Raw genomic sequence first — 57,671 nt, 5'->3', positions numbered from 1 at the left:
ATTTAATGCCATGGTTACCTAATCGTAACGATTTAACTGCGTTAGATTTAGGTGCAGGTACTGGATTTTTCACCGAACTTTTATCTAGTCGGTACCAGCAAGTTATTGGCTTAGATATATCAAAAAATATGCTGCAATTCGCCAAAGATAATCGTAATTCGTCGATTCATTGGCTAGAAGCAGACGCATATAAAATACCATTACAAGATAGCAGTGTAGATTTAGTCTATTCCAACTTGATGATCCAATGGTGCGATCCACTCGACTTAGTGATCAATGAAGTTATGCGTGTATTAAAACCCGGCGGTCTTTTTGTTTTTAGTACCTTGATTGATGGTACGTTAATTGAGTTAAAATCTGCATGGGCACAAGTAGATAATGACCAACACGTGATTGACTTTATACCTGAAAGTGAAATTAGACCCTTGTTTGATGGTACAAATAGAAAACTCTTAAATGCTAAGCAGCAAGATATTGTTTTAGAATATGAAAATGTTCTGCATTTAGCCCGTGAATTGAAAAGCTTAGGCGCAAGTCATGTCCCTAAAAAGCAGGGCAAAGGCCTTGCCGGTAAAGATCAGTGGCAAAAAATGACTAAAAGCTACCAAAGTTTTTTAGAGCCATCTGGAATTTATCCTGCAACATATAAAGCCTTTTCTGGTGTAGTGGTTAAATTAAGCGATTAAATCACCTGAAATATCATTGTTGAATCATAAACTCATTTTTAAAAGCGAACTGATATGTTGAAATTATTTATTACCGCTACAGACACTGACGCGGGGAAAACCTATGCTGCCCAAGCGATAGTGCATGCGCTCGTTCAAGCAGGTAACAAAGTGGCAGTATATAAACCTATTTCTGCAGGCTGTGAACTTATTGATAATACACTAGTAAACGAAGATGCCTTGTTATTACTTAACCAGTCTAATTGCCAGCAAACTATTTCACAAGTTAACCCGATAGCTTTTGAACAACCTATTGCACCACACATAGCCGCGTCTAAGTTACAACAAACTATAAGCATAAATGACATTGAGCGTAATTATGAAGATGTTATTAATTTAGCTGCAGACGTAGTGATTTGTGAAGGCGCAGGAGGGTGGCGATTACCACTTGGCCAGGGGAAGTTTTTATCTGAATTTGCCCAAACTAGTGAGCAAAATGTGATACTGGTCGTCAATATGAAACTGGGCTGCTTAAACCATGCAATGTTAACCTATCAGGCTATTATATCTGACGGATTAACCTGTTTGGGTTGGATAGCTAATTGCCCTGATGATATGCCTTATTTAGCTGAAAACATTAGTGAATTAACTGCACTTTTGCCAATTCCTAAATTAGCAGAGCTACCTTTTGACGAAGATATTCGACAAGCTGCGAAGCATATTGATATTTCACTACTTACCTCGCTAAAATAACGCTAACAGATTAATTATAAATTACTCGTTAAGTATTGTTAAATAAGCATTATTCAATAAACGGTGCTCATAAACATTGCCCATGAGTAATTTATAATTATAATCATTCAACTAACCGCCGATTCTATAATAAATCATCTACAATATCGTCTGTTGTCATCTCTGTTTTACAGCCTGCCTTAAATATAAAACCATTGGCTAGTGATTTACTGCCTGATAAACCAGAGATTAATCTCATCGTATTTAGCTTAATGTCTAATGCTGTTCCTTCAACAATCGCTACGATTGGTGTTGTGGGGTTTAGTACCATAAACTCAGCTAAACGTTGTGCTCGTGTTTCACCATTATGACCAGCAGGGCTATGATCGGTATAATGCGGGTTAAGCTGAAAGTTAACTAATTGAAGTGCATTAAAACTTTGCGGTTCAATAATCGGCATATCATTTGTAGTACGAATTGTCAGTCCGGCAATATTTGAACCAGCACTCCAACCTATATAAGGCATACCTGTAGATACTTTTTGTTGAATAGGCTCAATAAGTTTGTTTTGATACAGCTGATGTAATAAGTGAAACGTATTACCTCCACCAACGGCAATGGCTTGTGCGTTATTAATAGCGGTGATCGGGTCATCATATTCATGAATACCTGTTACTTTAATGCCTTGCTCATTTAAAGCACATTGCACCTTAGCGGTATATTCATCGTAACTTAGCGTTACACCAGCGTATGGCACAAATAAAAGTTCAGTTATGCCATTAAGCTTTTCTCCTATCATTCCTAAAGCATGTTGTAAATATTCTGTACTCCCGACACGAGAGCTGCTTAGTAGTAACAAGTTTGCATTTTCGATAAACAATTTTTTCACCTTTTTAACTTTCATTATTGTTAAATATATATTCTAAGCACAGTCACCTGATTAAAGAGTTTAATTTCAAGACCTAACTTTAAAACGTAGCGCTTAAAGTTATTCAAAACTTCAAACTGACAAGCATATATTTATTGCCAGATTAATTCGATAACTCGGTTAAACATGCCATAGCAATAAATCCAGATCGCGTTTTATATTCTGATGTTTTAGCCACCCGATCATCAATTTGTTTAATCAATAATTCAGGTAACGTGACATTAATTTTATGGCTTTTCCCCATGTAAGGAACGATATCAAAATCTAACACACCCCATATTGGAGAGGTAGCTGAACACAGCAACATGTGCTCTTCAATTGTCTTTGCATGTGGTACTTGTTCACCGTACTCAACTAAAATTTTTAAGTGCGAAATCATCGCTTCATTTAACAGCGAAAACCCTTCATCCATAGTTGACGCTTTCACTTGGCATCCCGGTAAATCAACAACTGATAATACATATTTATTCTCTTCGTTGTTACGTAAAACCATAACTGGATATTTCATTAATTTAATCCTTATTCCGAATTTAATCCATGTTAACTCTGATAACCCTTATTTGCAATGTGCAAATAACTCTGGGGGTTACTTTTATTCGCACAACAACAACCCTGATAACCCTGCAAAATGAAGAGATGATAACTCCGGTAACCCTTTCTGTATTTGAAGTAACTATTCACTTACATCTAAAATCAATGAAATAAGTGTTATTAATTTCAAGGGATTAAAACTTCACTTATAAAAACAAAAGAAGATAAATTTTTGTATCGAGTGTTTAAGCAGAGTTATTAGCACTACAGTTGATAAAAATATCAGGTGTTACCGGAGGAGAATTAAGAAAGTAAGGTGTAAAAATCGGGCTGTTATCTATGTTTAATTTACACTCTAATTGACATAAATCTAAGCTTAACGCATAAATTTAATTTGATTTTTAACGGTAATACATCGTTATAAATTCATTAAAAGTGAGCACGCAAGGAGCATAAATGATGTAGATAATAAGGGGGATTATAATGATAAATTTACAGGTGATTTTGAATGGTTTTTTACAGGATACTAACCTTATTTTTGATTGGTTTTTGAGTGTATTTATTGAAGTAAATAGTAGAGAAATAAGTGAATGAATTAATAATAAAGTGCTTTGTTAATACTTATTAATGGTATTCCTACCAGTAATTTTCAAAACTAAAATGTCCTGGTGAACGTCTTAAATGTTTTTCAAATCCTAACTCAATTAAAACATCTCTAGTGTCGTGAACCATCGCTGGGTTACCGCATAAATAGAAAAAACTATTTTGCTTGTTTGGTGATATCTTAACAGCATTCATAAGGCTACTATCTTTTAATAATTGCGGAATTCTTCCTGACATTATTCCGGGATGTTGCTCGCGAGAAACAATCGGTAAATATACTAATTTACCGTTATATTGTTGCAAGAGCTTTTCGATTAAAGCTTGATAAACGAGTTCTTGTTTAGTTCTAACAGCGTGCACTAATATTATTTTTTCAAACCTTTGTTGTGTTTCACTTTCTCCTAGTATTGATAAAAAAGGTCCAATAGCTGTGCCTGTTGAAAGTAACCATAAATTGGTAGCGTTTGAAGGGATTTCAGCCAGCGTCATGAAACCGCTAGGTTTGTCCCCAACATAAATATCGTCACCTATATTTACTTTTGCAAGTTTTGGACTTAAGCCTCCATTGGGCACATCAATAATAAGAAACTCCATACATTTTCGACCAAGCGCATGATTTGGAGAATTAACGAAAGAATACGCACGCCTGAGCCACTCGCCATTTTCATCTTGAAGGGCTAGTTTAGTAAATTGGCCAGCTACGTAAGGACCAATGTCGGCCTTAACCGTGATAGAAAATTCATTATCAGTCCATTGCTTATAATCAGTTACTTCACCCTTAACAAAGCCATTTAGTGTTAACATGTTGGAGACCTTAATATTTTAAATAACGACATTTATATGGTTAACTATAGAACTAGTGCATTATTTTACATAACATTTTTATAAATTTAGGAGATTCTGTTGAAGGTATATGGCGATAGTCAATCAGGTAACTGTTATAAGGTACAACTAACGTGTGCTTTATTAGATATTAAACACCAATGGCAACCTATAAATATTCTCAAAGGTGAGAACAATACCCCAAGTTTTCTTAATAAAAGTAAAAGTGGGAAAATTCCTTTGTTAGAGTTAGAAGATAGCCGATGTTTAGTAGAGTCCAATGCCATCATTAATTATTTAGCACACGGGAGTTCATTATTACCGACTGATCCTTTCTTATTAGCACAAGTGCAACAATGGCAATTTTTTGAACAATATAGTCACGAGCCTTATATTGCAGTTGCACGTTTTATAGAAAAGTATCTCGGCTTGCCAGACAACAGACGCGAAGAATATCTATCTAAGCAAGATGGGGGCTACAAAGCCTTAACAGCTATGGAGCGTCAACTAGAGAGCACTCAATATTTAATTGGCGATCATCTCTCGACAGCTGATATATCATTATTTGCTTACACGCATGTTGCGAATGAGGGGGCTTTGATTTAACCAGCTTTCCTGCAATTAATGCTTGGCTTGCTAGGGTTAAGCGACAAGACGGTTTTATATCAATGGAAAATGTTAATTAGTCGAAAGGGGTCTGCCACTTTTCTCATATAATTTATCAACTCAACCAATAGGCCATTGGCTTATTCAATAACCTATTGGTTGATATTTAAAGCTTATTCTTCGTTACGTTATTCAGATTTATCTCATAAATATTTCTACCAATACCATGAAATTCTTCATCGGTAAAAATAATGGTTTCTTCATCTACAAAGGTAATCGCTTCTTTTTGAGTAACTATGCCTAAATCAATGCGATATTTATCACCCGAAAAAAAGTCATCTCCTTGCCAGTTTTCGAACAACCAAATGCGTTGTGAGTCTAACAGCGCTAATCTTTTCTTGTTTGGGCTTAATGCAGCGGAAGTGATCCAACAAAGCTTTATTGCCAGCGTACATGTTTTAAATTTACTTATTTTTTTTGCATCATAATTAGCCGCATGATCACCAATTTTATACAAGTTGGTTATGCCATTAAAAGGTACCATGCGATTTTTAGTAAAAAGATATAAATGTCTTTTATAAAATACGAAGGCTTCAACATCAAATTCCATTTCACTGGGCTTTGGCGGGAAATTAACATGTTCAGGGTATTTGAATTTTATAATTTCAGCTTCTGTTACATCACCTTTAATATCGATAGGATTTTCAATTTTATAAATTGTTAACCATTTTCGTAGATTATCATTATTGCCAAAATCGCCTAAAAAGAAGTGACCAAAATCATCTTGTGTCATATCTTCCCAATCAATATTTTTAGCATTAGTTACGGTAATAGTTTTTTCAATGCTGCCTTTATTGTTAATCTGGTATAACTTCGCATCATCTCCGCCATCGTTGATTGCCCAAAGATTTCTATTTTTATCAAACTCTATACCCGATATTTCTTTAAGTTGAGGATCTATCGTTGCAGACTTATTCTTATACAGTTTATAGCTATTGGTCGCTATTATTATGACAACTGCAATGGCACTTCCGGTGAAAAATCCGGCGAGTGTTTTTTTCATAATTTTAAAGCCATAAAATTTAACGATTTAATTTGCGCGAAGCATAACAGGGAACTGAAAAAATTACTGTTTGATTTTGTAAATAAATAATTTAGCTAGCAATGATACTCAGCTATAGAGTTGATTGTAGAGTGTGTTTCATACTCAGTGGTGGCTATTAAATGAGCTATTTTAGCCGATATTGTATATGCTTATAAAAGGATAAGTTATAGATTTATTTGGGGCACATATGAAAATATCACTTAAATACTCGATTATAGTTATAATTGTTTTGTGTTTATCTGCTTGCCAGTCCACCCAATTATATCAAAGTAATTCCGCTGAAAACCTGCGCATGCAAGTTAATGAAGACAATCAATTTAAAGGTTTTAAATTGATTCCTATTGAAACTGAAAATGATATTTTTGCCTTAAGTGAAGAGATGAAACTCATGGCAAAAAATATTAGCTTACTGCGTGATCCACACACAAAAGCCACTCAGTTGATCAAACAATTTTTTAGTCCTGAAAATATCAATTTAGCTTATAAGTCAGGTGCTAATGTAATCGCTGCCCAGGCATTTAGAAATAAAGAAGCTAATTGCTTATCTTTAACCATAATGGCCTATGCTATCGCCAAAGAAGCAAAGTTAAACGTTGCATTTCAAAGTATTGATGTGCCTGAATATTGGGTACGCAATGGTGAGGCGAGCATGCTAACAGGGCATATAAACTTATCGGTATTACAACCAAAGTCACCTAATACCTTATTGTATTTTGACAGAAAAAATATTGAAATTGACTTTGACCCTTATGTTAAGAAAAAGGTATTCCCTAAACACCAAATTAATAAAAACACTGTTGTTTCCATGTTTTACAATAATAAAGGTGCAACAGCACTCATAAACGGTCATTACTTATTAGCTTATGCTTATCTAAAACAAGCAATTACAATTGATCCTAAGTTTTCCTCTGCTTGGGGTAACTTAGGTATTCTTTACCGATTAAACGGCTTAGAAGAAAGTGCAATGGCAACCTACCGACATGCCATTTATTTAAATTCTAATAATTTAACGGCAATGGAGAATTTAAGTAAACTTTTACACAATAATGGTGCATATGAAGAAGCTAAGTTAATCGACATTCATATCATGCGTAAACGAGCTGTCAATCCCTACTACTATGCATTACTTGGAGATGAAAAGTTTCATAAAGGTTATTACCAACAGGCAATAAATCACTATAAAAAAGCGATAAGGCTTAATAGTACAATCCACGAGTTCTATTTCGGCTTAGCTAAAGTACATTATATGCTTGATGATAAGGTAAAAGCTCAAATGTATATCAAAAAGGCGATTGCTAAAAATAAAGTGCCACAACTTGATAAACAATACCTCGTAAAACTTAATATATTAAAACAAGCATATTAATGTTGGATAAGTTCGAATTAATAGTGCTTAAAATTTATGGGCTTTGTGATTGTTAAATGAGCTGTTAAATATAAAATATTTAACAGGGCTACTCAGGATAAAAAAAAGCGTTATAATGTTCATCGTTAACATTAATTAAAAGAGGCTAACTCATCAATGGAAAAGCGATTTATAACGGCGCAAGAGTTACTTGAAGATTCGTTTCGTGTTGCAGCGAAAGTTTTCGAAGACGGTTTTAGACCACAGTTTATTGTAGGTATTTGGCGTGGCGGTGCACCAATTGGTATCGCAGTTCAAGAGTATTTTGACTTTAAAAAAGTTGAAACTGATCACATAGCAGTGCGAACGTCTTCATATTATGGCATTAATCAGCAAAGCAAAGAGATCAAAGTTCACGGTTTACATTATATTATTGAAAATGCGAATGCTGATGACGGGTTGTTAATTGTTGATGATGTTTTTGACTCTGGTCGCAGTATTGAAGCGTTAATAACACAAATGAAAAAGCTAACGCGTAATAACATGCCAAAAGATGTCAGAATTGCTTGTCCTTGGTATAAACCAACAAATTCTAAAGTAGACTTAGTACCGGATTATTATGTGCACGAATCAAAGGACTGGTTGGTATTCCCACATGAGTTATCTGGTTTAACACCTGACGAAATTACAAACGGTAAAAAAGATTTAGTCAATATATTAGATTTATTTGTAGAGAAATAAAACAAGACAACTGCAATAACTAATGTAAGAGCACTCTTATATTAGTTATTTTCCTCGTTTATTTTAACACTTCAATATTGCTCACTTGTAAAAAAGTAATGAATAAATTAAGTTATATTTTATAAGGTTAATTTAATTTAGGTTTTACTAGTGTATTTAAAAATTAGTTTATTAGTTTGTTGTTTAACATCATCAGTTAGTTTTGCTAAAACGCCTTTAGTACTATTATCAATTGACGGATTTGCTCAACGTTATATATCGCAATATCAACCACAAACATTAATAAAACTCATTGAGCAGGGAACCAGTGCAAAAGCGCTTTTACCCGTTTATCCAAGTAAAACCTTTCCTAACCATTTAAGTATTATAACCGGACGTTATCCGATTAATCATGGCATTGTTCATAACAATTTTTATCATCGAAAAATTGATAAAGTTTACAACTTGGGTGATGGTAAAAACGATACCCGTTGGTTAAGTGCTGATCCGCTATGGCATATTAATGAAATGCAGGGCAATAAATCAGCGGTTTATTTTTGGCCTGAGTCAGAAACACCCATAAATAATAAAACTGCCAGCTATTATTATCCCTATAAACATTTTACCCCTAATGAGCAACGCCTTGACCAAATACTTAACTGGTTACGTTTACCCGAGTCAGAACGCCCGAATTTTATTACCGGATATTTCGCCAGTGTGGATGATGCGGGTCATGAATTTGGTGAAAACTCACCACAGTTAATCAACGCAATTGATGAACTTGACCATTTGCTGTCAAGTTTTGTTAAACAAATTGAGCAAGAATTTAATGGTCAAGTTAACTTAGTTATAGTCTCAGATCATGGAATGACTAAAATAGATAAGCAGCATATTATAGATTGGCAACATAATATCGTTGACGGTGTTAAAGCCATAAATGGTTCAACGCAGCTATATTTATATAGTGATAATGATGACCAATTACAGCGCAGTATTAACTTATTTAAAAGCAATCATACAGATACCGAACAAACTCAATATCGAGTATATCAATATCCAAATTTTCCAACGCATTGGCAATTAAACCGAGAAACAGACTCTGTACCTAATGCAATTATAGAAGCTTCACCTTCGTATATTTTTAATAAAGAAGATTTACGTGTTAAAGCTGAAACTCATGGTTATGACGCTAAAATGTATCGTGATCTCGACGCCATTTTTATTGCAACGGGTCCTGCATTTTCAAAAAATAAAAAAATTGAGCCATTCGAAAATATCCATGTGCTTCCTATTTTAAGCCGAGCACTTGGATTGATTGATGTTAAAAACATTGATGGTAACTACGATATAGCATCTAAAATTGTCAAATGATGGTATTAGTTTCTAGCAAAGCATGTGGCTAACTTTAGACTTTGAGTTATTAAAATCAGGATTATGATATGCAAACGTCAAAAATGGAGCTATTCAACTTTACTGTTGTAAAAGGGCACCAAGTAGCATCAGGTAGTGCAAACGATTCTAGATTTCCTTTTGGAACAATTAATGCCCAAGTTTCACACTTTAAAGCGCTAGGTTTAGATATTAGTGAGTTTTATCCAGCTACCATAAATGCAGAGTTTAATAGTAGATCAATAACATTAAACCACCATGATTACTTTTTTAAACAAGTTAAATGGCATGACGATATACCAGCAGAAGATTTTAAATTTTGCCGATGTATTCTATTAAAAGAATATACCGAAATTTCAGCGCTTATATATCAACCACAATTTGACACTAAAACTGAACATCAGCAGCCCTTAAACCAACTTGAAATATTAGCTCCTTATATAGAAGATATTCATTATGGCGATTTACTCACGTTAAAAATTAATAAACATGTGATAACACTGTCTGAGTGATGATAGTTGTGTGTTTGATCACACATTATTCGTTCACAGCCTATTAAAATCATAAACTTGTAAATTATCACTTAAATAGCTTTTCAATAACATGCATAATAAGGTATGTTTTAAATACAATAATTATATTAATAATCTTCCTATGAAAATAAGTTATATCGCCCGTCAGGCTATACTCGACAGAAATCATCAAACGGTTGGTTACGAACTCCTCTTTAGAGATAGTCCAAATAATAAATTTCCAGAAATTGATCAAGATATTGCTAGTTCTAAACTGATCATACAAAACCATTTTCAAGGCGATATTCAGTCTGTTAGTTTAGGTAAATTAGCTTTTATTAATTTCACTGAAAAATGCTTAATAAACAAGTATCCACTCATGTTCGATAAAGCCAGTATCGTTATCGAACTAGTTGGGCACCAATCAGCGACTCAGCGTTTACTGAAAATTGTTAAGTATTATCATGATAAAGGCTATCAAGTTGCGTTATCTGAGTATGATTTAGACGTAAAGTGGGATGTATTATTCCCGTATATTGCGATGATAAAAATAGATACAGAAGTTACAAATGCTAAACGTATTCGCCCAATAGTTGAACGTATAAAACCCTTCAATATCAAACTAATTGCAGAGAAAGTTGAAACTAACTATCAATTACAGTCTTTGGCTGAAGTTGGTTTTGATTACTATCAAGGTTTTTTCTATCATGAGCCTGAAATTATAGAAGGGCAAACATTAGCTCCAATAAAGTCACAAATGTTGCACTTAATTAGTGAGACTTTTAACAAACCATTAGATTTTGATCATATTGCCGAAATTATTGGTCACGATGTAAACTTAACACTTGGTTTGCTCAAGTTAGTAAATAACGTGGCGACAGGCACACGTATTGAAATTACCTCATTAAAACAAGCAGCTGCGTACTTAGGTGAAGATAAACTTAAGCAGTTTGTTACCATACTTGCGCTTTCAAAACTTACAACGAGTAAGTTTACCGAAATTTCTAAACAGTCACTGATCACGGCAAGATTAATGGCGACACTGGCTTCAGAAAGTGCGTTTATGGAAATTAAAGACTTTGCATTTATAACCGGCTTACTAAGTTCAATTGAAGTGATTTTAAGTATGCCAATTGATGAAATCGTAAAAACCATGCCATTAGCGCAACCGATAGTAGACGCCTTAGTCAACCATAGCGGTTTATTAGGTGAGTTGTTAGATTTAACAACTAACTACATTACAGGTAATGGTGAAAATATCCAGCAACTAACTGATTTATATCAACTTGATGCAAACTTTATTCATAAAGAGTTTGTTAATGCCAGTAACTGGTGTAAGTCATTAGGTATTTAATAACTAGTGATTACTAATTAGTTAATTTTTGAATGGTTGATAAGAGCGTATTAATATACGCTCTTTTTTTATGCATTCTTTTTTATATAATTAAAATTATATAAAATGATTTTTACTCTTCTTTAGTTAACTTATCTTGTGTTTGTGTAATAAAGTCACTTGCATCGTGTCTTTCATGTAATTGCGTTGATAACTCACCCCAGGTTTTGTTAACCATAACACCACGTTTTACAGCAGGGCGTTTGTCAATTTCTTTAGCCCAACGCATCACATTCTTATAGGATACTAAGTCTAAAAATTCAGCGGCATCATACAAACGATTTAAAGCAAGCGCACCATACCAAGGCCAAATAGCAATATCTGCAATAGTGTACTCGTCACCACACATGTAATTATTATTTTCTAAATGTTTATCTAGCACATCAAGTTGACGTTTAACTTCCATCGAAAATCTATCGATACAATATTCTATTTTATCCGGAGCATAAGCATAAAAATGACCAAAACCACCACCAAGATATGGCGCGCTGCCCATTTGCCAAAACAACCAAGACATACACTCTGCCTTTTTACTATCGCTTGGTAAGAAAGTATTAAACTTCTCAGCGAGATAAAATAGAATTGAACCTGACTCAAACAAACGTGTAGTTTGTTCATTGCTAACATCTAATAAAGCGGGAATTTTAGAATTAGGATTGATCTCAACAAACCCACTACTAAATTGATCACCTTTACTAATATCTATTAAATAGGCATCGTATTCAGCTGCTTCAAACCCAAGTTCTAACAACTCTTCAAGCATGACAGTAACTTTGACACCATTAGGAGTAGCCAGAGAATATAACTGAAAAGGGTGCTTACCTTTATTTAATGTTTTCTCATGTGTTGCTCCAGCTATTGGACGATTTATACTGGCCCAATTTCCACCGTTACTGGTATCCCACTGCCAAACATTTGGTGGGATATATGAATTTTCATTACTCATGTTTACTCCAATTTATATCTAAATATATCATTTATACAGTATGCTAAGGCTACTAATAAAACAATGATGTGCATGTCAAAATTCAGAAGTTTTTAATTCATAATCAATGCAAATAAAATATAAGGCAATATATAAAGAAATATCGTTATGAATCAAAACGCTATGACTTTAATTATTAATAATCAAAAGCATGCGGGTAATAAATGATTAATCGACCTTACGACGCTTGCCACTTTCAGCACGTTTTTTGTTCTCACTTTGCACGTATACCGTGTCAGTAGTTGCCATACTTGCATGTCCCAAATCTTCTGAAATGTCTTTGAGAGGGCGCCCACGTTCGATTTCCATACTTGCTCCTGTATGTCTTAACCAATGTGCGGTAGCTTCTTTAAGCTTAAGTGCTTTATTTTCACCTTCAGAAACACGCATATTTTCATGTGCTTGATCGAAAACATTTTGAACTAACCGGCGCAAATGTCGTGATGTCATACCGCCTTGACCACGTACTTTCTCCACTAAAATAGCATTTTCATTACTTGATGGTAGGCCTAATAATCCACGGGATAAGCGGTAGCGTTCTAAAAAAGGTAAAAAATCAACAGGTACAGTAATATCACGAAGTTTACGGCTTTTACCAAACACCTTTAACCACCAATTTTCATCGTCATCTTGCCAAAAATGACCCATAGTGGGCGACCAATTAACGCGTTCAGATAACTCTGAAATCCTAAGGAAAAGTGTTTTAAGGGAAGCAATAACAAATAAGTTTCGTTCAAAAATGGGGTTTTCATCAGCCATTTCAACTGCGGTATCTAATACATATTGCCATTGACTCGACGTTAAACGCTTAATTTCTTTAACTTGTGAATCAATAATAAAGTGACGACAATCTTTTTTTGCTATTTGTGCGGGGTTACCAATACAAAAATCTTCAGCCATTAAGTAGTTATAGAAAACAATTATGGCGGTAAACATTGATGAAAGCGTTTGTTGTGATGGACGATATTTTTTCTTATCAACAACATATTGAGATTTTTGACTTTTTGGCGCTTGAATCTTATATGGAAACCAATGTTCATTAGCTGAAGAATATCCATTTGATAATTTGAAGCGTTCTTGATTTGACGTACCAATCCAAGTTACTGGTGGCTGCCAACAAAAGTCAGCGTATTCCAGTAAGTCAGATTTACGCAATTGGTCTATAGGTTTTTTCTTTTCAATAAATGCCCAAAGTAAAAAACGCTCAACGTCATTTCTAAATCTGTCATAAGTATGCAGCGATTTATTCCGACCAATATAAGTAAGAAATTGTTTGCCCCAATTAAACTGTTCAAGCCACCAGGCTTCATTTGCTGAAAATATTTTATTCAGCTCAGGATAATCTTCTAAATCAAAGTCACACAAATCTAGGTATGGCGGATATAAAGGTACAGGCTTATTTAACATTATTATTTGAATACCAAGTATAAGATGTATATGTGAGCCAGTTTAAAGCATCCTACCCACTATGTCCAATACTGAAGAGTATCGGACATAGTGGGGTGTGTGAATGCTTTGTGTTGTTGTCTCGTAATCACTGGCAGAAAGTAAATTTTAAAATTGACCTTATAATCAGAAATTTAGAAGAAAGCTTATAGCGTTTTTTCTAAGTAAAATAAACGCTATAAGATAACCGATCATCAATTAACACCTGATGTGTTTAAAATATAGTATAAAGGTTATATCCATCGTCGTTTCTTAAAAAACATCAACATACCAGTAATTGAAATTGCCATAAGTCCTAATACCCCTAAATAGCCATATTTCCAGCCTAGTTCTGGCATGTTAAATGGGCTGATACTTGAATCAAAGTTCATGCCGTACACACCAACTATAAAAGTTGGCGGTATAAATACCGTGGTAAATATGGTCAAAAATTTAATAACGTCATTTAACTTTAAATTAACACTCGTTAAATAGAACTCCATGAGTCCTTGAGTCATTTCATGGTAAGACTCAAGCGTATCTTTAATTGACTCAACATGATCGTAACAATCCTTCATGTGCAGTATTGTGTTCTTAGATATGACCGAATTTTCTTCCTCTCGTAATATATCGCCAATAAGATCTCGATGTGGCCATATGCGACGCCGAACTAATAGCACTTCTTTTCTCAGTGCATGTATCCGAGTTAGAATCGCCCTGTCCTTTGTATTTAGTAATTCATCTTCTATTGTTTGAATGGTTTCAGCATATGCTTCTAAGAGAGGAAAACCATAATCTATAGTAGTGTCTATCAGGCTGTACATCAGATAATCTGCAGGTAGTTTGCGGATTTTACCAACATTAGCCATTAATCTATCGATAACATGCTCGAACGGCATAAACGCACCGGAACAAAATGAGATAAGTGTATTTTTAGTGATAAATAGACTTACTTGTTCTATTTTAGTCACGCCTTTATCACTTAGGGGTAAATTTAATATGATAAATATTTGGTCTTCATTAAGCTCAACTTTAGGCCGTTGACCATTATTCAGTATGTCCTCAATATGTAACTCATGAATATTGAGTCCCTTAGCCAGAGTGATCATAGCCTCAGCAGAAGGATTTCCCTGAACATGTATCCAAGTAACATTAGTGTTAGCAATAAAATCTCGACAGGTAGCCAGCTCTAAAACGGTGTGATCTTCAATATCTGTTTTATTATAATCAATTAAACTAACGGTATAATTAACTACATCAGACTGAGAAATTGTACCGGGTTTAGTTCCCGGCTGGCTGTATTGTTTATTAAATAATTTCATTCACTTACTCTCATATTAGTGAAGACTAACAATACCATATTTTGTTATAAAAGCATCAAACAAGGTAAATAATAACATTAGAATTTTACTGTTTTCATATGCATATTCAATTACTTGGGCTGAAATTTTCTTTATAAGCCACATATTAATACTCTACTATAATTTAAGCTTATATCGGCTGAAAAATTACAATTCAGTATATTCTGGCAGATTTAATCAAAAATAAAGGGATCTTTTTTGGCTTTAGTGCGAATCCAATTAAGAGAAGATCTTACAGACTTACGCGCTAGAATATTTTTCTCAAGTTTGTGTTTACCTGGAAACGGGATTAAGCTCAGTCCAATCAACATGGTGATTAAACCTTGACCAGGTAGAACTAACATAGCAAGTCCACAAACAAACAATAATACCCCAAACAATACTTTTACTATATTAACTATAAAGCTGACGCCAATATTATTTATTGAGAAAATGTGAGTCGTTTCATTCGCGTTATTACTAACGCTTTTATTATTACTCATCATTATAGGGCTGTTCTTTTCAAGTACACTGTTTTTACGTAGAAAATATCGTGTATCCAATTGGGTAATCATGTAACTTATCACTATGAAATACGCGATTGAAGCGATTGTAGTTAGTAATATAATTAAGAATAAAAAGTTACTGCCTAAAGTGACTGTTAGATAGGTAGTAATGTTGTCGTAATATTCTTTAAGCACTTTTGTTTTCCATAATTTATTTAGCCGCTGATTTACAACTCATGAGTAAAGTTGGGTTTTATGCAAATATTTACAGCATTACTTGAATGGATCATTGTCCATTGGGTAACCATCATCGTTATTTTCCATATTAGCTTATCTCTGCTGACATCGGTACATGTACTTTTGTTCAAAGAAAATGAGCGCACATCTCTCGCCTGGATTGGCCTAGTGGTATTTTCTCCTGTTGTTGGTAGCCTATTTTATTGGTTGTTTGGTATAAATCGCATTAAACGCTCAGCGCAAAAAAAACACCCGCAAACACTTAAGAAAAAGCTTAAACAAAAGTCACATCACAAAGTAAGACCTATTGAATTTCACCGGCTACCGAATAATTGGCATTCAGCTGTTATCGCCGGACATACTATTCATCCCATTAATTATCTTGCAAATAATACCATTGCCCCTCTCATTAATGGCGATATGGCTTACCCAGAAATGATTCAATCTATTAATAGTGCTAAGCGATATATCGTTTTATCGAGTTATATTTTTGATTACGATTCACTCGGGCGCCAATTTGTTGAAGCTTTAGCACAAGCACATAACCGAGGAGTTATTGTTAACGTTTTACTCGATGGTATTGGTGTTGGCTATAGTTGGCATAAATCAGACCGCGCATTAAAAAAACTAGGTGTTAAAACTGCCCGCTTCTTACCCGCTATTTCGCTGACTAGTATTCGTTTTATCAACCTGAGGAACCACAGAAAAATTCTCTGCGTAGATGGTGAAGTAGCTTATATTGGTGGTATGAACGTAAGCCAAAATAATATAATTACATCATCAAAGCACCCTATTGATGATGTTCACTTTAAAGTGACTGGGCCCGTAATTGATCAGATCAGTCAGGTATTTATAGAAGATTGGTTTTTTGCTACCCACGAGTTAATTAAGTTCCCTCAATATAATGTTAAGAAAAGCCAGAGCGCAGATAAACATACAAGTAATAACATTGTAATTGCCCGCGTTATTCAAGACGGTCCAGATGAACATCATAATAGAATACGCTGGACCCTAATTAATGCCTTAGTAAGTGCACAAAAAAGTGTAAAAATCATGACGCCCTATTTCATCCCTGATCAAACATTAATGACGTCACTGCATGCTGCAGCATTGCGCGGCGTTTCAGTTGAAATTATTGTACCTGAATACAGCAACATTATTTTTGTTGACTGGGTGATGGCCGCCAATTACTCAAGAATTATAGAGCACGGTATAAAAATATATAAAAATACCAGACCCTTTGACCACAGTAAAATTGTGCTCATTGATGACATTTGGTCATTTGTTGGCTCTTCCAACTGGGATGCCAGAAGTCTTGAATTTAACTTCGAAATTAATCTGGAATGTTTTGATACCGAGCTAAATACAAAATTAACAGAATTATTTAACTCAAAAAAACAAAATGCTACACCCGTGACAGAAGGTGATATTAAAGGGTTAGCTACCTACAAAAAAATACGTAATAACTTTTTTCGATTATTTTCGCCCTATCTGTAATGCTATTAATTAATAATTTAGCTGCCATCTTATTAAAGGCCAAAACATTTCATGATTAAAAGCCGTTATAGCACCGTTGAATCACTGAAAATTATGGGCAGTGCCTCAGAACATTTGCTAGGACCAAACATAACAGTACTGTTGTGGAATGTTTATAAATGTAAAAAAAAGGGATGGCAGGACGATTTTATAACATTGATAGCTGATAAAAATTTAATTCTTCTGCAGGAAGCTATTGTTAATTCCCCTTTCGACAGCCATTTTAAAAAATCATTACAACATCAGTGGATTATGGCGCGTAGTTTTAAAAGTATAAAAACTAACATAGTAACTGGCGTTAAAACCGGCTCTACGGTTGCGGCAATAAAACATTATTTTTCAGCATCAAAACACAGTGAGCCGATATCAAAAACAAAGAAAATGTTGCTAGCAACCTTATACCCATTAAATATTAAAGGGCAGTCATTACTGGTGGTAAACTCACATCTTATCAACTTTGTTGCATTCGAAAAATTTAAAGCGCACTTAGATCAAGTATTTGAAACGCTTAATAATCATCAAGGTCCGATAATATTGGCAGGTGATTTTAATACCTGGAATAAAAAAAGATTAAAATATTTTAATAGCCTAGCTGCGATATTTTTACTAGAAGAAGTTAAAATCGTTCGTCAGCCAAGACTAAAGCATCTATTTAAACATCTTGACCATATTTATTGCCGTGGGCTGGTGATAATTGATGCGCACGTACATACCGATATTCACTCTTCTGATCACTTTCCCATAAGCTTATCGTTAAATACGGATATTTTAAAATGAGTAAATTGATTACGGCTAAAACGTAAAACCGACAACCATTAAGACCTTAACGTTAAAGTAATTAACACAATGCCGTGATCTGTACTTTCGCCATCTCGTTCAAAACTTGGGTTAATTAAATGTCTGTCGTAGGTATTATAGTCACTTACTTGATATAAACTGTCATGATAGCCAGCGTCAAATTCACATGATAATAATATGTAATCAAGCACTGAACTGCTCGCTCCAAAGTAATGTGTAGGGGTACGCGTTACTTTTTTATCAGCATTATCACCTTTAGATTCAATAGCTTGAGAGCATTCGTTAGTTAATGCCATTTGGAATAGATCCCAGGCATCATTTAAACAATATTTAGCAAGATATGCGTCTCGGTCTATAGGAGAAACGAACCGAAGTGAGCTGGTCAACAAATGGCTTAAAATACCATCGTTGAGTGTGTTATTAAAATCCCCCATTAATATCATTGGATTATTACTAACTTCTCGCCGCCCTATCATGCTCATCATTAACAACGTTGCTTCGCTTCCACGCTGTATACTTGAGCCCCAGCTACCAGCAACTTGTGCCTTTAAACTGTCGATAATATTTTTTTCTGGCGACCGTTTTACTTTATCATCTTCTATACCAAGCATAGATCGCTTGGATTTAAAATGTACTACATAGCAATCACAGTGACCTAAATGAGGTACATCAATAGTCGCTCTAACTATCTGCCTGCTGAAGGAAAAGTCATCAGCTAAACCTAACGTTTGTGCTAATGCAGAGTCTGGTGTTACAGCTTGAGTATCAACAATGGGAAAACGAGAAGCAATTGCTACAACGGGGCTTTTATAGATAAAATCATCAATAACTACAGGTTGATCAACCACTGAAAAATATTCGTAACCTTGTTCAAACACCAATGCCTTTAGTGACTCAGTACTAAAAACCTCTTGAAAACCTATAATATCAGGCTGATGTTCGCGTAAATACTCTGTTATCCAACTTTGTTTCTTATGCCACTGCTCTGCACTATAAATACGTTCAAACTCATAAAATGCATTAGGCGGCTCAAGGTAATTGAACAAATTAAATGTGGCAATTGAAAGTTGAGCATTTTCAATTGATATTGAAGCGGTATCAACTGTTTTTGTTTTGATAGTATCTTTTTCACTTAAATGGCTGATGTGACGTTAACTCTTATAAATAATGAATGAGAATTATACCTCAATGAACCTAGAAGTTATTTTTAATCGTTATATTTTGCATAACTCTCAAAACTTCAACTTCTATTTCTGGCATAGATTCTGCTCTATTAACCTATACATGCTGTAAACGTTAAATAATCGTATTATTTTTAGCTATTGTCGGTAAATTTTTCAGACTACGGTGTAAATTTTTTACTTTTGCTTAAGCATGTTTTAATTAATCGTAATAAATCAATATAACAAAGAGGCGTAGTTTTTATTACAGTTTAGTTAATCGCTACCTATATATTCAGCTGCCTATGGTTTTAGCATATAAAAAAAACCAAAAAGCATTAACGAGCCCTGTTCTAGAATTCAGCCAAATATAATTAATATAAAACTAAAAGGAAAATAATATGAAGAAGTCAGCAACGCTTTACAGAATGCATACTAGTGAACACATTTGTCCTTTTGGGCTTCGTTCTAAAGATTTACTAGAAAGACAAGGGTTTGAAGTAGACGATCATAAATTATCTTCTCGAGAAGAAACAGATAAATTTAAAGCTGAACATGATGTTGAAACTACACCTCAAACATTTATTGAAGGCAAAAAAATTGGTGGTCATGACGCACTAAGAGAGCACTTTAATATGTCTCCTGCTGAAAAAACTGGTACTACCTACACACCTGTTTTGGCCATTTTTGCGGTTGCTTTTTTAATGGCCTTAGCAACAAATTTCGCTAATAACGACAGCATCAGTGTTATAAAAGTGATAGAGCTTTTTGTTGCGTTCAGTATGACCATTTTAGCGATTCAAAAGTTGAAAGATTTATACGGATTTTCTAACTCTTTCATTACATATGATTTATTAGCAATGCGTAACCTCAGGTATGCTTATATTTATCCATTTGCCGAAGCTTTTGCAGGTATTGGTATGCTAGCAGCATTATCTGGCTTTATTGTTGGACCGGTTTCTTTATTTATTGGTACAGTGGGTGCTGTGTCAGTGTATAAGGCTGTATATATTGATAAACGGGAACTTAAATGTGCCTGTGTAGGCGGAGACAGTAACGTGCCTCTTGGTTTTGTATCTCTGACCGAAAACCTGTTTATGATTTTAGGTGGAGCATGGATGTTAAGTAAAGCACTTGGTTTAACAAGCTAACACTATAAAACACAACTAACGCCCTCACTTCTATAATCATTTTATATGTAAGTGGGGGCTCTTTATTAAAGCGGATTAAGATAAGTTGCGTTGTATAAGCCCCATCAAAAAAGCATTTCATTTCAAAACAGTCATATTACATCATCAGGGTTTTATAACTAATCCATCAATTAATACCGTTAAATACTGATAAATATATTAAATTTCACTGCATTAAACCGCTTATAAAATGGAGTGACATGTTAAATATAGTATTGCTACTAGTGCATATATCGTTATAACTTTAATCAAAATAAACTATTAAGCCTAAACATATTACCAACACTTAACGCTAAAATAATTTATAGTTCATGCACCACGAATATAGTGCTATTTACTTAAAGGTTTCTTACTGTGCACAATACTTATGTCAAAATTATCGCGAGCACCGTTTTTGCCCTTTTCGCCTTTGCCGCCAACTCAGTTCTGTGCCGTTTAGCTTTAGGTACTAATGCTATAGATGCTACAAGCTTTACTACCATCAGGCTACTTTCAGGTATAGCCATACTCTTTGTGCTTATCCAGTTAACTCGATTAATACAAAAGCCAACAAAAGATTTAAAGCTACAATCTAAAGGAAGTTGGTTATCCGCTGCAATGCTATTTATTTATGCTGTAGCTTTTTCATTTGGCTATATATCGTTAGACACAGGTACCGGCGCATTAATATTATTTGGTGCAGTTCAAATTACCATGATCTTATCCAATGTCGTTTCAGGTAATAAGCTACATTTGTCAGAATGGCTCGGCTTAGCTCTTGCGTTTACTGGCTTTGTGTATTTAATTATGCCATCAGTTACTACTCCGTCATTAACGGGCTTTGTATTAATGAGCATTTCTGGAATGGCTTGGGCCTTTTACACTCTACTCGGACGAAAGTCTAAAAATGCACTTAACGATACAGCTTTTAACTTTTTACGCACCGTACCATTTATATTTATCTTAATGGTTTTTAGTTTAGATAGTTTACATGTAAGCTCATCAGGCATTATGCTTGCAATATTATCTGGCGCTATAGCTTCAGGGGTTGGTTACTTTGTTTGGTACATCGCGCTTGCTGGGCTTTCAGTCACCCAAGCAGCTGTTCTGCAATTGTTTGTACCCATAATTGCCGCATTGGGTGGTGTAATATTTACCAGTGAACTTATAACGGTTCGTTTAATAGAGTCATCAGCCTTGGTGCTAGGCGGTATTTTAATGGTGATATTAGGACGATATTATTTTGTTCAGTTAAAGGCTAAGCAGCTTAGCTAAACAAGTTATAATTGGCGTACAGTTTAAGCTTCATTATGTAATTGTCGAATAAACTGTATTGTAACTGTGAGATTGCTATCGTATTAAATTTAAAATTGGTTTAAATTCAGCCTTTCTACAATCTTGTAAAAGCTCATACAAACACATTTCTACGCCCGTTATGATAGCACCTTCACTTTTTAATCGGCTTACGCCAAGCGCTTTATCTTGCTGACTACGAGAGGAAACACAGTCATTTACCAGTTGTACATTATAGCCAAGGTCTAACAGCCCTACCGCGGTTTGATATACACATATATGTGCTTCTATGCCACAAACTAGCCATGTTTCGATTTTTTCTGCTTGTAAAGCATTGATAAAATTTGGTTCAGCACATCCGTTGAACGTAAATTTTGTTACAGCGTTAAATGATTCAATAATAGATTTTAGCTCATCAACCGTACCACCTAACTTATCCGGGTTTTGCTCAAGAAAAATTATAGGTAAACCTAATACCTGCGAGCCATTGATTAGTTTTTCACAATTCGCAATTAACGCTTTACTGTCATGAACTAAACGCGCTAGTTTCCCTTGAATATCAACAACAATTAAACCTGTATTTTCTGGTCTTAACATGATGTTTCTCCTTAGTTATTTAGCATGTGTATCGAAACAAAACCGAATCAAATATTACGTGTTTATACGTTATTAAAGCTACTTTCTTTGAGTAAATCAGTATCTAGAGTTAATGTATGCAGAACAGTAGGCTTACCTATTTTAAGGCACGCTCTCATTTTTTCTCTCGTACATTTAGAATCGTCTGGCCAATGATGATCATTTTCATAAACACTTAAGTCAGGCCACTGCGCATAGGCAATAAATTTTCCATTATCCGATTTATGTAATCTAGATCCTAAACTGCCAAAGTTTTCATAGATTATGTCCGTAGTTTCAACCCAGGCCTTTCGGAACTGACTTTCCATCCCGGCAATAACATCAAACTCTAATAATACAGCTATCATTTTTATCTCTTTAATTGACTTATAAAACTAGAACATATAAGTAAAACATAACGCCCTAAATAAGCGGCTGAAATATGTTTACTAAACTGGTTGATGCATCAATAGAAAATGTTTTTAGTCACTTATGGGTATGCTATACAAAATTTACTCTACAGGCATTTGATAAGTTACCCATTGAGTTTTATCTGATAGCTTATCGTAAACACTTCTCCCTCTATAGTTATTATCCGCTGTTATCCAGCGAACAAAAGGCCAATCATTTTTCGATGCAAAGTAGTTCAATTCTTTATATAGTGCATCGACTACTCCAACGCCTCTAGCTTCAGTTTTAACATAAAGATCATCAAGAAAACCAACCAACTTCCCCTGAGTGGAGATGGCATTGCCCTATAATGCATAAACCCAAGATAATTACCTGATTCATCTTTCGCTACAAGAGCATAAAATTTATTATTTACATCAAATATCCATGACCACACGGTATCAAGTATCGTTTGATCCATAGGCACTTTATAAAATTCAGCATATTCATAGTAAAGACTTTCCCAGCCTTCCCTATCATTCAAAGATAATTCAGAAACAACAGTTTTCATTTAAACCTCTTTTGTATGACGCCTAATAACAGGCTAAGTAGTGGTTGGCTAAAAATGTGTAGTAAGGTGGTACAAAATCAGAGTAAAAACAGCAAATTGTTTTATTGATTAAAGGTCTTGTTCGATTTTTTGGGCAATAACCTTTTTTAATACGAAGAATATAATTAATAAGTAAGCAATAGTCGCAACATGCTTAGCAACAACCTTAAATGGTGCTTGAGCTTCATATGCAAGTAACCCATCGGTAATTGGCATAACAACTGCAAATAATGCGCCCCACATTAAAACAATATAATTTCGAGTATATAAAAGATAACCAAAAATTAAGGTAATAAAGATTGTACGCGAACCATATATTTTAACCCAATCAGCATCTATAACCGAAAAAAGTTCAGTGCCTCTAACGGCAGAAAACATGGCTGGGTCAATGAAAGCAAAAGTACCATAGAATCCCTGCAACAAAACTATGAGTGCAACTAATACAAACCCTACTCTTTCCAATTTTGTACTTTTATTCGTCATAATATCCCTATTCACCTGAGTTATAGAAAACCGAACGCCCGGCTAACAGGCAATAAAATAGTTGGTTGCAATTCAACCAGTTGTTTGTGTTCGTATGAGCAGCTTGTTAGCTGTATTTTTTAGCATATACACGATAAAACATCGAAAAAAACAGGCAAATTATTGCAGGAAAAAATAATGCCATAAATTGATATTGTGCAAACAGAAATGCGCCTAAAGTACCACCAAATATGAAACCGACAATAATAATCAAGAAAAGCTTTGCCTTGCGTGACTCAAGAGCTTCACCTTTTATAAACCTGCCAAGCATGATACCTAAATCTGTGAAAATTCCTGTGACATGAGTTGTTCTTATTATTGCACCACTGTATGTTGTTGCTAATGCATTTTGAAGTCCACACGCTGCGGAAGCAAAGAATTGACCATATATTGAACCGGCAGATAAAAACCATAATGCGATTAGTAACAAAATAGACTCTAAGAGCAACACCGTATCATAATGTCGCCCTAGCTTTAGGCTTGAACCATCTAGTAATAATCCAGCAATCGCTGAACCAAATATAAATGAACACAAAATACCTAGCAAATGGATAATATTAGAAAAAGAAGAACCTAAAAAACTTGTACCCAATAAGGTAGCTGTGCCAGTTAAATGAGAGACTGCTTGATGCTCAAAGCTAAGAAAACCAATCGCATTAACGCAACCAGCAATCAAGGCAAAAATGAACGCGCCGACTTCTATCCATTTAGGTAATTGTGAAATCAATACTCAGTTTCCCTTTACAGCTAACGCCACGATAAGAGGCAAATAGTATGTTGGCTAAAATAAGCGACGCAGGAGCAAAAGCCAACTGTTTATTCCTGCTTTAACAAATTTTTATAAGAAAATTTAGATAAGCTTATTTCAACTTTTCATTTAAAATACTACTGATTTCAGCTTTTAAACGTATTAACGAATCTAGGTGGTTATTAGAAGTTTCTTCACCTTCTTCAGTGCGTCTAGATTTAGAAAACTTAACAATATTTAATGCCATATCTATTTTTTCTATTAAAGCTGAGGCATCTTCAGGTATTGGATTAATCCATTGTAATGAAGATTCTAAATCCTTATTTCCATTATCAGATAAAGATTTGATTAGTTCGTCAGAATGCATAAATTACCTTTACTTGTAGCGCCCATTTAAGGGACAAAATAGAGTTGGCTAAAATAGGTGAACGTAGTGAACAAAACAGCCAACTTTATTTTGTCCTGCTTTAAATTATTGTTATACGTACTATTTACCGCTGTGTTTTTTAAGTGATTCGTCAAGTGCCTTTTGTTTCTTTGCTTGTTCACTTTTACATCTGTTTTTTTCATACTCATATGGATGATTACAATTTTCGTCTGCACCCAACCCTATTAGTAAGCTTTCTTCTCTTTCCTTACACTTCATCTCCTGAGCTGGTTCCATATTTACACATGAAGCTGCTTTTCTACTAACACCAGCTTCTCCATAATCTTCAGTGCTATAAGAACTACAACCATTGGCTAGAATACTAATCAATGCAGATATTATTAACTTAAACTGTAAATTCATGCGCAAACCTCCCTTGTACGTATAACGCCGCAATAAGCGGAAAATTATAGTTGGCTAAAATGTTTGAGGAATGATCTTACACCACTTTCGTAGACACATTTCAAAGTCCTAATTTCTCATATTTTTCAGGCGTTGTATAACCTAAACTTGAATGTAATCGTTCTTGATTGTAAAACGCGATGTATTTCTGAATAACAGCAGTCGCCTCTTCTTGATTGTTAAAACGTTTGCCATGAATAGCTTCTGCTTTAAACGTATGGAAGTACGATTCCATCGCCGCATTATCAATCGGCGTTGCTTTTCGGCTCATACTCCTTATAAAACCTGACTTTTCCACAAGAGTTTTGAAATCATTCGCCGCATATTCAATTCCTTGGTCTGAATGAAATATACAATTATTATCTGGTGTTTCTGTTGCTAAGGCTGCCTTTAAAGCCGCTTGTGTCATTAAAGAATTTCGTTGACGACTAAACGACCACCCAATCAATTTACGTGTAAATAAATCCATAACAACCGCATGAAAGAGCCAACCTTTTTGAGTGCTGATGTGGGTGAAGTCACCAACCCACTGTTGATTCTTTGCGCTTGGCTTAGCGACATAATGCAGATGATTGCTTGTTGTTGAGTAATGTTTTCCTCTATTTGGTAAGCGCAAATATAAGTTTTTAGTCGAGCTACACAGGTTAAGCTCTTTCATTAGTCTCGTGATGCGTCGACGACTACAGCTAAGGCCTTCTCGATTTATCTGTACATGCATTCTTGGTGCGCCGTAGGCTCGTTTAAAGCCTTGGTGCTGCTTAATCAGTTCAGCCTTAAGTTGGTTATCTTTGACTTTATGCGCGGATACTGGCCGATTATGCCAGGCATAGTAACCACCGCGAGACACCCCCAACAGCGAGCATAATCTTGAGACATTACTTAAGGCATGGTTCTTTTTGATAAAGGTAAAATTAACTAGGGGTCTTCCTTTAAGAACCGCTCGAACTTTTTTAGAATTTCAATATCCTCTTCGCTGCGAGCTAGTTTTTTTTCCAACTTTTTAATGTGCGCATTGGCCTTAGCAAGTTTAAGCTTTTCGGGACTGACGGGCTTCTTCTCTTTGGATGGTTTTTCCATTTGATGATTTTTCATAAGCGGATGAGTAAACAATGACTCTTTACGGTATTCCATACACCAACGATAGAGCATGATGGGGTGAATACCCAAGGAACTAGCCACGTCTTTAGCTAAAACACCTTGCTGAGACGAGAGTAAAATAGCATGAAGTTTAAACGCTAATGAATATTGGTTGTAATGTCGCTTTCTTGTATGTCCCATGATTAACCTCTTTGGTAACAATTAAATAAATAACTGTCTACCAAAGTGGTACAAGATCAGAACGAAAAAAAGCCAACTGTAAATTTACCGTTTGATTGCCTTGTTATATTTTTAAATAAACAATACCAAAACTGCACCACCTACAACCATTATTGCAAAATACTCAGTACCTTTATTAAACTTTGTAAGTAAGCCAAAATATACATAACTTACGCAAAACATAATAACCGCACCAATAAATAATGAAAGAAATGTCGTTCCTGAAATAAGGCTAATTAATAAAATAGGGATACAAAACAACAGAGCTGGATTCAAAGGCTCTGATTTAACATCATGTAGTTTTAATGCAGCGAATAGAAATAATATTTTAAATAGCATCCATACCTCGATAAAAATATAACGCCTAATTAACAGGCAAAATATAGTTGGCTAAAATAGGTGAACGGAGTGAACAAAAAGCCAACTGTATTTTGTCCTGCTTGAAATTCTTGTTATGTGTAATTTGCCACGAACTGTTCGTCTAACTTTAACCCATGTGCAGTTTTATCTGCTACATAAAATGCTATTTTAAGTAAATGTGCAAATTTAGGATCGTTATCTTCAATTTCTCGCACAGCTAAATGACCAAAATTAAGAGTATGAAGTTTAGCGTGTTCGCTATTTTTACCCTCGAAGAAATCCACTAAAAATTGAAGCTGATTTTCTATCGATTGATACATTGGTAGAAGGCTATTTGAATTAATAGCGACTTTCTCTTTAGCAACTAGAAGAGCATCGTTACATAGTTTAGCTTTTATAGATTCTTGACTCATATTCTCGTTTACACATAACAGCTTATTAGACAGATAATATCCCACTTTCCACAAGCAAAACGTCCATCTAATGAATATTTATTCAAATCAATATACATAATTTAATATTACCATTCAATATGTTGTTAGGTACTGAATAAATAGATGTAGAAAGACAGATTAAATCTGCCTTTCTACAATAAAGCGGGATTCGCACCACCACTGTCTATAAATACAGTGTCGAATTGAGGTTTATTTAAATTATTTAGCTCACACATAAGATTTATTAATAATATCACTGCATACATATCAAAGCTGATTGCTTTTAAGACTTACATAATGTTGGACTTGGGTGCACAAGCGCTTTAGTAATTTTTCCATGTTGTTGCTTAACCTTTAGTCTATCAGCAGATCTATTTAAACAACCACTGACATTAAATTGATTATTTTTATGCGATAAAGTCGTGCTGTTAGTTATATCAATAACTAGTCCTGTTGATTTTTTCTGTTTTATTTTCTTTTTATTGCCTGTTGTTGCCGAGTTATCGTCATTCATAATTAATGGGTCAAGAGCAAAACTTTTCTCACGACTTGCTGCTACGATACAAATTCTATTTTCCGCTGCCAGAGATAATAAACCACAGTCCACCTCACTTGACTCTTGAATATCAAAAGGTATAAGCAGCACATGAATACAGTTTAAGGCCGCAACTTTTACTATTTCAGGCATATTGGCATCATCGGCTGTTAGCATTGCTATCTTTATAGCACCTTGCTCTAATGGCAATTCAACGATGTTTAGATCGTCCCCTAATTCTGTCCATTTATAACGATTACAAAAGTGTAACTGTTGTTGTAAGGCAAATACCCCATGATTATTAATTAATACAGCTTGATGAACACCATCAATAACTAAACTTGTACAAACATATTGAAAAGGTCTTAATGTTGCACTAATTTTACTTATGATTTCAGTGCACAAGACTTCTATTACATCAAGTTGTGATGCGTTATGAGTAATCGATTTATCGTCAATAAAAAATAGTTCAGGTAATTGAATAATATCACTGAGGTTGTTTTCGATGTAATGGCAAACATCTTCTATGGCTTGTTCGTTTGATTTATATGTTGCAAATAAGGCTACATTTGCAGTTTCGGGCACGTTGTTCTTGGTCGCTTTAATCTCAGCAGTTTGCTTTTGTAATGTTGCGTCTTGCTGATAAAGCTCAATACGGTGCTGGTTAAAAAACGCTGTGCCATCAGGGCGATATTTATTATTTAATCCTGCCTTTGCGGTATCTATATCTGCAAAAGTAAACCCTTCATTATTATGAGTTATCTGCGCTAATACCTTACCATTGGTATTAACTATTTGACTGAAACCCGTGCCTACTCCCCTTTCATTTAAATGTTCTTTCATTAGAGCACCAACATTATTCGCTGTTGCAATAAAAACATTATTTTCAACCGAGCGCGTTAAGTCATAAAAGTGGTTTTGTTCAGCAGTATTAGTACTTTGTGCATTACAGAGCAATTGTGCACCTTGCATGCCAAGTTCTCTTGCTTTGCTGTACGTTATAGCATTTTGTCCGGCTAATAAGCCTAGCTTGGCTAAAGGTGTTGTTATTATTTCAGTTGTATTATTGGTACTAATGAAATATTCACTTTCATGTGCTTGAAATGCTTGTTGGTCGGTTTGTTGAATCAATGCTCCGTCAGGAGAAATAAGGCAAGTAGTAACACTAATGTTCGATTTAATTGAACCGTTTGTAGTATCTCGTGCAAGGTCTCTACGTACAGTTGCATTGAACACGATATAACAACTGTGTTTTTTGGCTTGTGTAGCTATTTGTTGAAAAAAATCACCATTAAGTGCTAACGCTTCTTGCCATGCTTGCTCATGATCCTCGTAACAAGGTTGGGTATTACAATATTGGGGAAGTACGATGATATCTGGCTGACAGCTTGCCACTTCATTTATAATTCGCACACAAGTTGATATGTTTTCATGTGCTTTTAAAGACGTGGCGAACTGTGTAACGGCTACTCGCATAATGTATAAAATTCCAGATAATTTGATATTTGAACTGAATTAATTCAGGTATTAATAATTGTTAACCAGATTATATCATTTTCAACCTGTTTGTGACCTTGTAAATAGAAAGTTAACTTAAGGCTTCAATATAAAAACTTTAAATTCTGCACCAATATATTAATTATTTAAGTTACTGAAAACTATGTGAATGGGTATTAAAATATAAATAATAGCTAGACGATAAGCTTACTGACTGTTACGCTTTTAAATGATAAAAAATATCGCATTACTTAATTTTATAACTTTACCTTAATGTAAATTATAAACTTTATTTGGTGTTTGAACTCAACAAGCTTAATTCATAAGGAATACACATGAAAAATTTGATCATGATATTTGCAGCGTTATTTACAAGTTCGCTTCCAATGACATCAATGGCTGGCAATGTTAGTTCTGCTGTTGTGATAGAGCAACAACGAAGCGCAATTACAAAACAACAAATATTGTCTATGGTTGATAGTACAGAAGTTCAACAACAATTAGTTGTACTGGGTGTATCTTCTGCTGATGCAAAAAATCGAATTAATAGCCTTACTAATGCAGAATTAACTCAATTAAATATGCAAATTAATGACGCACCTGCAGGTAGTGGTATTGTTGGCACAATAGTTACCGTTTTAGTGGTAGTTGCAGTGCTTGATTTACTCGGCATAACCGATGCGTACTCGTTTATTGATCCTATCTAATAACATGATTATTAAACACCTTAAGGCTGGCATTATTGTCAGCCTTTTTTTACTGATTGGCTGCTCAACACCTCCGCAAACGTTACAATTAATGCAGCAACCGCCAACGAATATTCCTTTAACTTCGAATATTGAAGGTGTACCGTTTTACCCACAGCAAGCTTATTACTGTGGGCCAACTACACTAGCTGAAATATTTGAATTTAATGGCGTTAATTTATCGCCTGAAAGTATTGCTCCTCAATTATTTATTCCAAAAAGAAACGGTAGTTTGCAACTAGAAATGGTAGCAGCAATAAGACAACAATCCTTTCTTTCCTATGCGAGTAAAGGGTCTTTAGAACAGCTGCTAAAGCTAGTGAATCAAAAAATTCCTGTTATTGTTTTACAAAATCTAGGTCTGTCTTGGTATCCGTTATGGCACTATGCTGTAGTAAAAGGCTATGATTTAGAAACCCAAGAGTTTATTTTACACTCTGCAGATATTGAAAATCGTCGGGTAGGTATGAAGGTATTTGAGCGCACCTGGCAGCGGGCTAACTTTTGGTTTGTTGCGGCATTAAAGCCAAGCCAAAGTACCAGCGCGCTAAACGACTTTACCTATATAAGTGCCAGTCAAGATTTAATTTCAATCGGCAAAGGCCCTGCTGCTATTCCATATTTACAACAAGCTATTAACGCTTGGCCTAAAAATTGGTTAAGTTACTTTTTACTGGCTAATTATTATTTCGAACAAAATAATATAACAAAGGCAATCGAATGGTTTGAACAAGGTTTAAATTATGGCGAGCAACAAAGTCATTATTTAAATAATTTTGCTTATGCCCTACTTAAAAATGGTGATACTGAGCGTGCTAATACCATTATTGAAAAGGCACTAGCAATATCACCCACCGACATTAATGTTTTAGCCACACAGCAAGAAATCTTAGCCGCTATTAATTAGTGGCTTAATTGAACAAATATTTAAAGCGCATTAAATAATAAGTGCGCTTTAAATATAACTGAACATATAACTGAACATATAACCCGTTTACACAAGTCCCTATTCAATATCAGTTTGCATTTAAGCTGTGCGCTTGCCTAAATATTTTTTCAACAGCACAGGCAATATGGTTATATCTGTTAATAAAGCAACTATCATCGCCACACTGGTTAATAAACCAAACAACATACTCGGCACAAAGTTAGAAAACACTAACGAACCAAAACCTATCACTATGACTGTTGTGGTGTAAATTAATGCATACCCTACCGACAAATTTGTCCGTTTAACCCATTCGTTACTGTCCGTTTTATTGAGCTTTATTTCTTCTAAATAGCGATGAACGTAATGAATTGTGTCATCCATAGAAATACCCATGGCAACGGCTGCAATAGTGATGGTCATTAAATCTAACGGTATGGCAAAAATACCTAATATACCCATGATAACCGAGGTTGTTATCAAATTAGGCACTAAGGCTATCCAAGCAACTTTAAACGATGAAAAGATGATCATGAGTGTTATCGCCATAGCACCATAAACGATTAGTATGGTGAGTATTTGCGAGTCAACTAAGCGCGACAATACGTCTTGATATAAAATAAACAAACCAGTAAGCGTATATTGCTGTTTTTCAATGCCTAATGCAGATAATTGTTGGTGAATTTCCGCCAGTAAGTCAGCTCTGTTTAGGTTAGCCGTACTGTCTTGAACACGCATAGATATACGTATTTGATTATCTTTTTCTGAAAAATAAGCGCCAAATAATGCCTGTTGTAAGCTTGGATCTAAACTTTTATAAAGCGCAGTGAGTTCGTATTCTGTTAACGGTTTACCGTTCACCACCTGCGCTATTTTAGTAAAGTCAGCAATCGATGTAATCGCACCAATAGCTTGTTGATTTGCTAACATATTTTGAATTGCAGTAACCGTTTGAACGGTACTTGCAGAAATAACTAAGCCAGCCTTAATTTGCTCATCGGGTATATCAAACAATAAGTCAAACGGTGTTGAACCGCCAAACTCTTGATCAATATAAGTTAATTCTTGTCGAACATCTGTCGACTCATCAAAATAATTTAAAAAACTATTTTCAGCGGTTAACTTCAAGCACCCCAGTACACCAATAATGGTGATTATTGCAGAAAATACCACGATTAATTTAGGCTGCTTTTTAACAAATGTAGCGGTTGCAGTCATACTGTTTTCAATTTGCTTGTGCTGCTTCACAAACGCTTGCTTGTTAAACAATGCCAAAAGTAATGCCGGGAAAAAAGCTAAGCTAACAATAAAGCTTACGAGCATGGCCACTACCATCATCCAACCGAAACTAATGACCGGCTGTACGCCACTAAATATAAGTGAACCAAAACCTATAGTTGTAGTTAAACCGGCGTAGAAACACGGCTTTATTTTTTGTTTAATGGTCGCGAGTACTAATTGTTTGTGCGTCCAATCAGTGTGTTTAAGCACCAATTCTTGATAATGCACAATCAGATGAATGATCATCGCTAACGATAATATAATTTGTAGCGCAAATACGTTGGCTGAAATAACTGTAACTTTAAAACTAAGTGCCGCTAATAGCCCTATGGTTATAACTACACTGGTAGCACAACATACTAAAGGTAAGATTATCCAGCTAAACTGTCTAAATAAAAACCAAAGTAAAACAATAACGACCAATATAATTAACGAACCAAAAAGCAATAAATCACTTTCTATTATTTGAATAAGCTCATAAGACAATAAATTATTGCCGCCAAGGTAAAAGTCGCCGTCTTTTTTATAGGGCTTTAAAATCGAACGAATACTTTCTATTTCATCTATTCGTGCTTGTTCTAATTGTTTATTAAGACTTTGTTGTTCAGTTTTAAGTTGTTCAAGGGTATTAAGTTCTTGCTGGGTTAGATCTCGGCTTAATAAATGACGCTTAATGTTAATAATGTCATGTTTATTGGCTTCTAACTTTGGATCGGATTTAAACACAACTTGCAGCGACATAGCTGTTTGATCATCGTTGATCAGTAAACCTTCGTACAACGGATGTTTTTTCAAGCTCAGTGATAAGGTGCTTTCACTAAACTTTTGATTTTCCCAGGTAAGGTTTTTAACATCAGCAGAAACTGTATCAGCCGCGGTAAAAATAGGCATGTTAACAATGCTTTTTACTTCTTTAACCCGTGTTATTGTTTCTATTTTACGACCAATACTAGAAACAGTATTTAAGTTTTCAGTTGCAAATAACTGACTATTCTTAGGCTTAAAAGCAATTAAAATAAATTCTTCTGAGCCATAACGTTGGTCAGCAAGTTGCGTTAATATGTAATGCTTGTTGTTATCAACTAACAAAGTGTCAGCCGACGCATCAATTTCAAAATGCTGCGCTTGCCAAGCAAATATTACCGTTAGTACGCTAAAAACCAAACAAATTACCCAGGCCATTGATGTTGAGCTTTTATTAAACATATCTACTCCACTGCCCCGTCAATTTTACTAACTGGATTCGCTATCAATTTTTTTTGCTTTTCTGTTTTAAATATTTCATCTCTGCGTGCTTGGCCGTCACGTAATAAGTTCTGCATATATAAGTTTCTAACAAATTCGTAAGGGTTTTCAACATCCGCTAATACATCTGGATACTTAGCTAATATAGGGATTTGTGCTTGAATGCCATCAGCCAGTAATAACTGTGTGGCTACTTCATCATCGTTAATATAGTTAAGTGGATGGGCAAAATAATTAAAGGTTAAAGAAGCCGTATCACGTAAATCTGATGGGCCAAGTAAGGGTAAAACAACATAAGCACCGTGACCAACACCATAACTTGCCAGTGTATCGCCGAAGGTGGTTTTATGTCGTTCTACGTCCATCATACTATCAGCCGCGTCAAACAAACCAAGTAGTCCAACGGTACTATTAAATAATACGCGCGCAATACTTTTACCCGAGGCTTTAAACTCGCCTTGAAGTAAATGATTAACCGCATACAGTGGTTCTCTCAAATTATAAAAAAAGTTACTTATACTATTATCAACTGGCTCAGGAACAATTTGTTGATAGCCATTGGCAAGTGGGCTTAATACATAACGATAAGCCACATCGTTGAATTTAAAAATAGGCTCGTTAATAAAGCGTAATGAATCTTCAGGTGGCTGATAGCTAACAACACTAGGCACATTTTGCTCAGCCGCTAATTCGTAAGGACCTTTTAACGGTTGCTCATTCTTTATTGGGCTTTCAGATACGTTATTGCTAGCGGCAGAACACCCTGAACAAAGCGTTATTAAAAGTATGATTAATCCGCTGTGTAAATAACGGCGATTATGGTTCGAAAAATTAGAGCGCTGGCTTAGATTGTTTCTCATTAAAAACTCCCTTTAACGCGTTTAGTGGTACTTATATTTATTGTCTATTTAGTATAAGTTATACATCGTTTTATACGCTAAACATTTAAAATATGGCTAACACTGACCGCCAATGTTTTATCAATTAACTAAATACTAACACTTTAATTTTAAAGACACCTACCTCATCAGAAAAAATTAAATCGACGTTTGAATCATATAACAGTCTACATGGCAAAAATTAACTACAGCAAAAATTGAGAAACTGATGCAAAGTTAATCAGCATACTGCGATTCAAAATTTTAGTTCTAAGTAAATAATGACAGATGAACAATAATAATCATTAATAACTAACTAAATTGGTAAAAGGTCGATAAACTTGCTTATTAACGTTTAAGTTGTATTAAAAAATACCATCAGTGAATTAGGAGCACGTTAGTGCCAACATCTTCAATTATTTCAGACACGACAAAACCATCACCAAGTAACATAGCGGCACCAATAGCTAAAAAAATTCCTCATACAATGACTGTACACAACCATCAACGTGTAGATAACTATTATTGGATGCGAGATGATCAACGTAGTGATGAAAATATATTGGCGCATCTTAATGCTGAAAATAATTATGCTGATGCCATGTTGGCAGAACAAAAGCCGCTTCAAGAGACTCTTTTTCAAGAGCTAAAAGCGCGCATTGTAAAAGACGATAATACCGTGCCCGCCAAAGATGGAAAATATTGGTATCACAGCGAAATAAATGGTGAACAAGAGTTTTCAAATTTTTATCGTTCAACCAGTTTTGATGGTGAGAATAAAACCTTGTTGTTAGATGTTAACGCACGAGCGGAAAATCATGAGTTTTATGACTTAGGCGATGTATCAATTAGCCCTAATGATCAACTTATGTCTATATCGGAAGATACTGACAGTCGCCGTATTTATACTATTTGTTTTAAAGATTTAAACAAAACAGATGACTCAGCCGATACATATTTAGCCGACATTTTGCTTGAAACTGAAGGGCAAATTGTTTGGGCCAACGATAATAAAACCGTATTTTACGTGAAAAAAGATTTAAACACGTTATTAGGCACGCAAGTTTATCGACATAAACTAGGTACTGCACAAGCTGATGATGTTTTGGTGTATGAAGAGCATGATCATAGCTTTTATATCAGTTTAGATAAAAGCCGAGACGAATCTCAACTCTATATTTGTTTGCATGCTACAGAGTCAACACATTGTTTATCGTTATCTTCTGACGAGCCATATGGCGAGTTTATAGACCTAGTGACTTATCAAGAAGAGCATGAATATTACGCTGATAAAATGGGCGACTATTATTATATTGTAAGTAATTATCAGGCTAAAAACTTTAAGTTAATGAAGGTTTCAATTGATCAAGTTGCTGATATGAATAACTGGCAAGAAGTCATACCTCATAGAGACAATGTGCTACTTGAAGGTATTGAAATATTTCATGATTTTATTGTCACCACTGAGCGAGAAAATGGTCAAATTCGTTTTATTGTTCATACAATTAACGGCAAAAATGCGGGGCAGCAATATCCATTATCGTTTGATGATCCTTGCTACTTTGCCTGCCTAGGTGATAACCCAGAGCCAGACAGTACCGTTGCGCGGTTATATTATTCAAGCTTAACTACTCCTGGTTCATTATATGAATTTGATTTAGCAACAGGTGAGCGTAAGTTACTAAAACAACATAAAGTATTAGGCGATTTTGACAAAGATAAATACCAATCAGAACGACTATTTATAACTGCCCGTGATGGTGTAGAGGTACCTATATCACTCGTTTACCGAAGTGATAGTTTCAAAAAAGATGGCACTAATCCCCTGCTTCAATATGGTTATGGTGCTTATGGTATTACTATTGATCCTAACTTTTCCAGCCAAACCTTAAGTTTGCTCGACCGAGGCTTTGTATATGCTATAGCTCATGTTCGTGGCTCAGAAATGTTAGGTAGACAATGGTACGACAATGGAAAAATGGCGCATAAACAAAATACTTTTAATGATTTTATCGACGTTACTAAAGCACTTGTTGATCAAGGTTATGGCGCTAAAGATAAAATATTTGCTTCAGGTGGCAGTGCTGGCGGATTATTAATGGGCGCTATAGTTAACCAAGCACCCGAACTTTATTTAGGTATTGGCGCGCATGTACCCTTTTTAGATGTGTTAACCACTATGCTTGACGAAACCATTCCCTTAACTACCAATGAATATGACGAATGGGGCAACCCTAACGAGTATCAAGCTTATCAAGATATATTAGCGTACTCGCCGATAGATAATGTCAGTGCACAACACTACCCTAACATACTCGTAACTACCGGGTTACACGACTCACAAGTACAATACTTTGAACCGATGAAATGGATCGCAAAATTGCGAGAATTTAAAACAGACAATAACCTATTGTTATTCAAAACCGATATGGACGCTGGACATGGCGGCGCATCAGGACGCTTTAAAAGCTTAAGAGAGAAAGCCTTGGAAATGAGCTTTTTCATCTCTTTGTTAGTTAGCTCAACGTCTGAGTAAAGTGTTGTATAGAAGTGTTGAAGTCAAGTACCTAAGTAAATGTTTGGCGTTGTTATTCTCAAGATTATTTTTATTTCTCTTGTGAGTAACAACGGCCTAGATAAGAGTGACTTAGTAGTAATTTAAACCGCAGGTAAGTTTTCAGCTAGCCATTGCTCAAATTGTACAGGTGGCAAAGCCCCTGATATTCGAGCAATTTCTTTCCCGTGATGAAAGATCATTAATGTAGGAATTGAACGAATATTATAACTTCCAGCGGTATGTTGGTTATGTTCGGTATCTAACTTCAAAAAACAAGCTTTTGCAGACAACTTACCCGCAACCTGTTCAAAAGTGGGTGCAAACTGTTTACAAGGCCCACACCAAGAAGCCCAAAAATCAACCACCACAGGTAAACCATTGTCAGTAATGAACCGACTAAAATTGCTATCGCTACCTACAATAGGTTTTGTCGACAGCACTGCTTTACCGCACTTGCCGCATACAGGCTTATCGTTAAGTTTTACGCTGGCTAATCGATTTTTAGTACAGCAATTTGCACAAACGATTAGCATTGATGTATCAGACATATTAAATCTCAGTAAAAGTTGTTTGGTATTCATTTATAAAATATAAAGTAGAGTAATTATATGGGTTTGTGCAAGATTTAATTCAAGTGCAAGCTACATATTAATATGTTTTATAGTAGAAACATTAGCGAGTATGTATCTATTATATGCTGTTCATTGTTAATCAAAAGAATTTAGTATTACCTTTCTTAGCTAAAAATTTAATACAAACATTTAATTAAACGTTGATCACTGCCCTGTCTACGCTTGCTTTATATAAAACACATGGTTATTCTGATTTTTTTAAGTATTAAAGTTGACATATTAGTATGAAATTACCCACTACATTGCCAATAATTCTTGATGGTGGCATGGGCCGAGAATTGGAGCGTATTGGTGCGCCCTTTCAACAACCTGAATGGTCAGCACATGCATTAATTGAATCTCCCCATTATGTCTCAGAAGTTCATCGAAACTTTATAAATGCCGGTGCTGAAATTATTACCACAAATACCTACGCTTTAGTGCCGTTTCATATTGGTGAGAAACGTTTTAGAGAACAAGGGGCTGAACTCATCAAGCTCGCTGCTAAATTAGCTCGAGACTGTGTTAATGAAAATGACGTTAGTGAAAATAACGGTAATGAGAACAGCAAAGTACATTCTAATGTGTTAGTTGCGGGTTGTATTCCACCCGTTTTAGGATCATACCGTCCTGATTTATTTTCAGTAACACAAGCTAAACCATTGCTTGAAGCTTTAATCGTAAATCAAGAAGCTGATATCGACTTTTGGTTAGCTGAAACAATATCGTCAATCGAAGAAGCGACAATGATCAAAGCTCGAACGGCACAAACAAACAAAGCCACTTGGATTGCGTTTACTGTGAAAGACGAAATAAACACCGAGTCACGACTTCGTTCAGGAGAAACTGTTTTTGATGCAGTTAGCCAAATAGCTGGGCAACATGTTTCGGCTATATTATTTAACTGCAGTGCGGTAGAAGTAATGGAATCAGCGCTATTAAATGCCAAACAAGCGTTATTAGCACACGGGCTTGAAAGTGAAGTTCAGCTTGGCGTTTACGCGAATAATTTCCCGCCCATTGGTGAACTTCGAGAAGCGAACAATGATGAAGGTTTATCGATTATAAGAAAAGATATTTCGCCAATAAAATACCGTGAGTTTGTTTCATCTTGGATTAATGCTGGCGCATCAATTGTGGGTGGGTGTTGTGGCGTTTCAGCAGAGCATATTGAGAAATTAGCTGAGCTTAAATAACGTCCTTACCTCATAGCCTCGAAACTTTGAAACCAGTTTAAAAGTAAAGCCCTCTTCTGGGCCAAATTTAATATATTAGCACCTCTGTTCATCAACAAAGGTGTCTTGAGTCAAATATGCTCAGGTATTATCGGTGGCTTAACTGTTTTTATACAAGGGGCTAAAATTGTAATAACTATTGCAAGTAATGCTAGGAGTGCAGACTGACTTTATCTATGTAATAGCGTTGACTATTGTTGAACGGACAACATATCAACTGTATGTTGCCATTAGCTCAAATGACGTTTTTGTCGCTGTAACGACTTGTTTTTAACAGCAACGGTGGTTTTTGGAACCGCATAAAGGTTCAAGCCACTAAACAAGCTTTTTAATTTAGCTGCCTCATAGTCTTGTTCAATTTTTTCGATCATCAATGCATGCTTTTCTGGATATAAAGCTTCAACGGCTTGCGATATTAGCTCAAATAATTTCTTCAAATTAATTTTATGTATTTGCCCTGTTTTGTTAAATATCCATTCAGTTATCGCCATGAAATCATCAAACGGCTCATCAGACAATATATGAGGTAAGGTATATTTAAAACGCCCTGAATTACCAATCATGTCCCAATAACGGGCAAAGCGATTAATACGTTGCATGGTGGCAAAACTCACCCGGTCAGTACTTAATATATTAAATGGTGATAAAGGATTAAAGCGCAAATCGAACGCTTCGGTATGCCTAATTATTGGACTGCCTTTTAAACGTTTTAAAATACCCATCTGAATTTCATGCGGTCGGCAATGATACAGCTGGTTAAAACTATCTTTAAAGCTGTCGAAGGTTTCACCAGGTAAACCAAAAATAAGATCAGCATGAATGTGCGCGTGGGTATTATCTTTTAACCAAATTAGATTTTCTTTCGACTTAGCGTTGTTTTGCTTGCGACTAATATTTTTTTGTACTTCAGTGTTAAAGGTTTGTATGCCAATTTCAAACTGTAAGCTACCTTCAGGAAACTGCGCTAACAATTCCTTTAACTTTCTAGGAAGATGATCGGGCACCACTTCAAAATGTAAATATAGGTCGTCAGTCATTCGGTCTAAGAAAAACTGCATAATTTGCATAGTGGTATTTATGTTTAAATTAAAAGTTCTATCAATAAACTTAAAGTTACGCGCACCACGGTTATACAAAATTTCCATTTGCTCAAGAAATAACACTATTTCAAAAGGCACCGAAGTTTTATCAAGCGACGATAAACAAAATTCACACTTAAACGGACAACCACGAGACGCTTCAACATAAAGCAAACGATTGGTTAAATCTTCATCAGTATAGTATTGATAAGGCGATGCTAATTCTTTTAATTCAACAGGTTTCGAATTGAGAATTTTTCTATCCAAAGGCGCATCATTAATAATATCCTTACACAATTGATAAAAGCTTAAATCTGCTGGCCCTGTTAACACATAATCGGCACTGGCAACTATCGTTTGTTGCTCGGTTTCATAGCTAACTTCTGGGCCACCTAAAACAATTTTAATTTCAGGCGCAATAACTTTTAACAGGCTTACAACGTCAGTAGTTTCTACAATATTCCATATATAAACCCCAAAACCCACAATATCGGGTTTACTGGCTAATATTTGTTCAACGATATCAATGGCACGAGTTTGAATAATAAACTCTTGTATTTCACAAAACTCCTGCAACTCTTGTAAATTAGCGTACAAATAACGCAAACCGAAGCTGGTATGAAAGTATCGAGCGTTGAGGGTTGCAAGCACAATTTTAGGCGCAGCTTTATCAATTTTATGAGTGCTTTTCTGACTGTTATTTTGATGTTTTATATCTGCGATATCGGTAGCCAGATTAATTTTTGTAATGGGTAGTTCAGTGTGATGTTTTTGCGCTGCCATTTGTAAACTTAAATGCCTTTGATGTTATATCGGTGATTATACGGACATTGATTAAATTATTCAGTAATCTTATGCTTAAACAAAGCTTACTTGCTTTGTAATTAGCAGTAAAAGTGAAAGCTCAGTGGTTAACTAAACAAAATTTACGGGGAATACAGCAATAATGAATATTAATGAAATGACTATATTTTTAGGTTGGTGTACGGTTATTAATTTGAGTGTTTACTTGTTTTCAGCATTGTCTATTATCGTATTTAAACGCTTTACCACTAAGCTACACAGTAAAATAATGGATCTGGATGCTAAAGCATTACCTAAGCTGTACTTTAACTATTTGGGCAATTATAAGTTAGGTATTCTTATTTTTAATTTTGCTCCTTATATTGCACTGAAGCTAATGGTTTAAAAATGTGCGAGATTATGACTCGACCTTAACATTGTACTTATTTTTAATGCTGAGTTCATCATACCAGCCAATTTCTAGTAAAGTTCATCACTTGTTTTAATACAGGATTTTTTATGTGGATTATGCTTTTTTCACAAACTTGGCGGTTACCATCATTTCTCCTACGCCGTCTACTTTACAATCTAGCTCATGATTGCTTTTATCTAAAACGCGTCGAATAAGTGCCTTGGTACCTATTTTTATTACTTGTGAACTCGCTTTAATTTTTAAATCTTTAATGACAGTAACTTTATCCCCCTCAGTGAGTAATGCGCCGTTAGCATCTCTTACGTTGACGATACTACTTGCTTTTAGTTCTATGGGATCCCACTCGTGCGAGCACTCTGGACAAATAAGCAGTTGTTGAACTTTGTAAACGAATGCAGATTGGCAATTTGGACAAGCAGGATGCGACATTATTTAGTGACTTTTAGATGTAATTTTTATTATTTTAAATGACCATTAAATAGAAGTGAACCTATGTTTTTTTATAATCATGCTGGATAAGTTGATTTTAAGTCTGGCTTTGCTAATTTATTTACGAATTTTTAAATATTTTACAATATATGGGTTTTAAATATTAACAGGTAAGCTAACCATTAAATTCAATAAATTTTAACAGTAAAGCTGCTGCTGTTTTATTTTGTCCTTTGAGTTTTAAAACTTCGATTATACATTCAATAGTGCAAAGGCCTCCTTTAGGTTGGTTGGCTCTTAAATTGTATAATGAGGTGTTTTCTGGTTTCAGCGTAAAATATGATGCGTTTTTTAAATAAGGACTTTGATTAAATATTTTATTTGCTTCTTGCCACGTGCTATCAATAATGATGATATTTTCATAATCATTAAGTGATAACGGTGCTGTTTGAGGATTTAATATTGGTGTCTCAAGCGATAACTCTTCCTTTGAATACAATAATATCGCGTCGTTATTTTCTATCAACTGAACAAGATTTTTATTGGGGTTGACCCTTTGCCATATTATTCGCTCAACTATGTTGTTAGCATTTTCTATGGCGATAGTACCAGTGTTGGTTGCCCTATTTAACTCACGCTCATGTGTAAGAAGAAATATTTTCATCATTATGTCGTTTTCATATCAGAGGCTTTTTGATCTGACTTAGTTTTAGAACTAAAGATCAGGTTTGTTGTAAGTAAACTTAGCTTTTAGGCTATTAAATTTGTTCGTTGGCCAACTATGAACAGTTATCACCAGTTATGACCAGCTATAAGCAACATTAAATTTATGCCTAAAAGTCACCATCAACAAACTAGTTTACTGCAAACAACATTTTTTGAATTTTTTACCACTACCACATGGGCAAGGTTCGTTACGACCTACAGTAGGTAATGAACTGACTGGAACACTGTTTTCAATAATGGTATTTTCATCGTACAAAATATCCGATAATAAACCACCCTCACCCATTAATGAGTCGAATAATTCATCGCCTTCATTTGGCAAGTTTGCAAGTAATGCATCATCTGGTTCAGCGGAGTCTTCATCATCAACCCAAGATTCAAGCGTTTCTATCAGGTTAAACTCTGTTTGAATAAGCCCAGATTCAACTAATTTAGGTGCGTCAAACTTACTCCAAGCTTTTACTTCGTCTTGTTTAAAACGTTCTTCATCAAATAAATTTTCTTCACATAAACCTACAAACTGACTTTTAAACTGGTTAAGTTCGTATTCTATACATGAATCAGCTAGTGCGCTTAATAAAAAATTATTTATTTGGCTCGGCAAAGCTATAAATGCGGCAATCCAACGCGTTACATGTTCACTTAATTGTGTTTTATCAATTGTGCCAACGTCATATTGGGCAAAAACTGCTTCCATAGCCGATGCTTTGCAATACATAGCTTGATGACCATCGACAATATAGTCTGATAGCGCCTGTGTGTTACCACTTGCAACATTATAAAATAAGGTTGAGGTTAATTCAGTTAATGCATCACCAAAAACACGTTCAAGCGGTGTTAAAAAAGAGTCGGTACGTGAAAAGAGCTGTAGGCAATTTGGTAAAGCTGGTGTGTATTTAAGCTCTGCACATAATAAAATGCCGAAAAATAAAACAGCGTCTTGTTCCCCAGTAAGTGATGTGTCGTCTGCGATAAACTGTTCTATTAGTCGCTCTAGTTCTGGATAAAACACCAACCAATTATTTTTAACCGTCTCGAGTGCTTCAACAGGTAAATCGTTACCGTGTGCCTCACCTATCGCCAACAAAGCTTGTTCTAAATTCATGTATATTCCGAGTTAAATAATGAGTGATATGCCGCAAAGGTTGTATGGTAAACATTTACACTGCTCGTTACCATTTATAGCATCAGTTAAATTTTATTATCACTTTAGGTTTATTTACATTTTAACTGATATTTTACCCATGCAATGTGCCTAAACTTCTGTTGATAAATAACATATTAAATTATGCAGGTAGAATATTTAACCTGAAAACATGAGGTTTATAAGTCTATGCAGCTCGGTATAAGTAACTTCCTAAAGCTAAGTTAAGTGAAATAGTTTTTGTGTACAAGGTTAAGATAATAATGTTGAAAGCAGTGTATAGTGAATAACTTAATCAATATTGTGACGCTATCTACCGAACTTAAAAAGGTTATTATATGTTCAAAACTATTGTGCTGTTTATTTTTACGACACTCATTGCCACTCTACTTGTTTGTATTGTTTCTACACAAATTGTATTAGCTGATGTGCAATCATTTGGGCTTAATGTTAGCCATGATGTTCGTTTAAATACCACCCTTGATGACTTGATTGGACTAGGCCCCGTATTATATATATTAATTACATCTGGTTTTTTAATCGGCTTTATTATTGCTAAATATGCACATAAATATTTAGGTGGTAATAGAACGCTTTGGTATGTTGCCGCTGGTTGTACTACCTTCCCTCTGACAACCTATATTATTCAATACAGTATGGGCTTAACTATATTAGCGGCGGTGCGAACACCCATGGGACTATTCTTAGCTACTTTATGTTGCATATTTTCAGCATGGCTTTTTGCCTTCCTATCATCGCGATCGCATATTCACGCTAACAATCTAGGTAAATAAGATGAAAAGTAATCATAAAATAATTCAAAAAATCAGCATGAGTTTATATTTAATTATTGCTAGCACGATGACTTTTGCTGAAACACAGCCCAAGCAGTATAAAGTATCGACCGTTGTTGAAAATTTAAAGTTTCCTTGGTCAATCGCCTTTTTACCTAACAAGGATATGTTGATTACTGAGCGCGGAGGCAGCTTAAGAGTTGTAAGAGATGGAAAGCTACTTGAGCAAAAAGTCTCTGGTTTGCCAGATATTTATGTTGAAGGCCCTGCGGGACTATTCGATGTTGTGTTAGATCCTAACTTTGCTATAAACCAAAAACTTTATATTTCGTATAGTGGTGGCAGTGCAAGTAACAATTATGTAGAAGTGATCAGCGCCACTTTACAAGATATGTCATTACAACAAACCAAAGTTATTTTTACCGGTTCTAGTAGAAATACGCCGCATCATCATGGTGCTAGAATGACATTTTTACCTGATAATACCTTACTGATCACATCCGGTGATGGTTTTAATTTTCGAGATCAAGCACAGTCACTTGATAGCATGTTAGGGAAAGTCCTTAGAATTAACACCGACGGTAGCATTCCAAAAGACAACCCATTTATTGGTCAAGCCAACGTTAGGCCTGAAATTTACACCTACGGGCATCGCAATCCACAAGCAATATTAGTCAGTAAATCTAAAAAAGTTTGGCTGCATGAGCATGGCCCTAAAGGCGGTGACGAACTGAACTTAGTTAAATCAGGTACTAATTACGGCTGGCCTGCTATTACCTACGGTATGGATTATTCTGGCGCAGTTGTTTCACCTTTTACAACAGCAAAAGGTATGGAGCAACCCGTAACGTATTGGGTACCCTCAATAGCTCCAGCTGGTATGACAGAGTATCAGGGTAATATTTTTCCACAATGGCAAGGTGATCTGTTTATTGCTGCCCTCGCTGGGAAAAGCGTAAGAAGATTAAGTTTAGATGGCGAGAAAGTTGTAGAGCAAGAAACAATGTTAGCTGATCGAAAACAAAGGATCCGTGATATTAGAACCGGGCCAGATGGCTATATCTATGTGTTAACAGATAGCATAAATGGCGAATTATTAAAGATATTACCTGCACAATAAAGCGACTTATTTCACTCCTAATTTTAGTAAACAAACCGTTAATTTCCTGATTAGCGGTTTTTTTTAAATGTAAAATTCAAAAAGTAACTTGGACTCAACTCTAAGCATTAGCGCTACAAACCCTTTTTATCAAACTAAACACTAAAATAGCAAAAAGCCCGTTAACCTTACGATTTACGGGCTTTCTTAATGTGGCGGTGAAATAGAGGTTTGGACTCTACAAAAGGTTTAGCGCTAAAAACCATATTCTCGGTTTGGTAAACTCCAGACGAAAAAAAACCGCTAATAAATTAGCGGTTTTTTAGAATGTGGCGGTGAGATAGAGATTTGAACTCTAGAAGGGCTACAAACCCTTGCCGGTTTTCAAGACCGGTGCTTTCGACCACTCAGCCATCTCACCTGAAGTTCAAAAGCATTGCTGCTTCAGAACGGGGCGAATAATAAATACTGTTCGCGTCTTTGTAAAGTGCTAATTGCTAATAATAGGCATTTTAATTGATTTTTGTTACCGAGTGCTGAATAAACCATCAAATATTGATTTTATGCTCTCCTATTTGCTCTTATTTACACTTTTATTCTTAACTTTGTTTATTACGATTTGTAACAAACGTATGCAACAGTATTTACATTTTCAACTGTTATACTAGCTTATTACGAGTTTTAAGGAAGTGTGTTGCCTAAATCTAATCCATCAGTTGCTGATCGAAGTTTACTTAGTTTAACTTGGCCAATTTTTATTGATCTATTTTTCATTTTTATGATTAATGTCACTGATGCTTGGTTTTTAAGTCGAATATCAGATACTGCTGCGGCGTCTATAGGTGCTGTTATGCCTATTTTAGGCATTGCCTTTGCTCTTTATAGTACACTACATCAAGGCGGCAGTAGTGTTGCTGCACAACGAATTGGTGCTGGAGATTATAGTAAGTTAGCTTCTACTTATGGTGCCCTTTTTGCAATTTTGTTATTCGGTGGCCTTTTCCTGACCGTTATGATGATGTCTTTCGCCCCTACTTTTGCTCAGTGGATGGGTTTGCAAGATGATATGTCAGCTATGGCTAGTATTTATTTAAGTACCATAGGTATGGGCACTTGGGTATTAGCGATGCGGTTCGCCGCTGCAGCGGTTCTTACCTCGCAAGGTAAAACACATTGGAACATGTGGTCAACGTTTATAATGACCATAGTGAATATACTGTTTAATTATTTATTAATTGATGGAAAATTCGGTTTCCCTGCCCTTGGGGTTCAAGGCGTAGCCTATGCCTCTGTCATCGCCTGGGTTGTAAGCTTATGCTTTACATTGATTATTATAATTAAACACTTAAAAATCAATATTGCTTTACCCAACAATTGGGTGTTATTTAAAAAAGATAGTTCGCCTATTTTAAAAATAGCTTTGCCTTCTGTTTTAGATCCTATGTCATGGCAGCTGACGCAAATTATGATGACGGTGATGATTGTAACTATGGGCGAGCTAGCTTTAGCTACCCGTATCTATACTTTTAACTTGCTGTTTACGGCCATTCTTTATTGTTTTGCTATCAGTGCTGGTGTACAAATTAAGGTGGCTCATTTTATTGGTGCTAAACGATTTGATGAAGCACATGTTCAGCTGATGTTAGGCCTTAAAATTGGACTTGTTGGTTCAATGTTTTTTGTTTTTACATTATTAGGGTTTTCTGAATATTTTTTTAGTATATTCACCGATAACACCGATATTTGGGCTTTAGGGAAATTAATATTATGGGTCGCTATTATGGGAGAGTTTGGCCGCAGTATTAATCTTATTGTAGGCTCTTCATTGCGAGCTTCTGGTGATGCCCGTTATGTGTCAATTGCCGGCTTTATGTTGATGTGGTTCTTTGCCCTGCCTTTAGCTTGGCTTTTAGGGCTTCACTTTGCCTATGGTTTAGTGGGAATTTGGATAGCAACAAGTTTGGATGAGTGTATTCGCGGCGTTATTGGCTTTAAGCGTTGGCAAAGTGGTGTATGGCGAAATAAAGGCATATATGCTGAAGAAGTGCTGGTAAACGAGCCTAGTATAAATGAGCAAATTGATTACCAAGAAGCCAATGATTGCTTTGACACTTTACATACAGATCAAGTGAAAAAATAACCTTAAAATCGTCACAACTTTTATACGAGTCATCAGCTTATACAGTCAATTCTTTAGCTAATGACTAATCGATAACAGAAATATTAATAATAACGACGTTAATGATAATAATTTAACGTCGTTATTTAAGCGATGAAGGTTAGGTTTATTTAAACGATGCTGCCAAAGCAATGATATTATCGAGCCCTAACTTGTCTACAATGACTCTGTTTACATGATAAACACACGCTAGTAATTAGTTAAGCTCTATCTGCTCTTCTCTTTCTGCAAGTTGCTTGGCTTGGTTTATTCTTAACGCCAGATACAAATCAGAATGAACATATATTCCTTCATTGCCAGATTTTATTTCTGCGGTTACAAACCAGGCGAGTAATTGTCGCTTTCTTCCTGCAATTTCTAGGCGTACACCACGCTTTCTAAATATTGTATCTAGATCCGCTAACATGGCCATTACGCTTAAATCTAAATGGGTAAAGCATGGCACAGCATCAATAATGACACATTCTATATCATCTTTTTGTCTAGCGTATTGCTCTAATAATCTGCGTTTGAAAAAACTCGAATTGAAGTAAGTTAACGGCGAGTTAAAGCGGTAAATAAAAATGCCATCTATAGGTTTGGCTTTATCTGTGGTGTCTAAACTTCTTACAACGCCATTAACATCGACGCCAAGTATATGATCCGTTGGGCGCATTACTGTTCGAATAAATTGAAATAATCCAAGTAAAACTGCCAATGTTATACCAGGTATTACACCAATAAAAAGTACGGCAAACAGTGTTGTTAACGTTAAGTAAAAAGCTTGTCTGTCTTTTGATCTAAGCTTCCAAACAGATTTTAAATCTAAAAGGTGCGCAGAGGCGATAATTAATACGATACCTAATGCAGCACTTGGAATATATTCAAGCGGAGCGGTAATAAAAATAGCGATAATGGCGATAATTATGGCTGCAAGAATAGACACTAGTTGTGTTTTACCGCCGTTAGCGTCATTTACCGCGGTGCGAGATGCAGCACCACTCACAGCAAAGCCTTGCGACAGCGCCGAAGCAAAGTTTGCCATACCTAGCGCCATAAACTCTTTATCTGCGTCAATCTCGTATCCATTTTTAGCGGCAAAACTACGTGCGGTAAGCATTAAACTAACAAAGCTCACTATCGCTAAGTTAAGTGCGGGCATGACTAATTCACGAATAATCCCGATATTAAAATCAGGTGCCTTAAATAACGGCAAACCTCCGTCGACAACACCAATGGTTTTTATGTCAAATTGCTCTAAATTTAAAAGCCAGACTAATGTTGTTGCAACAGTAATTGCGATCATAGATGCAGGCCAAGTTGGCTTTACACGTTTAAGTAAAAAATAAATACCAACCGTGAGTAAAGCCATTAATAGCGTAGGAACATGCGCTTGCGCTAGGTAGTTTGGTACGCCACCTAAACGTTCAAGCAGGTATTTTTCGTCAAAAGTAAAACCAAAAATTTTAGAAAATTGACCAACAATAATGGTAATGGCGACACCATTTAATAGCCCCATCAAAATAGGTTTTGATAAAAAATCAGCCAATACACCAAGTTTAAATCGACTTGCAATTATGCACCAAAAGCCAGTCATAACAGTCATGGTGATAACGAGTTGCCAGTGCTTAACAATATCTCCTGCTGCTAAAGGAGTAACAACAGCGGCAATTACCGCACAAGTTGCTGCATCAGGCCCAATAATAAGTTGTTTAGACGTGCCAAATAACGCATATATAATCATCGGTAATACGCAAGAATATAAACCAACAGCGGCATTAACGCCGGTAAGTTGTGCGTATGCAATAGCGACCGGTAAAGCGACTGCGGCAACTGATAGTGCTGCTTTAGCGTCATCAGCAAACCATGTACGTTCATAATTGAATAACACATTCAAGCCGGGCATGACATTATATAAACGTGACAACAAAGCTGTTTCCTTAGTGAGCTAATAATGGCTTAATAATAGGGTTATTAGAGTATAAAATATAGTGAAAATACGTACAATATGAATGAAATATATTATTTTGATAATAGGCCATTACACCAGCCTACTTGTATGATTGAATTTAAGTTTACTTATCGAACTCGGTTTGTTGTAAAGAGATATAAAAATTAAGAAAATACCGATAGTAACTGCGCATTATCGATATTTAAAAGACACCAACATTAACCCTTTATGGTGTAGTAGCCTTTTGTCATTAATGATACGGTAACATCTTGCAAGCTTTCGTTTTTCCAATACCAACCGTGTGAACCTTTAAAAGGCGTAGTAAGTGAACCTTGCATGTTATTTGATGTGGTAATAGAAAAACTTTCAAAATAGCCCGTTTTATCCTCAGCAGGCTCGCCATGAAAATCAAAATAAAGTGCTGTGCCATCAGTTTTCCATTCGTACTCCACATGAGCATGTTTTTCCATGTTTAACTTATATTCTAAGCCCTGACCTGCTGGAATGATAATTTCAATATTATCGGTACGTAGTTCATGATTTTGTTCGCCACGATCAAGCACAATTTTCGGCACTTTTTCTGAAGCTTCGGCTATCGCTGTAAGGCCTAATTTAGCCCCAAGTCCTGTGGGGTCTATATTGTATTCTGCCGGTAAAATACAGGTAATAAGCAATATTAACGCTACTAATAGTGCCATAACACCTGCTTTAACCAGTGTTTTAGTCGTATGTACTGGGATATTAAATTCGTTCATGATAAATCCTGATATTATATTCAATTGAGCATTAAAATTTTTTAATTCATTAATAAGCACTAAGCGTGCAATTCAACAAAATTAATTGACAAAGTAACCGGTCAGTTGCAAACCAATTAGCATCAGCCCGGCACTCATTAAGGCTGTATTGGTCATTATGGCAAAGCCCGAGTAGCTTGAATGTCGTCGCCAAAGATTTAACACTATTAACACCATGGCAAGTGCCAAAAACTGTCCTATTTCAACGCCAATATTAAATGAGATGATGTTGGTGATTAAGCCGTCTGTTGGCAGCTGAAACTCTTGTATTTTAGTTGCTAACCCAAAGCCATGAAATAGTCCAAATATACACACAGCAATTTTTGTATTAGGCTGATAATTAAACAAACGCTGAAAACCGCCTAAATTATCAAAGCCTTTATAGACAACTGATAAACCAATAATTGCATCAATTATATAAGGGTTTATCGCAATGTTACCAAACACACCATAAAGTAAAGTTATACTGTGGCCTAGAGTAAATAGGCTTACATATAACAGCACATCTTTACTGCGAAACAAAAAGAAAACGACACCGACTAAAAATAATAAATGATCGTAGCCCGTTAACATGTGTTTCGCGCCAATATAAATAAACGGAAATATTGCTGAGCCTTGGTTAGCTTCTAAAAATTGTTTGGTAGCGTCGTCTACGCCGTGTGCTAGTAATGAAAATGATGTGAATGAAGCTATGACTATCAGTAGCGTATAGATTAATTTATTGCTGATATTCTTCAATGAGTGTTCCTTATTTTTATAATTATTTAAACAGTACTAAAGCGAAAGCAATACTATATTTGTATCTAAAAGGAATATGCTAAATAATAGTTATATTATTAACTTTATTATTGATAATCATGAACAATACTCCGCAATTGATCAGCTTAGTTGACCTTTCTATCGCTTTTATTCCCGTTGTTATCGCATTATTTTTTTTATATTTATGGTCTTTAAATGTAAAACAAGCAAGCTATGCTATTGCTCGGATGTTAATACAGTTATTACTTATTGGCTACGCCCTTAGCTATATATTTTTCTCTGATAATGTTTGGCTTATATCGACTATATTAATCACAATGGTTGGGATTTCTTGTTGGATAGCCTTACACACCCTGCCCACCTACCGTTTACTGCTATTCAAGCAAGGTTTTATTGCCATTATTTGTGGTGGTGGTTTTACTTTAGTCTTTATCACTCAAGGCGCATTAGTAATAACGCCATGGTATCAAGCACAAATTATTATCCCATTAGCTGGCATGATATTCGCCACCGCAATGAATAGTATTAGTTTATGTGCTGAGCGTTTATTTTCTGAAATGAACAATGGGGTACCTTACCATCAAGCAAGAAAGAATGCGCTTAATGCGGCAACGATACCCGTTATAAACACTCTATTTGCTGTTGGTTTAGTCTCAATACCTGGCATGATGACAGGGCAAATACTCTCAGGTGTTTCACCTTTAATCGCCGCTAGATATCAAATTATTGTTATGTGTATGATTTTTGCCTCAGCCATAATATCGTCAGTGATATTTTTAATCTTGTCTGAAAAAACAGTAAAGTTAATCACAAGCCAAAATTCAAACCCATAGCATTAAGCACTTAGTTTCATATGGCACTAGAAATTGATAAAAATCCCAAAAGGAACTACAATGACTTTATCAGTAGATAGAGGGCTATTATATGACAGTTTCAAATTATCAAAATAAACCCCAAAAAATCAGCAGTTCAGTGGCATTTAAACTGGGTAGCAATATTTTAGAAAAATGGCGATGCAGTGCAAGCGATAAACAAGCCATTCTAGGGTTAACTAAAAGTAGCTATTATCGATTTCAAAATAATGAAAGTGCTACGCTGTCTAACGATCAATTAGAGCGTATTAGTTATATCGCAAACATACATCAAGCATTAAAAATGGTTTTCTCTAACCCGGACAATGTTTATGGCTTTATGGCGATGAAAAATGATAACCCGTACTTTAATGGTAACTCACCGTTATCACTTATTTCGACGGGAAAATTTGGCACCTTATACGAAGTGTTTAAACGAATAGACGCTATGCGTAACGGTCAATGGTAACGTGAAAGTACCTACTAAAGTAATAAAGCTTAAAAACAAAGTGACATTTAGGTTGGTCAATTCAAAGTTCCCGCCTATTACGCTTTTTGATGATGTAATAAGCTCTGATCATTTTGAAGCGGTTTATGCCATTCAAGCGTTAACTAACCCTAGAATTTTAAATGAACTTGGTAACTTATCACTGCTTTCAACCCAAGAAATTCCGTTCGGTATTGACGGTGTTAACTATGTTACAGCCCCTTTTACTCATATAAATGTTGATGGTTCACGTTTTAGCAATGGTGACTTTGGCGTACTTTATCTTGCAGACACTGTTGATACCGCGATTAAAGAAACGCTTTATCATCAAGAGAAATACTTTCAAAACATAACGGGCTTGCATTACGACACGGTAGATATGCGCTGCTTAAAAGTCACCTTTAGCGCTAATGTTGCTGATTGTTCAAAAGTTGAAGGAATTAGTGAGTCTGACAGTTATGTACAGCCAAGAATACTTGGCGCACAGCTTAAAAAAAATAGTCAGCAAGGTTTTCAATATCAGTCTGTCAGAAATCAGGGTGCTACTTGTTGGGGGCTTTTTTCACCTATTCATGTCTCTGCCGCTATTCAAACGAAACATTTTGAGTTTATTTTTGACGGAAATTCAATCGCCAAAGTTAGAGAGCTTGTAAGTAATTGATTGAGTAAATACATATCAGAAATTAAATCTTTAGATGATAGGTATTGATAAATATCTGAAACCTATTAACTCAAGCTTATGATCAAAAAAGGGTTATGATCACTTTAGCGTAATCCATAACCCTTATTTATATATACCTGCTTTTATAATCGTCGTATCTTTTACTTACGTTATTTTATTGTGTAAATAGTAAGTCTACCGATTAAAATGAAAAGTCTTCACTGGCTAATGACATCATCGAATCAGAACCACCTGCAATACAAGCAGCGTGACCTTGGGCTCTAGGTAATATACGTTTAAAGTAAAACTCACATGTTTGAAGTTTTGCTTGATAGAAAGCAGCATCTTCAGCGCCAGTTTTTAATTTTTCATGAGCTACTGAAGCCATTTGCGCCCAAAAGTAAGCCAAGGTAACGTAACCCGCGAACATAAGGTAATCAACTGAAGCCCCGCCAATTTCATCTGCATTGCCCATGGCCTTTTTACCTACATCTGCCGTAATATCCTGCCATTGTTGAAAATAAGCACCTAGCGTTTGTATTTGCTCTGTCATCGCTGCGTTATTCGCGTTGGCTTGACAAAATTGAGTCACATCAGCCATAAATGGTTGTAAAATTGCCCCCTTACTGCCTAATATTTTACGCGCAAGTAAATCTAATGCTTGGATACCCGTTGTACCTTCATAGAGACAGCTTATTTTGGTGTCACGCATTAATTGTTCCATGCCCCACTCTTTAATAAAACCATGTCCACCAAATATTTGCACACCATGACTGGTACATTCAAAACCTAACTCACTTAATAGTGCTTTTGCTATCGGCGTTAGTAAAGCGAGCTTAGTTTCAGCATTTACAGTTTTTTCTTTATCTTTTTCAGCATGTGTTATATCAACTAATTGTGATAAATATCCGATAAGCGCTCGGCCGCCTTCAGCAATAGATTTTTGTGTGAGCAACATTCTACGAACATCTGGATGTACTATGATGGGATCAGCTGGACCATTTGGGTTTTTAATCCCGCTAATTGAACGCATTTGCAAACGATCTTTGGCATAAGCTAATGCACCTTGAAAAGATGCCTCTGTTGCTGCAGTACCCTCAAGGGCCACACCTAAGCGTGCTGAATTCATAAAAGTAAACATGCAGTTTAAACCGCGATTAACTTCACCAATTAAATAACCTTTGGCATTATCAAAATTTATCACACAGGTTGCATTAGCGTTAATGCCCATTTTGTGTTCAATAGAGCCACAACTAACACCGTTTCTGTCAGCTACCGTTCCGTCTTCATTTACGTTAAATTTTGGAACAATAAATAAAGAAATTCCTTTACTACCTTCTGGTGAGCCAGGAATACGAGCAATAACTATATGTACGATATTGTCAGATAAGTCGTGCTCTCCGGCAGATATAAATATCTTTGAACCGGTTAATGAATAACTACCGTCTGCACTCAATTCGGCTTTAGTACGCAGCATACCTAAGTCAGTACCACAATGCGCTTCGGTTAAGCACATGGTGCCTGTCCAACTACCTTCAACTAACTTTGGCATAAATTGTTGTTTTTGAGTTTCAGTACCATGTGCCTCAATAGTTGCTAATGCGCCATGACTTAAACCAGGGTACATAGCGAAACTATGATTTGCTGATGACATCATTTCGCTGATTGCACTATTGAGTGAATGCGGTAATCCTTGACCACCAAATTCAACACTTTGAGATAAAGTAGGCCATCCACCTTCAACATATTGTTGATAAGCGTCTTTAAAACCATCAGGTGTTGTTACTACACCATCTGTCCAAGTACACCCTTGTTGATCACCAATTTGATTAAGTGGCGCAATAACTTGCTCAGTAAATTTGGCGGCTTCTGATAAAATAGCATCAACCATATCTTCACTGGCATCGTTGAACCCTAAGTGTTGATAGTGTTTGTCACAATTAAGTAATTCTTGCATGACGAACTTTATATCTCTTATCGGTGCTTTATACTCTGGCATTTAAATACTCTCCACATTAATTTATGACAACATTACAATCACTATATACATATAGTGATTATGCTAATTACATTGATGTTATAAAACAAATGAATATTATTAATCACTATCTATTAAAAAATCGTATACAGAAAAGCATTAATACTGCCAAAGATTATAAAATGCATAATTAAATCAATTGGTTTTTCTCACATCTCGTTTGCTACTTTATGGCTCAGCCTACTTAACCAGCCCTACTATATTTTATTGGAATACATCACCATAATAATTATTCATTGGTTTTATAAAGAGTGTAGATTTAATATAAGTACATGTGCTTATTTTTGTAAGTTACTCGAATGGTTATTAAAATAATATTTTATATGTTCATAAAGGATGTCTTATGTCAGTTATTACCTTGTTAGAAGAGCGGTATTCAACTCGTGCTTATTTAAGTAAACCCATTCGCCAAGAATTACTTGAAGCAATTTTTAAACAAGCGCAACAAGCACCATCAAACTGTAATGTACAGCCTTGGCAGACTTGTGTTGTTTCAGGCGAGAAAAAAGAGCAACTGAAAAATGATTTAGTTGCGACAATTATGCAAGGTGCAGCGCCAAACCCTGATTTTAACTGGTTACCTAAATATGAAGGTATTCACCGAGAACGACAGTTCGGTTCGGCTAACGCATTGTATTCTGCAATTGGTGTAGCGCGTGAAGATAAAAAAGCACGACAAATGGCAATGATACGTAACTGGCAATTTTTTGATGCGCCGCATGTAGCATTTTTTACTATGGACAAGTACCTAGACATAATGGGCGCTGTTGACTTAGGCATTTACGCACAATCTTTATCGTTAATCTTAGCTGAACATGGCATTTCATCTTGTATGCAAGGCGCTTTGGGACAATTTCCAGACCCCGTTAAAAAAGCGCTTAACCTGCCTGAACAGCGTGGAATTTTATTTGGTATGTCGTTTGGTTACGCAGACGAAAGCGCCGCAGTTAACGCTACTCGCACCGAACGAGAAAATGTGGCTAATGCCGTTGAATTTTTTAGCTAATATTGATGCAAACGATGCCGCTAAAAAGCCACTACATAGATATTGAAGGTGTTAACATACATTATGTTAGCGACGAACCATGCGCAAATGAAAATACCAATACCGTTGCTACATTGGTTTTTCTTCATGGTTTTCCCGAGTATTGGCAAGCATGGCAACATCAACTCAACTATTTCTCAAATAACTATCGTGTTATTGCTCCTGACTTGCCCGGTTATAACCTAAGCGATAAACCCAATGATGTTAATTTTTATCAGGTTCCACACTTAATTGCATTTATCAGTAAATTTATCGCAGCGGTAAGCCAAAACCAAAAGGTATTCTTAGTCGCACATGATTGGGGGGGCGCTATTGCTTGGCCCTTAGCCGCGTTCTATCCTCAATATATTGATAAGTTAGTCATTTTAAATGCGGCGCATCCAAGTACTTTCACTCGTGAAATGATCAACAATCCCCTACAACGCAGTAAAAGCGACTATATTCATCAATTAATTGACCTCAATGCTAAAGATTTACTTCAACAAAATAATTATCAGTACTTGTGTGAAAAAATGACTTTTTCTGATGGTTCTTCGGTATTAAATGACAAAAATAAAACCTTGTATATTAATGTTTGGCAACAAACGGGGGTTATTAATGGCATGCTTCAGTACTACCGTGCTATGCCTCAACTTGCTTCAAAAAACGAAAAAAATTCAAACGAGCAAGTAAAGCAAGTTACTGAGATGAAAATACCCAATATTCGAGTGCATGTTCCCACCTTAATATTATGGGGAGAACAAGACGAAGCCTTTGTTGTAGAGAATCTAGACGACCTTGAGCAGTATGTACCAAACTGCACGATTAAACGTTTTCAAGATGCCAGCCATTGGTTGATGCATGAAAAATCTACTGAGATTAATTACGCGATTGAAGGTTTTATCTACGCTTAATTTTTAACTCTTAAGCAATTTTATTAAATAACGAAGTAAAGTCATTAGATTCACTAATAAATATATGCAAAGTCTTGCTAAATTCATCGAAGCCTTATGTGTTTTATGTATAAAGCAAGATAGCAATAAGTTCGTTATTTTGTGTTTATAGGAAAGCAAATATAGCTAGAAGAATGCAATCAAAAGCAATTTATACAAAATAACTGTGCCGGTAACAGGTTTGCTAGTTAAGCCAACAAAAGTAAAGCGCTGTTATTTCGACATAAATTTAACCAAGAACGTTCAATAGCCTCCATTGGAGATGAATATGCAAGGTACAGAATTAGTCACATTAGTTAATACTCAAGTGGTTCCAATATGTATATTTTTGATTATGATGGGCATGGGATTATCGCTCGTACCAAATGAT

At 35.5% G+C, this 57,671-nt stretch carries 57 protein-coding genes, 1 tRNA gene and 1 pseudogene (2 of these 59 cut by a window edge); 26 read left to right on the top strand and 33 right to left on the bottom strand.

What is annotated here, in order from left to right; translation table 11 throughout:
- Together bioC and bioD are read left to right on the top strand one after the other, a co-directional pair.
- Positions 1-686, top strand: the 3' portion of a protein-coding gene (bioC, locus tag DBO93_RS09390; RefSeq protein ID WP_108456112.1) for a malonyl-ACP O-methyltransferase BioC. 100 nt of this gene lie to the left of the window's left edge; only the last 686 of its 786 coding nucleotides appear in the window; its start codon lies beyond the left edge, outside the window; the stop codon is at positions 684-686.
- Between the two features lie 54 nt (positions 687-740).
- Complete coding sequence (gene bioD, locus DBO93_RS09385; protein WP_108456111.1) at positions 741-1,418, top strand: dethiobiotin synthase; 678 nt, start codon at positions 741-743, stop codon at positions 1,416-1,418.
- A gap of 124 nt (positions 1,419-1,542) precedes the next feature.
- Here the strand turns inward: bioD and pepE are convergent, their stop codons facing one another.
- The 3 genes from pepE to DBO93_RS09370 all read right to left on the bottom strand — a co-directional run bounded on the left by pepE (position 1,543) and on the right by DBO93_RS09370 (position 4,263).
- Positions 1,543-2,277, bottom strand: coding sequence for a dipeptidase PepE (gene pepE / locus DBO93_RS09380; RefSeq protein ID WP_239059157.1), 735 nt, complete (start codon positions 2,275-2,277; stop codon positions 1,543-1,545).
- Between the two features lie 151 nt (positions 2,278-2,428).
- On the bottom strand, positions 2,429-2,833 hold the full coding sequence (locus DBO93_RS09375; protein ID WP_108456109.1) for a type II toxin-antitoxin system HicB family antitoxin: 405 nt from the start codon (positions 2,831-2,833) through the stop codon (positions 2,429-2,431).
- Between the two features lie 659 nt (positions 2,834-3,492).
- Positions 3,493-4,263, bottom strand: a complete 771-nt coding sequence (locus DBO93_RS09370) for a ferredoxin--NADP reductase (RefSeq protein ID WP_108456108.1) — start codon at positions 4,261-4,263, stop codon at positions 3,493-3,495.
- A gap of 99 nt (positions 4,264-4,362) precedes the next feature.
- Between DBO93_RS09370 and DBO93_RS09365 the strand changes: the two are divergent.
- A pseudogene (locus DBO93_RS09365) lies at positions 4,363-4,967 on the top strand (glutathione S-transferase family protein).
- A gap of 86 nt (positions 4,968-5,053) precedes the next feature.
- Here DBO93_RS09365 and DBO93_RS09360 read toward each other — a convergent pair.
- On the bottom strand, positions 5,054-5,950 hold the full coding sequence (locus tag DBO93_RS09360; protein WP_108456107.1) for a hypothetical protein: 897 nt from the start codon (positions 5,948-5,950) through the stop codon (positions 5,054-5,056).
- Positions 5,951-6,179: 229 nt separating this feature from the next.
- On the opposite strand from DBO93_RS09360, the gene DBO93_RS09355 reads away from it, so the two are divergent.
- The 5 genes from DBO93_RS09355 to DBO93_RS09335 all read left to right on the top strand — a co-directional run bounded on the left by DBO93_RS09355 (position 6,180) and on the right by DBO93_RS09335 (position 11,312).
- Positions 6,180-7,358: a tetratricopeptide repeat protein gene (locus tag DBO93_RS09355; protein WP_108456106.1), complete on the top strand. Its 1,179-nt coding sequence runs from the start codon at positions 6,180-6,182 to the stop codon at positions 7,356-7,358.
- A 156-nt stretch (positions 7,359-7,514) separates the two neighbouring features.
- Positions 7,515-8,078, top strand: a complete 564-nt coding sequence (locus tag DBO93_RS09350; protein WP_108456105.1) for a phosphoribosyltransferase family protein — start codon at positions 7,515-7,517, stop codon at positions 8,076-8,078.
- 150 nt (positions 8,079-8,228) lie between these two features.
- Positions 8,229-9,428: an ectonucleotide pyrophosphatase/phosphodiesterase gene (locus DBO93_RS09345; protein ID WP_108456104.1), complete on the top strand. Its 1,200-nt coding sequence runs from the start codon at positions 8,229-8,231 to the stop codon at positions 9,426-9,428.
- A 68-nt stretch (positions 9,429-9,496) separates the two neighbouring features.
- Positions 9,497-9,958: a hypothetical protein gene (locus DBO93_RS09340; RefSeq protein WP_108456103.1), complete on the top strand. Its 462-nt coding sequence runs from the start codon at positions 9,497-9,499 to the stop codon at positions 9,956-9,958.
- Positions 9,959-10,100: 142 nt separating this feature from the next.
- Positions 10,101-11,312 carry an HDOD domain-containing protein gene (locus DBO93_RS09335; protein WP_108457791.1) on the top strand — a complete coding sequence of 404 codons (1,212 nt, stop codon included), beginning with the start codon at positions 10,101-10,103 and terminating at the stop codon, positions 11,310-11,312.
- A gap of 112 nt (positions 11,313-11,424) precedes the next feature.
- Here DBO93_RS09335 and yghU read toward each other — a convergent pair whose 3' ends face one another.
- From yghU to DBO93_RS09315, 4 genes are all read right to left on the bottom strand, one after another.
- Positions 11,425-12,297 (bottom strand): glutathione-dependent disulfide-bond oxidoreductase, encoded by an 873-nt coding sequence (yghU, locus tag DBO93_RS09330; RefSeq protein ID WP_108456102.1) that lies wholly within the window; start codon positions 12,295-12,297, stop codon positions 11,425-11,427.
- A 207-nt stretch (positions 12,298-12,504) separates the two neighbouring features.
- Positions 12,505-13,746 (bottom strand): tyrosine-type recombinase/integrase, encoded by a 1,242-nt coding sequence (locus tag DBO93_RS09325; RefSeq protein ID WP_108456101.1) that lies wholly within the window; start codon positions 13,744-13,746, stop codon positions 12,505-12,507.
- Positions 13,747-14,015: 269 nt separating this feature from the next.
- Positions 14,016-15,083 (bottom strand): magnesium/cobalt transporter CorA, encoded by a 1,068-nt coding sequence (gene corA / locus DBO93_RS09320; RefSeq protein ID WP_108456100.1) that lies wholly within the window; start codon positions 15,081-15,083, stop codon positions 14,016-14,018.
- A gap of 212 nt (positions 15,084-15,295) precedes the next feature.
- The gene (locus DBO93_RS09315; protein WP_204100699.1) at positions 15,296-15,676 is read right to left on the bottom strand and encodes a hypothetical protein; all 381 of its coding nucleotides are present in this window, start codon (positions 15,674-15,676) and stop codon (positions 15,296-15,298) included.
- A 186-nt stretch (positions 15,677-15,862) separates the two neighbouring features.
- On the opposite strand from DBO93_RS09315, the gene cls reads away from it, so the two are divergent.
- Both cls and DBO93_RS09305 read left to right on the top strand, forming a co-directional pair.
- Positions 15,863-17,341 (top strand): cardiolipin synthase, encoded by a 1,479-nt coding sequence (gene cls, locus DBO93_RS09310; RefSeq protein ID WP_108456098.1) that lies wholly within the window; start codon positions 15,863-15,865, stop codon positions 17,339-17,341.
- Positions 17,342-17,392: 51 nt separating this feature from the next.
- Complete coding sequence (locus tag DBO93_RS09305) at positions 17,393-18,157, top strand: endonuclease/exonuclease/phosphatase family protein (protein ID WP_108456097.1); 765 nt, start codon at positions 17,393-17,395, stop codon at positions 18,155-18,157.
- Between the two features lie 38 nt (positions 18,158-18,195).
- Here DBO93_RS09305 and DBO93_RS09300 read toward each other — a convergent pair whose 3' ends face one another.
- Positions 18,196-19,224 (bottom strand): endonuclease/exonuclease/phosphatase family protein, encoded by a 1,029-nt coding sequence (locus DBO93_RS09300; RefSeq protein WP_108456096.1) that lies wholly within the window; start codon positions 19,222-19,224, stop codon positions 18,196-18,198.
- Positions 19,225-19,739: 515 nt separating this feature from the next.
- Between DBO93_RS09300 and DBO93_RS09295 the strand changes: the two genes are divergently transcribed.
- Both DBO93_RS09295 and DBO93_RS09290 read left to right on the top strand, forming a co-directional pair.
- Positions 19,740-20,489, top strand: coding sequence for a glutaredoxin (locus DBO93_RS09295; protein WP_108456095.1), 750 nt, complete (start codon positions 19,740-19,742; stop codon positions 20,487-20,489).
- A 393-nt stretch (positions 20,490-20,882) separates the two neighbouring features.
- Positions 20,883-21,782, top strand: coding sequence for a DMT family transporter (locus tag DBO93_RS09290; protein ID WP_204100668.1), 900 nt, complete (start codon positions 20,883-20,885; stop codon positions 21,780-21,782).
- A 75-nt stretch (positions 21,783-21,857) separates the two neighbouring features.
- Here DBO93_RS09290 and DBO93_RS09285 read toward each other — a convergent pair whose 3' ends face one another.
- From DBO93_RS09285 to DBO93_RS09230, 12 genes are all read right to left on the bottom strand, one after another.
- Complete coding sequence (locus DBO93_RS09285) at positions 21,858-22,397, bottom strand: hydrolase (RefSeq protein WP_108456094.1); 540 nt, start codon at positions 22,395-22,397, stop codon at positions 21,858-21,860.
- A gap of 62 nt (positions 22,398-22,459) precedes the next feature.
- Positions 22,460-22,783 carry an antibiotic biosynthesis monooxygenase gene (locus DBO93_RS09280; protein WP_108456093.1) on the bottom strand — a complete coding sequence of 108 codons (324 nt, stop codon included), beginning with the start codon at positions 22,781-22,783 and terminating at the stop codon, positions 22,460-22,462.
- Positions 22,784-23,085: 302 nt separating this feature from the next.
- Entirely contained in the window at positions 23,086-23,376 is a 291-nt protein-coding gene (locus DBO93_RS18775; protein ID WP_204100667.1) for a hypothetical protein, read from the bottom strand.
- Between the two features lie 108 nt (positions 23,377-23,484).
- Positions 23,485-23,898, bottom strand: coding sequence for a DUF4267 domain-containing protein (locus DBO93_RS09270; RefSeq protein WP_239059156.1), 414 nt, complete (start codon positions 23,896-23,898; stop codon positions 23,485-23,487).
- A 106-nt stretch (positions 23,899-24,004) separates the two neighbouring features.
- Entirely contained in the window at positions 24,005-24,664 is a 660-nt protein-coding gene (locus DBO93_RS09265) for a YoaK family protein (protein ID WP_108456091.1), read from the bottom strand.
- A gap of 133 nt (positions 24,665-24,797) precedes the next feature.
- On the bottom strand, positions 24,798-25,052 hold the full coding sequence (locus DBO93_RS09260) for a hypothetical protein (protein ID WP_108456090.1): 255 nt from the start codon (positions 25,050-25,052) through the stop codon (positions 24,798-24,800).
- Between the two features lie 120 nt (positions 25,053-25,172).
- Positions 25,173-25,475 carry a hypothetical protein gene (locus tag DBO93_RS09255; RefSeq protein ID WP_108456089.1) on the bottom strand — a complete coding sequence of 101 codons (303 nt, stop codon included), beginning with the start codon at positions 25,473-25,475 and terminating at the stop codon, positions 25,173-25,175.
- A 100-nt stretch (positions 25,476-25,575) separates the two neighbouring features.
- Complete coding sequence (locus tag DBO93_RS09250; RefSeq protein ID WP_239059189.1) at positions 25,576-26,415, bottom strand: IS3 family transposase; 840 nt, start codon at positions 26,413-26,415, stop codon at positions 25,576-25,578.
- A gap of 14 nt (positions 26,416-26,429) precedes the next feature.
- Entirely contained in the window at positions 26,430-26,792 is a 363-nt protein-coding gene (locus DBO93_RS09245; protein WP_108455946.1) for a transposase, read from the bottom strand.
- Positions 26,793-26,903: 111 nt separating this feature from the next.
- Positions 26,904-27,170, bottom strand: a complete 267-nt coding sequence (locus DBO93_RS09240; RefSeq protein ID WP_108456088.1) for a hypothetical protein — start codon at positions 27,168-27,170, stop codon at positions 26,904-26,906.
- A gap of 113 nt (positions 27,171-27,283) precedes the next feature.
- Positions 27,284-27,604, bottom strand: coding sequence for an immunity protein Tsi6 family protein (locus DBO93_RS09235; RefSeq protein WP_162533757.1), 321 nt, complete (start codon positions 27,602-27,604; stop codon positions 27,284-27,286).
- A gap of 304 nt (positions 27,605-27,908) precedes the next feature.
- Positions 27,909-29,636, bottom strand: coding sequence for a carbon-nitrogen hydrolase family protein (locus DBO93_RS09230; protein ID WP_108456086.1), 1,728 nt, complete (start codon positions 29,634-29,636; stop codon positions 27,909-27,911).
- A 356-nt stretch (positions 29,637-29,992) separates the two neighbouring features.
- On the opposite strand from DBO93_RS09230, the gene DBO93_RS09225 reads away from it, so the two are divergent.
- A complete protein-coding gene (locus DBO93_RS09225; RefSeq protein WP_108456085.1) occupies positions 29,993-30,364 on the top strand; it encodes a PA2779 family protein in 372 nt (123 codons plus the stop codon).
- Positions 30,336-31,310: a PA2778 family cysteine peptidase gene (locus tag DBO93_RS09220; RefSeq protein ID WP_108456084.1), complete on the top strand. Its 975-nt coding sequence runs from the start codon at positions 30,336-30,338 to the stop codon at positions 31,308-31,310. Before DBO93_RS09225 ends, DBO93_RS09220 begins: the two co-directional genes overlap by 29 nt.
- 120 nt (positions 31,311-31,430) lie before the next feature.
- Here the strand turns inward: DBO93_RS09220 and DBO93_RS09215 are convergent, their stop codons facing one another.
- Positions 31,431-33,818, bottom strand: coding sequence for an MMPL family transporter (locus tag DBO93_RS09215; RefSeq protein ID WP_108456083.1), 2,388 nt, complete (start codon positions 33,816-33,818; stop codon positions 31,431-31,433).
- A gap of 2 nt (positions 33,819-33,820) precedes the next feature.
- Entirely contained in the window at positions 33,821-34,717 is an 897-nt protein-coding gene (locus DBO93_RS09210; protein WP_108456082.1) for a VacJ family lipoprotein, read from the bottom strand.
- Positions 34,718-35,135: 418 nt separating this feature from the next.
- On the opposite strand from DBO93_RS09210, the gene DBO93_RS09205 reads away from it, so the two are divergent.
- Positions 35,136-37,271, top strand: coding sequence for a S9 family peptidase (locus DBO93_RS09205; protein ID WP_108456081.1), 2,136 nt, complete (start codon positions 35,136-35,138; stop codon positions 37,269-37,271).
- A 122-nt stretch (positions 37,272-37,393) separates the two neighbouring features.
- Here DBO93_RS09205 and trxC read toward each other — a convergent pair whose 3' ends face one another.
- Positions 37,394-37,840: a thioredoxin TrxC gene (trxC, locus tag DBO93_RS09200; protein WP_108456080.1), complete on the bottom strand. Its 447-nt coding sequence runs from the start codon at positions 37,838-37,840 to the stop codon at positions 37,394-37,396.
- Between the two features lie 308 nt (positions 37,841-38,148).
- Here trxC and DBO93_RS09195 point away from each other — a divergent pair, with 308 nt between their 5' ends.
- Positions 38,149-39,099, top strand: a complete 951-nt coding sequence (locus DBO93_RS09195; protein WP_108456079.1) for a homocysteine S-methyltransferase family protein — start codon at positions 38,149-38,151, stop codon at positions 39,097-39,099.
- 269 nt (positions 39,100-39,368) lie between these two features.
- On the opposite strand, the gene DBO93_RS09190 is transcribed toward DBO93_RS09195, so the two are convergent.
- Positions 39,369-41,000: a B12-binding domain-containing radical SAM protein gene (locus DBO93_RS09190; RefSeq protein WP_108456078.1), complete on the bottom strand. Its 1,632-nt coding sequence runs from the start codon at positions 40,998-41,000 to the stop codon at positions 39,369-39,371.
- Positions 41,001-41,163: 163 nt separating this feature from the next.
- Here DBO93_RS09190 and DBO93_RS09185 point away from each other — a divergent pair, with 163 nt between their 5' ends.
- Positions 41,164-41,406 carry a DUF6868 family protein gene (locus DBO93_RS09185; RefSeq protein WP_204100666.1) on the top strand — a complete coding sequence of 81 codons (243 nt, stop codon included), beginning with the start codon at positions 41,164-41,166 and terminating at the stop codon, positions 41,404-41,406.
- Between the two features lie 120 nt (positions 41,407-41,526).
- Here the strand turns inward: DBO93_RS09185 and DBO93_RS09180 are convergent, their stop codons facing one another.
- The 3 genes from DBO93_RS09180 to DBO93_RS09170 all read right to left on the bottom strand — a co-directional run bounded on the left by DBO93_RS09180 (position 41,527) and on the right by DBO93_RS09170 (position 43,693).
- A complete protein-coding gene (locus DBO93_RS09180; RefSeq protein ID WP_108456076.1) occupies positions 41,527-41,862 on the bottom strand; it encodes a zinc ribbon domain-containing protein YjdM in 336 nt (111 codons plus the stop codon).
- 175 nt (positions 41,863-42,037) lie between these two features.
- A complete protein-coding gene (locus DBO93_RS09175; RefSeq protein ID WP_239059155.1) occupies positions 42,038-42,529 on the bottom strand; it encodes a tRNA-uridine aminocarboxypropyltransferase in 492 nt (163 codons plus the stop codon).
- A gap of 192 nt (positions 42,530-42,721) precedes the next feature.
- Positions 42,722-43,693 carry a DUF1186 domain-containing protein gene (locus tag DBO93_RS09170; RefSeq protein WP_108456074.1) on the bottom strand — a complete coding sequence of 324 codons (972 nt, stop codon included), beginning with the start codon at positions 43,691-43,693 and terminating at the stop codon, positions 42,722-42,724.
- Positions 43,694-44,070: 377 nt separating this feature from the next.
- Here DBO93_RS09170 and DBO93_RS09165 point away from each other — a divergent pair, with 377 nt between their 5' ends.
- Positions 44,071-44,526 carry a hypothetical protein gene (locus DBO93_RS09165; protein ID WP_108456073.1) on the top strand — a complete coding sequence of 152 codons (456 nt, stop codon included), beginning with the start codon at positions 44,071-44,073 and terminating at the stop codon, positions 44,524-44,526.
- Position 44,527: 1 nt separating this feature from the next.
- Positions 44,528-45,646 carry a PQQ-dependent sugar dehydrogenase gene (locus tag DBO93_RS09160; RefSeq protein ID WP_108456072.1) on the top strand — a complete coding sequence of 373 codons (1,119 nt, stop codon included), beginning with the start codon at positions 44,528-44,530 and terminating at the stop codon, positions 45,644-45,646.
- 309 nt (positions 45,647-45,955) lie between these two features.
- On the opposite strand, the gene DBO93_RS09155 is transcribed toward DBO93_RS09160, so the two are convergent.
- Positions 45,956-46,046: transfer RNA gene (locus DBO93_RS09155), tRNA-Ser, on the bottom strand.
- Between the two features lie 273 nt (positions 46,047-46,319).
- Between DBO93_RS09155 and DBO93_RS09150 the strand changes: the two genes are divergently transcribed.
- The gene (locus DBO93_RS09150) at positions 46,320-47,765 is read left to right on the top strand and encodes an MATE family efflux transporter (RefSeq protein ID WP_108456071.1); all 1,446 of its coding nucleotides are present in this window, start codon (positions 46,320-46,322) and stop codon (positions 47,763-47,765) included.
- 235 nt (positions 47,766-48,000) lie between these two features.
- Here the strand turns inward: DBO93_RS09150 and DBO93_RS09145 are convergent, their stop codons facing one another.
- From DBO93_RS09145 to DBO93_RS09135, 3 genes are all read right to left on the bottom strand, one after another.
- Complete coding sequence (locus DBO93_RS09145) at positions 48,001-49,713, bottom strand: SulP family inorganic anion transporter (protein WP_204100665.1); 1,713 nt, start codon at positions 49,711-49,713, stop codon at positions 48,001-48,003.
- 239 nt (positions 49,714-49,952) lie between these two features.
- Entirely contained in the window at positions 49,953-50,489 is a 537-nt protein-coding gene (locus tag DBO93_RS09140; protein WP_108456070.1) for a hypothetical protein, read from the bottom strand.
- Between the two features lie 81 nt (positions 50,490-50,570).
- The gene (locus tag DBO93_RS09135; RefSeq protein WP_108456069.1) at positions 50,571-51,266 is read right to left on the bottom strand and encodes a HupE/UreJ family protein; all 696 of its coding nucleotides are present in this window, start codon (positions 51,264-51,266) and stop codon (positions 50,571-50,573) included.
- A gap of 119 nt (positions 51,267-51,385) precedes the next feature.
- Between DBO93_RS09135 and DBO93_RS09130 the strand changes: the two genes are divergently transcribed.
- The 3 genes from DBO93_RS09130 to DBO93_RS09120 all read left to right on the top strand — a co-directional run bounded on the left by DBO93_RS09130 (position 51,386) and on the right by DBO93_RS09120 (position 53,286).
- Positions 51,386-52,120 carry an ABC transporter permease gene (locus tag DBO93_RS09130; protein ID WP_108456068.1) on the top strand — a complete coding sequence of 245 codons (735 nt, stop codon included), beginning with the start codon at positions 51,386-51,388 and terminating at the stop codon, positions 52,118-52,120.
- Between the two features lie 91 nt (positions 52,121-52,211).
- Positions 52,212-52,607, top strand: a complete 396-nt coding sequence (locus DBO93_RS09125; protein ID WP_108456067.1) for an antitoxin Xre-like helix-turn-helix domain-containing protein — start codon at positions 52,212-52,214, stop codon at positions 52,605-52,607.
- Between the two features lies 1 nt (position 52,608).
- The gene (locus DBO93_RS09120; protein ID WP_108456066.1) at positions 52,609-53,286 is read left to right on the top strand and encodes an RES family NAD+ phosphorylase; all 678 of its coding nucleotides are present in this window, start codon (positions 52,609-52,611) and stop codon (positions 53,284-53,286) included.
- 202 nt (positions 53,287-53,488) lie between these two features.
- Here DBO93_RS09120 and DBO93_RS09115 read toward each other — a convergent pair whose 3' ends face one another.
- Positions 53,489-55,285: an acyl-CoA dehydrogenase C-terminal domain-containing protein gene (locus DBO93_RS09115; protein WP_108456065.1), complete on the bottom strand. Its 1,797-nt coding sequence runs from the start codon at positions 55,283-55,285 to the stop codon at positions 53,489-53,491.
- Positions 55,286-55,667: 382 nt separating this feature from the next.
- On the opposite strand from DBO93_RS09115, the gene DBO93_RS09110 reads away from it, so the two are divergent.
- The 3 genes from DBO93_RS09110 to DBO93_RS09100 all read left to right on the top strand — a co-directional run.
- On the top strand, positions 55,668-56,330 hold the full coding sequence (locus DBO93_RS09110; RefSeq protein ID WP_108456064.1) for a nitroreductase: 663 nt from the start codon (positions 55,668-55,670) through the stop codon (positions 56,328-56,330).
- Positions 56,331-56,335: 5 nt separating this feature from the next.
- Positions 56,336-57,262 (top strand): alpha/beta hydrolase, encoded by a 927-nt coding sequence (locus DBO93_RS09105; protein ID WP_343215948.1) that lies wholly within the window; start codon positions 56,336-56,338, stop codon positions 57,260-57,262.
- Positions 57,263-57,569: 307 nt separating this feature from the next.
- On the top strand, positions 57,570-57,671 hold the beginning of the coding sequence (locus DBO93_RS09100) for a bile acid:sodium symporter family protein (RefSeq protein ID WP_108456063.1). The gene runs 795 nt beyond the window's last position; the window shows 102 of its 897 coding nt (coding positions 1-102); its start codon is at positions 57,570-57,572; its stop codon lies beyond the right edge, outside the window.

Source organism: Colwellia sp. Arc7-D, assembly GCF_003061515.1.
In the GTDB taxonomy this organism is placed as follows: domain Bacteria; phylum Pseudomonadota; class Gammaproteobacteria; order Enterobacterales; family Alteromonadaceae; genus Cognaticolwellia.
Note: the sequence above shows the minus strand (reverse complement) of the source record. Positions and strands in the feature narration are given on the sequence as shown.

Excerpts from the sequence above, each read along its gene's own strand:
- bioD (WP_108456111.1), top strand. The coding sequence starts at position 741 with ATGTTGAAATTATTTATTACCGCTACAGACACTGACGCGGGGAAAACC.
- corA (WP_108456100.1), bottom strand. The coding sequence starts at position 15,083 with ATGAAATTATTTAATAAACAATACAGCCAGCCGGGAACTAAACCCGGT.
- DBO93_RS09105 (WP_343215948.1), top strand. The coding sequence starts at position 56,336 with ATGCAAACGATGCCGCTAAAAAGCCACTACATAGATATTGAAGGTGTT.
- DBO93_RS09305 (WP_108456097.1), top strand. The coding sequence starts at position 17,393 with ATGATTAAAAGCCGTTATAGCACCGTTGAATCACTGAAAATTATGGGC.
- trxC (WP_108456080.1), bottom strand. The coding sequence starts at position 37,840 with ATGTCTGATACATCAATGCTAATCGTTTGTGCAAATTGCTGTACTAAA.
- DBO93_RS09215 (WP_108456083.1), bottom strand. The coding sequence starts at position 33,818 with ATGTTTAATAAAAGCTCAACATCAATGGCCTGGGTAATTTGTTTGGTT.
- DBO93_RS09235 (WP_162533757.1), bottom strand. The coding sequence starts at position 27,604 with ATGAGTCAAGAATCTATAAAAGCTAAACTATGTAACGATGCTCTTCTA.
- DBO93_RS09285 (WP_108456094.1), bottom strand. The coding sequence starts at position 22,397 with ATGTTAAGACCAGAAAATACAGGTTTAATTGTTGTTGATATTCAAGGG.
- DBO93_RS09350 (WP_108456105.1), top strand. The coding sequence starts at position 7,515 with ATGGAAAAGCGATTTATAACGGCGCAAGAGTTACTTGAAGATTCGTTT.
- DBO93_RS09195 (WP_108456079.1), top strand. The coding sequence starts at position 38,149 with ATGAAATTACCCACTACATTGCCAATAATTCTTGATGGTGGCATGGGC.
- DBO93_RS09360 (WP_108456107.1), bottom strand. The coding sequence starts at position 5,950 with ATGAAAAAAACACTCGCCGGATTTTTCACCGGAAGTGCCATTGCAGTT.
- DBO93_RS09225 (WP_108456085.1), top strand. The coding sequence starts at position 29,993 with ATGAAAAATTTGATCATGATATTTGCAGCGTTATTTACAAGTTCGCTT.
- DBO93_RS09230 (WP_108456086.1), bottom strand. The coding sequence starts at position 29,636 with ATGCGAGTAGCCGTTACACAGTTCGCCACGTCTTTAAAAGCACATGAA.
- DBO93_RS09295 (WP_108456095.1), top strand. The coding sequence starts at position 19,740 with ATGAAGAAGTCAGCAACGCTTTACAGAATGCATACTAGTGAACACATT.
- DBO93_RS09190 (WP_108456078.1), bottom strand. The coding sequence starts at position 41,000 with ATGGCAGCGCAAAAACATCACACTGAACTACCCATTACAAAAATTAAT.
- DBO93_RS09240 (WP_108456088.1), bottom strand. The coding sequence starts at position 27,170 with ATGCTATTTAAAATATTATTTCTATTCGCTGCATTAAAACTACATGAT.
- DBO93_RS09315 (WP_204100699.1), bottom strand. The coding sequence starts at position 15,676 with ATGATTACCCAATTGGATACACGATATTTTCTACGTAAAAACAGTGTA.
- DBO93_RS09335 (WP_108457791.1), top strand. The coding sequence starts at position 10,101 with ATGAAAATAAGTTATATCGCCCGTCAGGCTATACTCGACAGAAATCAT.
- DBO93_RS09255 (WP_108456089.1), bottom strand. The coding sequence starts at position 25,475 with ATGAATTTACAGTTTAAGTTAATAATATCTGCATTGATTAGTATTCTA.
- DBO93_RS09165 (WP_108456073.1), top strand. The coding sequence starts at position 44,071 with ATGTTCAAAACTATTGTGCTGTTTATTTTTACGACACTCATTGCCACT.
- DBO93_RS09110 (WP_108456064.1), top strand. The coding sequence starts at position 55,668 with ATGTCAGTTATTACCTTGTTAGAAGAGCGGTATTCAACTCGTGCTTAT.
- DBO93_RS09245 (WP_108455946.1), bottom strand. The coding sequence starts at position 26,792 with ATGGGACATACAAGAAAGCGACATTACAACCAATATTCATTAGCGTTT.
- DBO93_RS09220 (WP_108456084.1), top strand. The coding sequence starts at position 30,336 with ATGCGTACTCGTTTATTGATCCTATCTAATAACATGATTATTAAACAC.
- DBO93_RS09375 (WP_108456109.1), bottom strand. The coding sequence starts at position 2,833 with ATGAAATATCCAGTTATGGTTTTACGTAACAACGAAGAGAATAAATAT.
- DBO93_RS09140 (WP_108456070.1), bottom strand. The coding sequence starts at position 50,489 with ATGAACGAATTTAATATCCCAGTACATACGACTAAAACACTGGTTAAA.
- DBO93_RS09340 (WP_108456103.1), top strand. The coding sequence starts at position 9,497 with ATGCAAACGTCAAAAATGGAGCTATTCAACTTTACTGTTGTAAAAGGG.
- DBO93_RS09260 (WP_108456090.1), bottom strand. The coding sequence starts at position 25,052 with ATGCATTCTGACGAACTAATCAAATCTTTATCTGATAATGGAAATAAG.
- DBO93_RS09355 (WP_108456106.1), top strand. The coding sequence starts at position 6,180 with ATGAAAATATCACTTAAATACTCGATTATAGTTATAATTGTTTTGTGT.
- DBO93_RS09160 (WP_108456072.1), top strand. The coding sequence starts at position 44,528 with ATGAAAAGTAATCATAAAATAATTCAAAAAATCAGCATGAGTTTATAT.
- yghU (WP_108456102.1), bottom strand. The coding sequence starts at position 12,297 with ATGAGTAATGAAAATTCATATATCCCACCAAATGTTTGGCAGTGGGAT.
- cls (WP_108456098.1), top strand. The coding sequence starts at position 15,863 with ATGCAAATATTTACAGCATTACTTGAATGGATCATTGTCCATTGGGTA.
- DBO93_RS09270 (WP_239059156.1), bottom strand. The coding sequence starts at position 23,898 with ATGACGAATAAAAGTACAAAATTGGAAAGAGTAGGGTTTGTATTAGTT.
- DBO93_RS09130 (WP_108456068.1), top strand. The coding sequence starts at position 51,386 with ATGAACAATACTCCGCAATTGATCAGCTTAGTTGACCTTTCTATCGCT.
- DBO93_RS09115 (WP_108456065.1), bottom strand. The coding sequence starts at position 55,285 with ATGCCAGAGTATAAAGCACCGATAAGAGATATAAAGTTCGTCATGCAA.
- DBO93_RS09180 (WP_108456076.1), bottom strand. The coding sequence starts at position 41,862 with ATGTCGCATCCTGCTTGTCCAAATTGCCAATCTGCATTCGTTTACAAA.
- DBO93_RS18775 (WP_204100667.1), bottom strand. The coding sequence starts at position 23,376 with ATGAAAACTGTTGTTTCTGAATTATCTTTGAATGATAGGGAAGGCTGG.
- DBO93_RS09370 (WP_108456108.1), bottom strand. The coding sequence starts at position 4,263 with ATGTTAACACTAAATGGCTTTGTTAAGGGTGAAGTAACTGATTATAAG.
- DBO93_RS09185 (WP_204100666.1), top strand. The coding sequence starts at position 41,164 with ATGAATATTAATGAAATGACTATATTTTTAGGTTGGTGTACGGTTATT.
- DBO93_RS09125 (WP_108456067.1), top strand. The coding sequence starts at position 52,212 with ATGACAGTTTCAAATTATCAAAATAAACCCCAAAAAATCAGCAGTTCA.
- DBO93_RS09210 (WP_108456082.1), bottom strand. The coding sequence starts at position 34,717 with ATGAGAAACAATCTAAGCCAGCGCTCTAATTTTTCGAACCATAATCGC.
- DBO93_RS09280 (WP_108456093.1), bottom strand. The coding sequence starts at position 22,783 with ATGATAGCTGTATTATTAGAGTTTGATGTTATTGCCGGGATGGAAAGT.
- DBO93_RS09175 (WP_239059155.1), bottom strand. The coding sequence starts at position 42,529 with ATGATGAAAATATTTCTTCTTACACATGAGCGTGAGTTAAATAGGGCA.
- DBO93_RS09170 (WP_108456074.1), bottom strand. The coding sequence starts at position 43,693 with ATGAATTTAGAACAAGCTTTGTTGGCGATAGGTGAGGCACACGGTAAC.